The sequence below is a fragment of the Clostridioides sp. LIBA-6622 genome (assembly GCF_056716095.1).
Genome location: NZ_CP196998.1, coordinates 2,151,340 through 2,209,010, shown reverse-complemented (window position 1 = coordinate 2,209,010; position 57,671 = coordinate 2,151,340). Strand labels below are relative to the sequence as shown.

At 27.3% G+C, this 57,671-nt stretch carries 65 protein-coding genes, 1 pseudogene and 1 other annotated feature (1 of these 67 running past the window's edge); of the genes and pseudogenes, 39 read left to right on the top strand and 27 right to left on the bottom strand.

Annotated features, from left to right (window positions below; genetic code table 11):
- Positions 1-20: 20 nt before the first annotated feature.
- From ACTG47_RS10720 to ACTG47_RS10700, 5 genes are all read left to right on the top strand, one after another.
- A complete protein-coding gene (locus tag ACTG47_RS10720; RefSeq protein ID WP_169470349.1) occupies positions 21-422 on the top strand; it encodes a hypothetical protein in 402 nt (133 codons plus the stop codon).
- 76 nt (positions 423-498) lie between these two features.
- Positions 499-789: a hypothetical protein gene (locus tag ACTG47_RS10715; protein ID WP_479924532.1), complete on the top strand. Its 291-nt coding sequence runs from the start codon at positions 499-501 to the stop codon at positions 787-789.
- A 402-nt stretch (positions 790-1,191) separates the two neighbouring features.
- Entirely contained in the window at positions 1,192-1,380 is a 189-nt protein-coding gene (locus ACTG47_RS10710; protein ID WP_479924531.1) for a hypothetical protein, read from the top strand.
- A gap of 550 nt (positions 1,381-1,930) precedes the next feature.
- Positions 1,931-2,737, top strand: a complete 807-nt coding sequence (locus ACTG47_RS10705) for an N-acetylmuramoyl-L-alanine amidase (RefSeq protein ID WP_479924530.1) — start codon at positions 1,931-1,933, stop codon at positions 2,735-2,737.
- A 357-nt stretch (positions 2,738-3,094) separates the two neighbouring features.
- Positions 3,095-3,526, top strand: a complete 432-nt coding sequence (locus tag ACTG47_RS10700) for a hypothetical protein (protein WP_479924529.1) — start codon at positions 3,095-3,097, stop codon at positions 3,524-3,526.
- Between the two features lie 141 nt (positions 3,527-3,667).
- Here the strand turns inward: ACTG47_RS10700 and ACTG47_RS10695 are convergent, their stop codons facing one another.
- Together ACTG47_RS10695 and ACTG47_RS10690 are read right to left on the bottom strand one after the other, a co-directional pair.
- A complete protein-coding gene (locus ACTG47_RS10695) occupies positions 3,668-3,985 on the bottom strand; it encodes a hypothetical protein (protein WP_479924528.1) in 318 nt (105 codons plus the stop codon).
- 31 nt (positions 3,986-4,016) lie between these two features.
- Entirely contained in the window at positions 4,017-4,985 is a 969-nt protein-coding gene (locus ACTG47_RS10690) for a CPBP family intramembrane glutamic endopeptidase (RefSeq protein WP_479924527.1), read from the bottom strand.
- A gap of 415 nt (positions 4,986-5,400) precedes the next feature.
- Between ACTG47_RS10690 and ACTG47_RS10685 the strand changes: the two genes are divergently transcribed.
- Complete coding sequence (locus tag ACTG47_RS10685; protein WP_479924526.1) at positions 5,401-5,688, top strand: hypothetical protein; 288 nt, start codon at positions 5,401-5,403, stop codon at positions 5,686-5,688.
- Between the two features lie 587 nt (positions 5,689-6,275).
- Here ACTG47_RS10685 and ACTG47_RS10680 read toward each other — a convergent pair.
- The 11 genes and pseudogenes from ACTG47_RS10680 to ACTG47_RS10630 form a co-directional block, all read right to left on the bottom strand.
- Positions 6,276-6,506, bottom strand: a complete 231-nt coding sequence (locus tag ACTG47_RS10680; protein ID WP_479924525.1) for a helix-turn-helix domain-containing protein — start codon at positions 6,504-6,506, stop codon at positions 6,276-6,278.
- A 1-nt stretch (position 6,507) separates the two neighbouring features.
- Positions 6,508-6,915 (bottom strand): sigma factor-like helix-turn-helix DNA-binding protein, encoded by a 408-nt coding sequence (locus ACTG47_RS10675; RefSeq protein ID WP_479924524.1) that lies wholly within the window; start codon positions 6,913-6,915, stop codon positions 6,508-6,510.
- A gap of 301 nt (positions 6,916-7,216) precedes the next feature.
- Positions 7,217-7,405 (bottom strand): GNAT family N-acetyltransferase, encoded by a 189-nt coding sequence (locus ACTG47_RS10670; RefSeq protein WP_479927079.1) that lies wholly within the window; start codon positions 7,403-7,405, stop codon positions 7,217-7,219.
- Positions 7,406-7,425: 20 nt separating this feature from the next.
- Positions 7,426-7,641, bottom strand: coding sequence for a hypothetical protein (locus ACTG47_RS10665; RefSeq protein ID WP_479924523.1), 216 nt, complete (start codon positions 7,639-7,641; stop codon positions 7,426-7,428).
- A 13-nt stretch (positions 7,642-7,654) separates the two neighbouring features.
- Positions 7,655-8,581: a hypothetical protein gene (locus ACTG47_RS10660; protein ID WP_479924522.1), complete on the bottom strand. Its 927-nt coding sequence runs from the start codon at positions 8,579-8,581 to the stop codon at positions 7,655-7,657.
- A 125-nt stretch (positions 8,582-8,706) separates the two neighbouring features.
- On the bottom strand, positions 8,707-9,489 hold the full coding sequence (locus ACTG47_RS10655; protein WP_479924521.1) for an aminoglycoside 6-adenylyltransferase: 783 nt from the start codon (positions 9,487-9,489) through the stop codon (positions 8,707-8,709).
- A gap of 155 nt (positions 9,490-9,644) precedes the next feature.
- Positions 9,645-10,265, bottom strand: a complete 621-nt coding sequence (locus ACTG47_RS10650) for a Crp/Fnr family transcriptional regulator (RefSeq protein WP_479924520.1) — start codon at positions 10,263-10,265, stop codon at positions 9,645-9,647.
- An 87-nt stretch (positions 10,266-10,352) separates the two neighbouring features.
- The gene (locus ACTG47_RS10645) at positions 10,353-11,267 is read right to left on the bottom strand and encodes a conjugal transfer protein (RefSeq protein ID WP_479924519.1); all 915 of its coding nucleotides are present in this window, start codon (positions 11,265-11,267) and stop codon (positions 10,353-10,355) included.
- Between the two features lie 15 nt (positions 11,268-11,282).
- Positions 11,283-12,104 (bottom strand): annotated as a pseudogene (locus ACTG47_RS10640) (invasion-associated protein P60); the annotation flags it as partial.
- A complete protein-coding gene (locus ACTG47_RS10635) occupies positions 12,100-12,606 on the bottom strand; it encodes a hypothetical protein (RefSeq protein ID WP_479924518.1) in 507 nt (168 codons plus the stop codon). The gene ACTG47_RS10635 and the pseudogene ACTG47_RS10640, both read right to left, overlap by 5 nt.
- A gap of 23 nt (positions 12,607-12,629) precedes the next feature.
- Positions 12,630-13,799, bottom strand: coding sequence for a SpaA isopeptide-forming pilin-related protein (locus tag ACTG47_RS10630; protein WP_479924517.1), 1,170 nt, complete (start codon positions 13,797-13,799; stop codon positions 12,630-12,632).
- Between the two features lie 506 nt (positions 13,800-14,305).
- Here ACTG47_RS10630 and ACTG47_RS10625 point away from each other — a divergent pair.
- From ACTG47_RS10625 to ACTG47_RS10610, 4 genes are all read left to right on the top strand, one after another.
- Positions 14,306-14,878, top strand: a complete 573-nt coding sequence (locus ACTG47_RS10625; RefSeq protein WP_479924516.1) for a TetR/AcrR family transcriptional regulator — start codon at positions 14,306-14,308, stop codon at positions 14,876-14,878.
- A gap of 46 nt (positions 14,879-14,924) precedes the next feature.
- Positions 14,925-15,716, top strand: coding sequence for a class I SAM-dependent methyltransferase (locus ACTG47_RS10620; protein ID WP_479924515.1), 792 nt, complete (start codon positions 14,925-14,927; stop codon positions 15,714-15,716).
- Positions 15,717-15,881: 165 nt separating this feature from the next.
- Entirely contained in the window at positions 15,882-16,157 is a 276-nt protein-coding gene (locus ACTG47_RS10615; protein WP_169468902.1) for a heavy metal-binding domain-containing protein, read from the top strand.
- Between the two features lie 335 nt (positions 16,158-16,492).
- Positions 16,493-16,870 carry a jacalin-like lectin gene (locus tag ACTG47_RS10610; protein WP_479924514.1) on the top strand — a complete coding sequence of 126 codons (378 nt, stop codon included), beginning with the start codon at positions 16,493-16,495 and terminating at the stop codon, positions 16,868-16,870.
- Positions 16,871-16,984: 114 nt separating this feature from the next.
- Here the strand turns inward: ACTG47_RS10610 and ACTG47_RS10605 are convergent, their stop codons facing one another.
- On the bottom strand, positions 16,985-17,296 hold the full coding sequence (locus ACTG47_RS10605) for a hypothetical protein (protein ID WP_479924513.1): 312 nt from the start codon (positions 17,294-17,296) through the stop codon (positions 16,985-16,987).
- A gap of 671 nt (positions 17,297-17,967) precedes the next feature.
- Between ACTG47_RS10605 and hcp the strand changes: the two genes are divergently transcribed.
- The gene (hcp, locus tag ACTG47_RS10600) at positions 17,968-19,626 is read left to right on the top strand and encodes a hydroxylamine reductase (protein WP_479924512.1); all 1,659 of its coding nucleotides are present in this window, start codon (positions 17,968-17,970) and stop codon (positions 19,624-19,626) included.
- Positions 19,627-19,675: 49 nt separating this feature from the next.
- On the opposite strand, the gene ACTG47_RS10595 is transcribed toward hcp, so the two are convergent.
- Positions 19,676-19,891 (bottom strand): helix-turn-helix domain-containing protein, encoded by a 216-nt coding sequence (locus ACTG47_RS10595; RefSeq protein ID WP_021384856.1) that lies wholly within the window; start codon positions 19,889-19,891, stop codon positions 19,676-19,678.
- A 10-nt stretch (positions 19,892-19,901) separates the two neighbouring features.
- Complete coding sequence (locus ACTG47_RS10590) at positions 19,902-20,369, bottom strand: DUF2975 domain-containing protein (RefSeq protein WP_169468910.1); 468 nt, start codon at positions 20,367-20,369, stop codon at positions 19,902-19,904.
- 143 nt (positions 20,370-20,512) lie between these two features.
- Here ACTG47_RS10590 and ACTG47_RS10585 point away from each other — a divergent pair, with 143 nt between their 5' ends.
- Positions 20,513-21,001 (top strand): DUF2975 domain-containing protein, encoded by a 489-nt coding sequence (locus ACTG47_RS10585; protein WP_479924511.1) that lies wholly within the window; start codon positions 20,513-20,515, stop codon positions 20,999-21,001.
- Between the two features lie 388 nt (positions 21,002-21,389).
- Here the strand turns inward: ACTG47_RS10585 and ACTG47_RS10580 are convergent, their stop codons facing one another.
- Positions 21,390-22,088: an alpha/beta hydrolase gene (locus tag ACTG47_RS10580; protein ID WP_169468915.1), complete on the bottom strand. Its 699-nt coding sequence runs from the start codon at positions 22,086-22,088 to the stop codon at positions 21,390-21,392.
- A gap of 260 nt (positions 22,089-22,348) precedes the next feature.
- On the opposite strand from ACTG47_RS10580, the gene ACTG47_RS10575 reads away from it, so the two are divergent.
- Positions 22,349-22,906, top strand: a complete 558-nt coding sequence (locus tag ACTG47_RS10575) for a TetR/AcrR family transcriptional regulator (RefSeq protein WP_479924510.1) — start codon at positions 22,349-22,351, stop codon at positions 22,904-22,906.
- 296 nt (positions 22,907-23,202) lie between these two features.
- On the opposite strand, the gene ACTG47_RS10570 is transcribed toward ACTG47_RS10575, so the two are convergent.
- Positions 23,203-23,679 (bottom strand): GNAT family N-acetyltransferase, encoded by a 477-nt coding sequence (locus ACTG47_RS10570; protein ID WP_479924509.1) that lies wholly within the window; start codon positions 23,677-23,679, stop codon positions 23,203-23,205.
- Between the two features lie 288 nt (positions 23,680-23,967).
- On the opposite strand from ACTG47_RS10570, the gene ACTG47_RS10565 reads away from it, so the two are divergent.
- From ACTG47_RS10565 to ACTG47_RS10530, 8 genes are all read left to right on the top strand, one after another.
- A complete protein-coding gene (locus ACTG47_RS10565; protein ID WP_479924508.1) occupies positions 23,968-24,732 on the top strand; it encodes a YoaP domain-containing protein in 765 nt (254 codons plus the stop codon).
- A 242-nt stretch (positions 24,733-24,974) separates the two neighbouring features.
- Positions 24,975-25,475 carry a GNAT family N-acetyltransferase gene (locus ACTG47_RS10560; RefSeq protein ID WP_479924507.1) on the top strand — a complete coding sequence of 167 codons (501 nt, stop codon included), beginning with the start codon at positions 24,975-24,977 and terminating at the stop codon, positions 25,473-25,475.
- 86 nt (positions 25,476-25,561) lie between these two features.
- Positions 25,562-25,775, top strand: a binding site (T-box leader).
- Positions 25,776-26,024: 249 nt separating this feature from the next.
- Entirely contained in the window at positions 26,025-27,059 is a 1,035-nt protein-coding gene (gene argC / locus ACTG47_RS10555) for an N-acetyl-gamma-glutamyl-phosphate reductase (RefSeq protein ID WP_479924506.1), read from the top strand.
- 40 nt (positions 27,060-27,099) lie between these two features.
- Positions 27,100-28,317 (top strand): bifunctional glutamate N-acetyltransferase/amino-acid acetyltransferase ArgJ, encoded by a 1,218-nt coding sequence (gene argJ / locus ACTG47_RS10550; RefSeq protein WP_479924505.1) that lies wholly within the window; start codon positions 27,100-27,102, stop codon positions 28,315-28,317.
- 14 nt (positions 28,318-28,331) lie between these two features.
- A complete protein-coding gene (gene argB / locus ACTG47_RS10545; protein ID WP_169468926.1) occupies positions 28,332-29,192 on the top strand; it encodes an acetylglutamate kinase in 861 nt (286 codons plus the stop codon).
- Positions 29,193-29,243: 51 nt separating this feature from the next.
- Positions 29,244-30,431: an aspartate aminotransferase family protein gene (locus tag ACTG47_RS10540; protein ID WP_479924504.1), complete on the top strand. Its 1,188-nt coding sequence runs from the start codon at positions 29,244-29,246 to the stop codon at positions 30,429-30,431.
- Between the two features lie 104 nt (positions 30,432-30,535).
- Positions 30,536-31,558, top strand: coding sequence for an ornithine carbamoyltransferase (argF, locus tag ACTG47_RS10535; protein WP_479924503.1), 1,023 nt, complete (start codon positions 30,536-30,538; stop codon positions 31,556-31,558).
- A 126-nt stretch (positions 31,559-31,684) separates the two neighbouring features.
- Positions 31,685-32,302, top strand: a complete 618-nt coding sequence (locus ACTG47_RS10530; RefSeq protein WP_169468932.1) for a nuclear transport factor 2 family protein — start codon at positions 31,685-31,687, stop codon at positions 32,300-32,302.
- 191 nt (positions 32,303-32,493) lie between these two features.
- On the opposite strand, the gene ACTG47_RS10525 is transcribed toward ACTG47_RS10530, so the two are convergent.
- The 5 genes from ACTG47_RS10525 to ACTG47_RS10505 all read right to left on the bottom strand — a co-directional run bounded on the left by ACTG47_RS10525 (position 32,494) and on the right by ACTG47_RS10505 (position 37,308).
- On the bottom strand, positions 32,494-33,192 hold the full coding sequence (locus ACTG47_RS10525; protein ID WP_479924502.1) for an aspartate/glutamate racemase family protein: 699 nt from the start codon (positions 33,190-33,192) through the stop codon (positions 32,494-32,496).
- Positions 33,193-33,353: 161 nt separating this feature from the next.
- On the bottom strand, positions 33,354-34,571 hold the full coding sequence (locus ACTG47_RS10520; protein ID WP_479924501.1) for a M20 family metallo-hydrolase: 1,218 nt from the start codon (positions 34,569-34,571) through the stop codon (positions 33,354-33,356).
- Positions 34,572-35,435: 864 nt separating this feature from the next.
- Entirely contained in the window at positions 35,436-36,074 is a 639-nt protein-coding gene (locus ACTG47_RS10515) for an ABC-2 transporter permease (protein WP_479924500.1), read from the bottom strand.
- A complete protein-coding gene (locus ACTG47_RS10510) occupies positions 36,074-36,937 on the bottom strand; it encodes an ABC transporter ATP-binding protein (RefSeq protein WP_479924499.1) in 864 nt (287 codons plus the stop codon). The genes ACTG47_RS10515 and ACTG47_RS10510 overlap by 1 nt, the downstream gene beginning before the upstream one ends.
- Positions 36,934-37,308, bottom strand: coding sequence for a GntR family transcriptional regulator (locus tag ACTG47_RS10505; RefSeq protein ID WP_479924498.1), 375 nt, complete (start codon positions 37,306-37,308; stop codon positions 36,934-36,936). Before ACTG47_RS10505 ends, ACTG47_RS10510 begins: the two co-directional genes overlap by 4 nt.
- Positions 37,309-37,729: 421 nt before the next feature.
- Between ACTG47_RS10505 and ACTG47_RS10500 the strand changes: the two genes are divergently transcribed.
- The 3 genes from ACTG47_RS10500 to clpB are packed head-to-tail and all read left to right on the top strand — an operon-like array spanning position 37,730 to position 41,318.
- Positions 37,730-38,074, top strand: coding sequence for a replication/maintenance protein RepL (locus ACTG47_RS10500; protein WP_479924497.1), 345 nt, complete (start codon positions 37,730-37,732; stop codon positions 38,072-38,074).
- A gap of 16 nt (positions 38,075-38,090) precedes the next feature.
- Positions 38,091-38,687: a hypothetical protein gene (locus ACTG47_RS10495; RefSeq protein WP_169468946.1), complete on the top strand. Its 597-nt coding sequence runs from the start codon at positions 38,091-38,093 to the stop codon at positions 38,685-38,687.
- A 36-nt stretch (positions 38,688-38,723) separates the two neighbouring features.
- Positions 38,724-41,318, top strand: coding sequence for an ATP-dependent chaperone ClpB (gene clpB / locus ACTG47_RS10490; RefSeq protein WP_479924496.1), 2,595 nt, complete (start codon positions 38,724-38,726; stop codon positions 41,316-41,318).
- Positions 41,319-41,533: 215 nt separating this feature from the next.
- Here clpB and ACTG47_RS10485 read toward each other — a convergent pair whose 3' ends face one another.
- Positions 41,534-43,075: an MFS transporter gene (locus ACTG47_RS10485; RefSeq protein WP_479924495.1), complete on the bottom strand. Its 1,542-nt coding sequence runs from the start codon at positions 43,073-43,075 to the stop codon at positions 41,534-41,536.
- Positions 43,076-43,096: 21 nt separating this feature from the next.
- Between ACTG47_RS10485 and ACTG47_RS10480 the strand changes: the two genes are divergently transcribed.
- The 3 genes from ACTG47_RS10480 (at position 43,097) to ACTG47_RS10470 (ending at position 45,121) form a co-directional block, all read left to right on the top strand.
- Positions 43,097-43,984, top strand: a complete 888-nt coding sequence (locus ACTG47_RS10480; RefSeq protein ID WP_479924494.1) for an AraC family transcriptional regulator — start codon at positions 43,097-43,099, stop codon at positions 43,982-43,984.
- A gap of 141 nt (positions 43,985-44,125) precedes the next feature.
- Complete coding sequence (locus ACTG47_RS10475; protein ID WP_479924493.1) at positions 44,126-44,596, top strand: methylated-DNA--[protein]-cysteine S-methyltransferase; 471 nt, start codon at positions 44,126-44,128, stop codon at positions 44,594-44,596.
- Between the two features lie 384 nt (positions 44,597-44,980).
- Positions 44,981-45,121: a hypothetical protein gene (locus ACTG47_RS10470; protein ID WP_479927099.1), complete on the top strand. Its 141-nt coding sequence runs from the start codon at positions 44,981-44,983 to the stop codon at positions 45,119-45,121.
- Here ACTG47_RS10470 and ACTG47_RS10465 read toward each other — a convergent pair.
- Positions 45,118-45,489, bottom strand: coding sequence for a helix-turn-helix domain-containing protein (locus ACTG47_RS10465; protein ID WP_169468956.1), 372 nt, complete (start codon positions 45,487-45,489; stop codon positions 45,118-45,120). The two genes, ACTG47_RS10470 and ACTG47_RS10465, sit on opposite strands and share 4 nt — an antisense overlap.
- Before the next feature lie 392 nt (positions 45,490-45,881).
- On the opposite strand from ACTG47_RS10465, the gene ACTG47_RS10460 reads away from it, so the two are divergent.
- Positions 45,882-46,136, top strand: a complete 255-nt coding sequence (locus tag ACTG47_RS10460) for a hypothetical protein (RefSeq protein ID WP_169468958.1) — start codon at positions 45,882-45,884, stop codon at positions 46,134-46,136.
- 114 nt (positions 46,137-46,250) lie between these two features.
- Here ACTG47_RS10460 and ACTG47_RS10455 read toward each other — a convergent pair whose 3' ends face one another.
- On the bottom strand, positions 46,251-46,850 hold the full coding sequence (locus tag ACTG47_RS10455) for a VanZ family protein (protein ID WP_479924492.1): 600 nt from the start codon (positions 46,848-46,850) through the stop codon (positions 46,251-46,253).
- A 341-nt stretch (positions 46,851-47,191) separates the two neighbouring features.
- Here ACTG47_RS10455 and ACTG47_RS10450 point away from each other — a divergent pair, with 341 nt between their 5' ends.
- The 4 genes from ACTG47_RS10450 to ACTG47_RS10435 all read left to right on the top strand — a co-directional run bounded on the left by ACTG47_RS10450 (position 47,192) and on the right by ACTG47_RS10435 (position 51,723).
- The gene (locus ACTG47_RS10450; protein WP_479924491.1) at positions 47,192-47,491 is read left to right on the top strand and encodes a hypothetical protein; all 300 of its coding nucleotides are present in this window, start codon (positions 47,192-47,194) and stop codon (positions 47,489-47,491) included.
- Between the two features lie 426 nt (positions 47,492-47,917).
- Positions 47,918-49,573, top strand: coding sequence for a dihydroxy-acid dehydratase (gene ilvD / locus ACTG47_RS10445; protein WP_479924490.1), 1,656 nt, complete (start codon positions 47,918-47,920; stop codon positions 49,571-49,573).
- A 261-nt stretch (positions 49,574-49,834) separates the two neighbouring features.
- A complete protein-coding gene (locus ACTG47_RS10440) occupies positions 49,835-50,773 on the top strand; it encodes a S8 family peptidase (RefSeq protein WP_479924489.1) in 939 nt (312 codons plus the stop codon).
- A 521-nt stretch (positions 50,774-51,294) separates the two neighbouring features.
- Entirely contained in the window at positions 51,295-51,723 is a 429-nt protein-coding gene (locus ACTG47_RS10435) for a flavodoxin (RefSeq protein WP_169468966.1), read from the top strand.
- A gap of 147 nt (positions 51,724-51,870) precedes the next feature.
- Here the strand turns inward: ACTG47_RS10435 and ACTG47_RS10430 are convergent, their stop codons facing one another.
- Positions 51,871-52,665 (bottom strand): HpcH/HpaI aldolase family protein, encoded by a 795-nt coding sequence (locus ACTG47_RS10430; protein WP_479924488.1) that lies wholly within the window; start codon positions 52,663-52,665, stop codon positions 51,871-51,873.
- Positions 52,666-52,814: 149 nt separating this feature from the next.
- Between ACTG47_RS10430 and ACTG47_RS10425 the strand changes: the two genes are divergently transcribed.
- The 7 genes from ACTG47_RS10425 to ACTG47_RS10395 all read left to right on the top strand — a co-directional run.
- Entirely contained in the window at positions 52,815-53,183 is a 369-nt protein-coding gene (locus ACTG47_RS10425) for a MerR family transcriptional regulator (RefSeq protein ID WP_169468970.1), read from the top strand.
- A gap of 319 nt (positions 53,184-53,502) precedes the next feature.
- Positions 53,503-53,865, top strand: coding sequence for a metal-dependent transcriptional regulator (locus ACTG47_RS10420; RefSeq protein WP_479924487.1), 363 nt, complete (start codon positions 53,503-53,505; stop codon positions 53,863-53,865).
- Positions 53,866-53,876: 11 nt separating this feature from the next.
- Complete coding sequence (locus tag ACTG47_RS10415; protein WP_479924486.1) at positions 53,877-55,532, top strand: PocR ligand-binding domain-containing protein; 1,656 nt, start codon at positions 53,877-53,879, stop codon at positions 55,530-55,532.
- Between the two features lie 61 nt (positions 55,533-55,593).
- Complete coding sequence (locus tag ACTG47_RS10410) at positions 55,594-56,346, top strand: sulfite exporter TauE/SafE family protein (protein WP_479924485.1); 753 nt, start codon at positions 55,594-55,596, stop codon at positions 56,344-56,346.
- Between the two features lie 214 nt (positions 56,347-56,560).
- Positions 56,561-56,695 carry a hypothetical protein gene (locus ACTG47_RS10405; RefSeq protein ID WP_479924484.1) on the top strand — a complete coding sequence of 45 codons (135 nt, stop codon included), beginning with the start codon at positions 56,561-56,563 and terminating at the stop codon, positions 56,693-56,695.
- 254 nt (positions 56,696-56,949) lie between these two features.
- A complete protein-coding gene (locus tag ACTG47_RS10400) occupies positions 56,950-57,249 on the top strand; it encodes an autorepressor SdpR family transcription factor (RefSeq protein WP_479927078.1) in 300 nt (99 codons plus the stop codon).
- Positions 57,230-57,671: the 5' portion of an SdpI family protein gene (locus tag ACTG47_RS10395; RefSeq protein WP_479924483.1), read on the top strand. The gene runs 200 nt beyond the window's last position; the window shows 442 of its 642 coding nt (coding positions 1-442); its start codon is at positions 57,230-57,232; its stop codon lies beyond the right edge, outside the window. Before ACTG47_RS10400 ends, ACTG47_RS10395 begins: the two co-directional genes overlap by 20 nt.

Here is a 57,671-nt window from a genome sequence, read left to right as displayed (position 1 = left end):
GAAATTGAGGAGAGATACTTATGCAGACCTTAGATGTATACATGAAAAAATTATGTCCACAATATCTAATCAAACATAGTGAAATCGTTGATGAAGTAACTGTTGATGTACGTACGCCAACAGAATATGGTAGTATAACTAAATTAGAACATAATATCTCTGTTATTAATGAAAAAGAATATGACTTTCTGCACAGGAATAAACCTATCGCAGGAATTATTGTTTTATATGGTTTAATAAAAAATCGCAAAAAGATAAAAGATAAACTCCTATCTATTAGTGATAATAATAGTAAAAAGATAATAATTGCTTGTTCTAAAGGTAGAATTCGTAGTCCAGTTGTTTGGATGTATTCTAGATATTTAAAAATAGATTCTAAAGTATTATTGGATGGAATAAACTCTCTAAAAAGTAATTCTTAAAAGCGAAAATTTGAGTATTTTGTAATTGTCGAATAGTTTTTGAAGGATATTGACCTTTGAAGTTGAATTTTATACTTTGGAAGAGATTAATATGGATGAAGAGTATTTAAAAGAATATTTATTTTATTATAAGAAATTAAAAGGTAAGAAGAGTAAAGAAGAAAAAATAAATATAGAAAACAATAGAACTGTAGTAGATTTAAATGTTAAAAATAATATGTCGATATGGTTTTATCCTGCATTGGCTTTGTTTATTACAATAGATAGTTTAGCTATACAAGTTTTAGAAAAAATTTCATTTTCTATACTTATAACAATAATAATTTTTCTTCTTATGATGTATTTGTTACGAAAAAATGGAAAATAGCTTTATAATTAAACAACATCTATATATGAAAGGTATGAGCCCTAAAAAGGGCTCTTTTTTTATTCCCAAAACAAACAAAAATGAGGTGGATATATAGCTAGATATGAATACTGGATAACAGAATGGTGAGTATTTGGATGAAGATATGGACTTTACATGTGAGGATTGGGAATTAGTTGAAAAGTTCAATTTAATATCAGGTACAATATAAAATACACATTTATAAATTATAGATGTGTATTTTTTATGTAAAAAAATAAAAATAGAAAACAAGCTGAAATAAGAAAACAAGACCATTATATATTAATCTATGCTAGATAAATAAATTAAAATGGAGTGGTGAAAAATTATATAAGATAGATATTACTAAATGTAAAGCTAGTCAATAGAATCACTTTTCAGATGAGTACAAATAAGAAGGAATTAAAAGATAGAAGGAATAATGGCATGGATATTCAAAGAGATTGCTATTCTACATTTTTAATAATTGATGTTAATGAAGATTTAAAATCAATCAACAGAGAATTATGTATTAACAAATATAATAACTTTAAAATATTACATGATAAAGAAATAATTAGATTAAAATAATTAAAATTAAATGGTTATAAATTGATATCTAGTACGGGGATATAAAAACTATATAGATTGAGAAACGAGCCCAATATAAATGTTAATGGTGTCAACCGATACTTTGTTAATAAAAGTCTTAGAGAAATATGATTAGTGATAATATGTTGTAGGTTATGATTTATTATAACTGAGAGTATTGTAGAAATTCATGTAGTACCTAAGAACCCCACGCCCTTAGGCGTAGGAGTTTCAGTAGGATTCTTTATATTTGCAATCCAAAGAGACATATTTTAAATTAGGAGGAAAATAAATGGATAATTTAATAAGTTTTATATCAGAGTAGTTGCTAATTTTAGTAGTTGCTCTCTTTATTATAGGGAAAGGGTGCAAAAAATATAAATAACTAAATAATAAATATATATACAGTACTATTATTAGCACTTGGAATAGGTTTTTCAGTATGGGTGTTAGGATTAAATCCAACCTCAATCTTACAAATTACAATTTGCTAAGGTATATCAATAGGTATAAATCAAACTTACAAACAATCAAAGGAGGAAAATAAATAATGAAAATAGCAATAGTACCAGGGCATACGCTAACAGGTAAAGGAACAGGCGCAGTTGGTTATATAGATGAAGGAAAAGAAAACAGAATACTAACTGATTTAATTGTCAAATGGTTAAAACAAGGTGGAGCAACTGTATATACTGGTAAGATAGATAAATCTAATAATTACTTAGCAGAACAATGTCAAATAGCAAATAAACAAGATGTAGACTTAGCAGTACAAATTCACTTCAATGCAAATAATAAAACACAAAATCCTATGGGTACAGAAACAATATACAAAACTAATGATGGCAAAGTGTATGCAAATAGAGTAAATGATAAATTAGCAACAGTATTTAGAAATAGAGGTGCGAAATCAGATGTAAGAGGTCTTTACTGGTTTAGTCATACAAAAGCACCAGCAATTCTAATTGAAGTATGTTTTGTAGACAGTAAAGCAGATACAGATTACTATATTAAAAATAAAAATACAGTTGCAAAGCTAATAGCTGAGGGTATATTAAATAAAAAAATAGATAATATTGAGGTGAAACAAATGTATAAACATACAGTAGTTTTCGAGGGAGAAGTTGACAAGGTATTAGCACAAATAGTCAGTTGGAATTATAAAGAGAGTGAATGTTTAGTTTGTGATATAGAAGATTATAAGCCATATCAAACAGAAAATTTATATATTGTAGGGGGAGGAGCATGTAATAAGATAGCTTCTATAACTAAAGAAAAATATACTATGATAAAAGGTAATGATAGATTTGATACACTTTATAAAGTATTAGATTTTATAGATAATGGCTTAAAATAGATAAGATATTTGTATAAATTATTACTATTTTATGATAAAAAATAATTTTTTTAAAATATTAGCCAGTTTTGCTTGTTTATTGACTAGTTATGTAGATTGATTGTAAATCTATCTTTATAGTGCTAGAATATGATTAAATATAAACTAATTGAAGGGGTATGATTGAATGAATTCTAAGAAAATAACATCCATATCATTAGCAACAATTAGTATTATAAGTATTTCTGTTGATAAGCCAAGTATACCAAAAGGTGAGCGTGTTATATTTAGAGTGGATATGCAACAGATAAGTCAGAGGCACCGATAGCTAATAGAACTGTATACTTACTTGAAAATGACTATCCAAAGGAATATACATTGGTAAAAGATATATTCGATATTACTAAAACAGATTCAAATGGGTACTATTCATTTTCTTTTACTGTAAGTTATACATATGGATATCATCCATTCTTTGTTATGTTGTCAAATGGAGAAACTACAGAAAAAAACAATTATCTATTTAATGTCATGAAACAAAAACAAGAACTTAATAATAGAATTAAAGATTTAAAAGACAAACAAGAACTTTATGCTAAAAAAATAAATGAAGCAATTAGAAATTTATTTAAATCAGAAATAGAAAATAAAAATAGTAATGTAGAAGAAGAAAATGAAAATACTATTTTGGAAGAATATCCAATTTCTCTAAATACAGAAGAAAAAGAGGAATTATTAAATACGGATGAACTTAGTGATAAAAACGAAGAAGAAATATTAAATGATGAAAAGTTAGAGGAATTAGAATAAAAAGGTGTCGATAATGAAAAAGAGTCAGAAGAACTAGAACAAAAAAATATTGATAAAGAAGATAAAGAACTTGAAAATTTATTAAAAAAGAAGGTAGCGACTGGAGTTAGTTGTTACCTTCTTTTTTAATAAATTTAAAGTTTATACAGTTATATATCTCTTTCTAATTAAATAATATAAGATTGTTGTTGTAATAGCTACTAATATCATTGCTATTATTGTAATATCTAATCTTCTTGTAAATAAACCTATAGCTATGTATTCAAGACCTATTACATAGCGATAAAGCACTTCCAGTTTAACAGTTCTTTTTCTATCTATATTTCCATACTTTAATTCTAATTTATCTAAATATTCATCACTACAAAAACCAATTTTATGTTTAATTAAGGATATTATTGTAGTTAATATTATAATTCCTACTCCGAGAAGTATAAGATTGATATTTCCAGGATTCATAGTAGATACCTCCTTTAGCATAATAATTTTTTTATGTATGTTGTTTATATTCTTTTGTAAAGAGGAAAGGAAGATAAAATAGTGATACAAATATAAGTCTCTCTAAAATAACATAATGGCTAAATGGCATTTCAGAACTATTACAAATAACATCTAAACTATTAATTAAAGCATGAATTATAGAACAAAACCATATATTTTTAGTTTTCAAATAAACATAACCTAAAAATATAGAAAGTCCAATTCCATAAATTAAATGAATTACACTTCCCATTATTGGAGCATCAGGACTATAGAATGTAAACTGTAGAGGTAAATGCCATAAACTCCAACAAATGCCTACAATTATAACACCTGTTTTTTTGCCAAATTTATCAAAGAAAATACTTTGCAAAAAACATCTCCAGCCATATTCTTCAGATAAAAAAGGATAAATATGTATTAGTGATATTATAGTAAGATTCAGATAAAATAAAATACCATTATAATTAAGATTATTTCTACTTATTATTAATGCAAGGATAATTTGAGAAAGTATAAAGTAGACAATTAATAAAGCACCTATTCTTATATTCTTTAGAATATAGAGTTCTTTTGATTTAAAAGAATGAATAATAAGATATAAACTGCTTATTAAAATTAATATATAATTTATTAATTGAGATTGATTGAGGTTTATTAAGTTAAATGATTTAGCAATAAATAATAAAAAATAACTAAGAAAAAGCAATATTACTAGTGAATAAAACTTATATTCATCATTAGTTTTTCCTTCTGAGTAAAATTTTGCAATAGCTACAGAAGATAGGGGCAATATCATCATGAATGATGCAAAGCTTTCAAGGTCAATAAACTTATTGAAATATAATAGAAAACCTAATAAATAAGTTAAACCAAAAGTTATAGAAAAAAATATTATAATCTGTATTTTCTTTCTTTTTTTATCGCTTTCAATATATTTTGGGTTTAATAAATCAATCCATTTTTCTTGTAAGCTCAATAGAAAAACCTCCTTTAAGATATTATTTTCTTTTTTATAATCATCAACTCATATAAGAGTTATCTTTCTTAATCAAAGTATATCAGTAAGATAAGTACAAAGAGTGTCTAAAATATTACAAATATATATAATAAAAATTAATAATGAGATAATGAATAGCAAAAAAATTAATTATTTTGCTAAGATAGATTCAAATTTCTGAAAATTTATACTATAATTTATATAAACAAGTAGGTGTTCTTATAAAATTAAAAAATTTGTATTATTTGAAATATCAGTATTGATGATTCTTTTAGTTTATTTACAAAGATAAAGAGAAGTGTATCAAGTGCCACTTGGGCTGATTATGTAGATGTTCTTATAGGAACTAGATTTGGTTTAGCATAAAATACAAATATAGAATTTAGGTGTTTTTATGAAAAAAATTATATGGGTTTTATATAGTTTTATAGTTATTACAATTAATTTTACATTAAAAGAAAAAAATTATAACTTTATTTTACTGTCAATCTTTTTTATACTACTATTAATTCAAAATGGAGTATTAAAAACAGGTTACCAAAATAGAGCTACCTTTTATCAAGATAATTATTTTAATGAAAAAGATAAAAATGATGAGATAAAACTTATGACTATAAAGAATTTTATATTTTTGTCATTACCATTATGCTTTAATATAATATTTAACTATTTAACTTCTTAAATTGCATTTAGATTTATTTTAGTAATAGATAAATTAAATTTAAATATTAGATAAAAAGGTAGTAACTATTTAATTATAGTTACTATCCTTTTTGTTGTGGATAAAATATTTAACTGACATTTATATACAATCTAAAATATAGAATGTTGAAAAATCAATGTTTATAGATGAAAATACAAGATAAATCTTATTCCATATATGAGTACTAATATTATAGCTTTTTAAAGAGAAAAACTTATATTAAAGGCTTTGGTAAGCTCCACTGGTATTTCAACCAATCCCATTCTTATGGGCAGAACCGTGTCATACAGGTGTATCATTATACTGTGGTACAGGTTACGGCAAAACAACCGTTCCAAAGGTTATTCACAAATCACTATATAGTCGCTCTCTTGATTAAGGTCATGGCGTATAGTATTTGTTGGCTATCTGTATCACAAACGTATCTATCTACTTTATTCAGTTGTCAAAGAACAGTCGGTATTGATTTGCCTATAAAAGATCACAATAGCTTGTGGGCTTTTATAGACAAATAATTAATGATTCTCAATGTACCAAATAGCTTGATACATGGAGAGAGGGCGAGATTAAGACAAATCAAATCTCAAAATAGCAGTAATTAGTTTTGTTTCTAACATTTGTTTCACTTCTTCCTCTACGTGAATATAAGCATTTCCATGTTCGTCAAATAGAGTTTTTTTTGAAAGGCGAATGATATAGCGTTCAAAGTGTTTTAGTATGACATTGATAGCATCTACATCACCATGAATTGCAAGTAAAATTACTGTAAAAGGTAATACCTCATTGGTATTTTTCATTTCAATGTTCCTCCAGGAGTTCTTTTAACTCTTTTAATGCATTAGTTTTGTGATAATGTACGGTACTTTCTGCTAGATCCATCAATGTTGCTATGTCAGAATTTGTCATGCTGAGAAAGAATGAAAGTAGATTTATATCTTGTTTTCTTTTTGTAAGTTTTCCGATTGCTTGTGCCATTAATACATCTTCAATTCGTATGTTGTAGTCGTAAGAAACCATACAGATGTAGTTAGAATCATAATCATCTAAAATACTCAATTTACTTAATTCTGCAAGTGACAAAGATTCGAGAGATACCAAATAATCATTTCTGCGTTTATTTTCGTCATAAATATCTCTAGCATAGTTACGCAAAACTGTTTTACAGAAACTGTCGAATTGATGTTCAATTGTCTTTTCATCAACCATAAGATTTCACACCCTTTCCATCACAAGGAGTTAAATAACCTTGCTTACTCCTATCACGGTGGGAGGGCGTTAAATCTTCGATAAATTTCAAAAAAAGATAAAAAATACACACTCTGCCTATAGGGCAAAAATGTGTATTCTTTAAAACGTATTTAATTTATATTGGTTGTAAGCTACCACTATATTGATGTATGGAAATATGCATTGGCTAGCTTTTCATAAAAATACAAAGATGCATAAGAAATTAATAGAGGGGAAAAACTTATTCTGTTATTAAAAAGTAGGTTAATTCTAATAAATTCTATTGCGGTCGAATTAAACTATATACATGAAAATCAATCATGTTTCTATTCTTTATTATGGAATTGTGACAGTATTCTTCAATCTTAAAACCACATTTTTCCAATACTTTACTTGACCCTCTATTGTAGGGATATACATTAGCATGAATTTTGTTAAGGTTGTATTTTTCAAAGGCAATTTTGCATATTTCTTTTACTGCATTTGTTGTTATCCCTTTGCCCCAATAGCCCTGTCTTGATAAAAAATAGCATGGCTAAGTTGTTTAACATTTGGAGTTGCCAAACAAAAACTAATAAAATCTCTAGCGTTTTGCTCCGTATAAGGGTGGGGGAAGTTGTCACAAAGATTCTTTGCAATTTCTTTATCATTCGCAAACTCAACTAAATCGGTAATATAAGCATAATTCCACTCTATAAGTTCCATTTTTCTTCTCCTTTTATGAAACAGCTACAAGAAATCTTTCTAAGCCAATACCACTTATCAAACAGCGTTCTTTTTTATTTCCAAGCATTTGATAAGTCCAGTCAACAAATCCACCGTCAACCATTTCAACGGTTTCATTTCCTTGTATGACCGATAATTTGAAATTGATACCTTTATAATAATTATTATCAACATCATCATTATGAATTGATAACTCTATATTAGGAAAAATAAGTTTGATAGTTTCAACCATTCTGTCGAAAAATCCGTCATTATCTTTATATCCGTTTCTTTTGCGTAGAATAATAGAGAAACGAACATTTTCTATTTCACTTAATATATCTTTATAATAGTTTAAGTGCTTTTCTAACAACATTTTTTCACAAGTGTAAGACCCTGTATCTATACCAGATGAAACCATACAATATAAGCCAAAATGTGAATATAAACCTTTACCTACAAAATTTTGTGCTCTTATTGCCCTAGCAGTAGTAGCCATGTGGATAGGTATGGTATTATTTTCTTCTTTTCTTTTTAATTTATCAGCAATAATTATTGCCAACATATTTGAGGGGTCTGCAAGTGTTTCTGTCCCTCGTAGAGCACTTACTACGTTATATTGATCTACGGAGCCAAAAACGCTACAGCTACCTAATGGAGCAGAGGGAGAAAGCATAATCGTCTTGATATCCATATTGAATGCTTTTCTCAATAATTTTGATTCCAAAGCATGAATTTCTTCTGGTTCTATACCGCTAGGGATAGTAAATCTATTTAGTTGGTATGACTTTAGAATATCAGTTGCAGTTAAAGTATTTGCTTGTCTATCAAACACTTCTAATAGAAGTGAGTTCAAATCTGATTTTGATAGAGCTGATAACTTATCAACTATATTCTTATCCCCAATTTTATTTGTAATTCTACTTAAAATATCACTCATAGTTATCCTCCTATACTGTTACTTTCAAAATAATTATAGAATGGTTACAACAACTAATCTAGGTCATTTGACCAAAAATGAAAAAACACTGAATATTTACTATTAAATGTTTTTTTACTTTGGGTTTATTTGATTAAATCTTGAAAATACTGTAATGCAACCCTTTCAGCTTCAACCTTTCGGACAATAGGACTTTGTGATAATTCCTCTCTTAACTCAAGATACAGGTTGATAGTAGCCTGCAATGCATTAACACAGCTTTCATATTCATGGGTAGCAACCGTCTTTTCTAATGCTTCAATATATTGGGGTGCGTCCAATTCAATTTTTCTAACTCCACGAGGTAATTTACCTAAGAGAAGCTGTATTAATGGAGCAAGTACTGATTGTCTTAAAAAAGATAAAAAATCAATTGTTTCAAATAGTTCTCTACGTCCAATCTTAGTGCAAGCGTAATGAACCCAAATCCAAAATCTATCTTCAATCCACTGTAAGTCTGGAGTTGGGAAGTATGCTTCTTTTTTAGAATAAATTTCTGTTATGCAGTTGTTTTCTTCATAGAGAATAACTGAATCTTCAACCCTATCTAGTAAACCATCTAAGGTTGTAAACTTAAAATCAACATGAAGAACAGGGGAATCATAGAGGGAAATTATCAATCGAGGTTCTCCAGCGTGTTCGCCAGTAAAAGCAGAAACTAATGTTCCAAACTGTTCCACAATAAGTAATCTCTCTTCGATAACTTCTTCATAGGATTTATCATCTGCTACAATCAGAAAATCCAAATCAGAATATTCATCTAACGATTTTGTGATATAAGAACCGCTAATTGCAAGTCCTATTATCCTACTATCTCTTTTTGAAAATTCTAATACGTTTTGTATCATTTCCTGTTGTGTTTTAGTCATAATATAACACCTCTCACTTTCTTTTATTAGCTATCAATCCAACATAATTATGCATAGGAGTATTATATAATGAAGAAATAAAAAAAAATAGGTCACTTGACCCGAAATAAAAAAGTATTGAATAATTATTATCCAATACTTTTTTGAAATTATACTTATGTTGTAGGAAGATTCTTTAATACCTCTCGCTGATTAATTACACTAAATCTTTTGTTTTCATAAGCAATTAGATGTTCTTGTACACATTCATTTATAGCACGATTAATGCTTCTAATTGGAGCGTTTACTTCGCTAGCAAGTTGTTTTTTGGTAAGCAGATTTAATTCATTTCTATAATAGTGTAAGGATATACACCTCAGAAGTCGTTCTTTAACACTTAAAGATGATAATTCTTCAATTAATTCAGCATTTACAACTAATTTACTAGATATTTCTCGAATCAGAAATTTTGTAGCTTCAAAATCTCCCCTTAACCAGTTTAAAAAATCATCTCTATGAAGTTTATATACATTACAATCTGTGAAAGCGACAATTTCAACGGGTTTTTTCCCATCATTAAATTGTTCCATTTCTCCAAAAAAACTACCACTTCTATAAAGATGAATAGTTGAGATGTTTCCTTTCACATTTAAGATGAATGCTTCTGCAATACCGTCAATCATAAGAATTACATATTCATTTTCTTGCTCAGCAAAAAGAATAGTCTCTTTCTTTTTATACGTTTTTTTAACAAGCTTCTTTTTAATATCTTCATTCATAAAATCAATTAAATGCATATTCATCCCTCCTTACCAAATCTTTGATTAAATTATATCATCTTTCAATTAGTTAGGTAAGATAGTAAAAATATATTTACATAGAAACTATTCGATTATTATTTTCCAGTTGTCATTTTTCTGCAAAGTAAGCTCAAACTGGGAAAGCTGTGTAACTTTGGTTTCCTTATCAAGGTATTTCACTGTTACAATAGCGGTCACTTGATTGTTAACTTGTGTATAAACAGGATTCACAAGTTCCACAAATACATAATCTTTATTAATTACATCAAGTGCTTGATTACTTACATAGTAAGATAGCTCTTTTTCTGTTGCAGTAGGATAGAGCTTGAAGAATGTGTCTAGGAAACTATTAATTTCCTCTGTTGTATTTGCGTCCACCGTTCCTTCACTATCAGAAAGTACAGGCTCATAGCTTGCCTTTTGTGGCTTGCTGTCAATGGTAGGGTTCTTAATAATTACCATATTGCCTACTTCATCTACATAGACAGTAACAGTATAGGTGGAAGCGATATTCTTTTTGTTCTCGCCCTCTGAAATCTGTTGTCCTACTGAAAAGAGTACATCATAGGCATTTTCATTGTTCTGTGTCACACTCCATACTTGAAAGCTGTTAACAATAGAACTAGTAGGAATATCCGAGCGAACCATTTCAGTATTCAACTGTTGTAGGTTTTCAGTCAGATAATTCTTCAAATGTTCAATTCGTTTGTCCTGTGAATCTTGCGACTGTTGCCATGAAAAATATTCCTTGCTAAAGGATTCTACAAAACTCTCAATGCTATTCGTATCAACAACCTGTTTCTCAATGATTTCTTTTTCATGAACGGTGTGCATATCAATGGCTGTAAAGTTCTTATAAATTCCAAAGCTCATACTTCCTATCAATAATACCCATAAGGCAATCGTGAGCTTTTTATGTGTTCCCACTTTGATAGTGGGAATCTGTTTTTGCTTCTTTGGTTTGTCTGGTTTTTCTTTTCGTTCAATTTTGATTTTCATTTTATTAATTCCTTTCTATTTGATAATGCGTCCAGCTCCAATTAAATGAGCTTGCCAATAACTGTCGGTAAGGTTGGTATATCCAATCGGATTCCCTGCATGGTACATTTGGTTATTACCAACATAGATTCCAACGTGCGTCACATAACTACCAGCGTCATAGGTCGAGTGGAAAAAGACTAAATCGCTAGCTTTGGCTTCGGATAAGGGGATATGCTGTGTTGCGTCATATTGAGCTTGTGCAACTCTAGGAAGTTGAATCCCAGCTACGGCATAACTCCATTGTGTCAATCCGCTATAATCAAATGAAGTAGAGGGAGAAGAACCACCAAAGACATAAGGGTAACCCTCATATTTCAGTGCTTCATTCATAATCGCTTGCACGGTTTCATCATCAAACTGGACTGGTGTAAGGTATTGTGAAACAAGTAATACATAGAACTGATTTCCGTAGTTGTATCTCCAACCACCATTTATAGGGATTGCGATAGGATTTTTGTAATCAACCTTTACACCACCAGCTTTATCCTTTGAAAAAGATTCTGCCAGTTCATAGTTGTATTTCTTTCCATTGCTAGCTACATAATTGATGAAGCCACCGCCATAGTTATAAGACTGAATGACGGTATTAATATCACAGCCGTTGCTTTCAGCACTGGGTAGTAGCTCACTAAAGTATTTACACCCCTGTTTAATAGATTCTTCTGTACTAAGACTGTTCGGTGGAAGTCCTAAAGATTCTGAGAATTGCATAACATCTTCGGCAGTTCTGCCAGATTCCACCTGCATAATTGCCAGAATGTAATTGACGTATTCTTCAATGCCAAACTCTTTACAATTCCATCAAGTCGCCCATTTTTTCGCCTGCTCTTGTTCCAGCAGAACGATTTTCTGGATTCTGTTTTGTAGAAGTGGAACGGTTGGATGTTGATTCATTCCCATTCTCATTTTGTCGTTCATGGTTAACTTTCGTTGTCTTAGTAGGAGCAGGAGCTTCTTTCTCTTTACCAGAGCGACTACCTTTACCAATCGCTCGACTAACATTTCTCTGTAATCGTCTTGATTGACGATTTAAGAACATTCTATGTTTACGGAACATTTGACGCCCCATACCTTGAGAGTCATTACTTTGTAGAGCGAACATATTCATGATATCTCCCAGCTTGAAGTAGATTCCTGCAAAGGTCACTATCTGCAAGAACATAATCATGAAAAATGGAGAAGAACCAGCAAGGGAATACAACATAGTTGAAATACTAAAAGCCACTGTAATAATCAAAGTCAACCCAGCCCTTGTCATGATAACGTTGAATAGCTTCATGATTGCTTTTCTTCCCATACCATCAAAGCTAGGAATCATATTTAAGTACCATCTTCTTTATAGATTCCATAGACTGCACCTTTTAAGGAGTAGTTTTGATTGAACATAGTCGTGCCAAATTCTTTTCCTGTTTTAGCAGGAAGAACCTGTCCTAATTGTTCTTTGTTATTTAACGTAACTTTGACTGTTTCATTAGGCTTAATAACAACTTTCTTGATGAAATAGCCGTTAGGAGCGGTTACCTCTGTAACGGTTACAGTTGTACCCTCTGGAATATCATTGATAGTTGTTAGACCGTTTGAATCTGTGACAACTTCTTTAGATGTTCCGTTGTATTCAAATTTCAGTTTTGCATTAGATAAAGGTTTTCCTGTATCTTCATCAATCTTTGTAGTTTGCACATTGCCTAGCTTGATAACATCAACCTTAACAGTAGCTTGCTTTGAACTTTCTAAGTGAAACTCAACAAGGGTTTGATGTTGCGGTTTTGTATAAACAATAGAAGTACCAAGCTCACTTTGAGGTACTTTACGATAAGTGATAGAACCGTCATTTGAACTTGCACTAGGTGTAATTGTGATGGTATTTCCATTTTGTTGTAAAGTAGCGTTTGTGTTGTTAGATTCTAAAGTCATACCACTTAGAACACCGTTAGAATCTGTCAACGTAATACTATCGCCAACTGTTACTTGTACTTCTTGATTGTTCCATGATGGCAGCGTATCATGACTGTTTACCATTGCCATGATTTCAGCTTTTCTCTGATGATAGTTTGGGATTGTACTAGAGATATATTGGTCGCCTAATTCTTCCCATATCATTACTTGTGTAACGACATAATCATAATGAGATTGGCTTGTATTCGTGTAACTGTAATAAACTATTTTTGAAAGAATATCTTTCTTAGGAGCGATATATGATTCTGGAATATAACCACCACCTGTCGTAGTGAAGATTCCAGATTCTACACAGAATACTTTCTTTCCGTCCATCTTCATAACATAAATTGGATTGTGCGTGATTGCATAACCTAAGTGTGGGCTTACTCCTGTATAACTATATTCAGTCGGTTCGTTTAGAACCAATTCACTAGCTGAAACAGAGGTAGGGTTTGTTAAAAACGTACTGCAGACAGTTACTAAAACCATGATATAGGTTGTTAATTTTCTTAATATACTTTTCGATTTTGTTTTCATAGTATTTCCTTTCATAGTAATTTTGCATGAAAAAAGACGCTCAATTAAGAACGCCTGCAAATAGAAAAGGAACACCTTTTTTCGTGTTCCATGTTCTATAAAATATTTAGTTTTTTTTTGATACAATACTGATGTGTTAATACCATATCTTTGCATTTCTAGGACTTATCAACGTATCAAGGCTCATTCGGTAGTAGTAAATTAGTAGTAAAATGGCTTTGTTAGTCCTGTATATATGCGGATAGGTACTGTGTTCTAGGGGATAATCAGATTTTTAGTATGTTTTTATTTTAAAAAAATAATAAATCTTTTAGCTATCTTTTTCTATACAATAAAACTTAAAATCAAGTTGTTAGAAGCCTTATAAGGGTTAAGTATGACCTAATAAGTATGCCTTTTCAAGTTACAGAATAGGTAGAGAACGAAAGATGAAAGTTGTTTCTTGACATAGTTAACCTGATATGCAACAATAGTTGTATAACGTATGTGATTAAAAATTACCTATAAGGAAGTGAAATTTAATGCCACCTAAACCAAAAATAACAAAAGAAATGATTTTGAATATTGTATTGGAAATTACAAGAGAAACAGGTTTTGAAACTGTAAATGCGAGGAGTATAGCCAACAAATTACAATGTTCTACTAGACCAATCTTTACTTGCTATGAAAATATGGATGAATTAAAAAACGAATTTCTTTCTTTTGCATATGAATACTACAATCAGTATGTTACAAATTATCATAATTCTGTAGATGTTAGTCCCTATTTAATTCTTCCTCTTTCATATATTGAATTTGCTCAAGAAGAAATACATTTATTTAAGTTATTATTTATAAATGATATGGATTTGAATATGACAGAGGCAAAAGACTTTTATAATGAAATTGACAATGAGAAAAGGGCAAGAATTTTTTCAGAAACCATTGGGATAGAATTAGAACGTGCAAAAGTAATATTTTTGGATTTATTCCTTTATACACATGGCATAGCAGTCTTAGTAGCAACGAAAAAATTAACATTAGATAGAAATAGTGCTGAAAAAATGGTGAGAAATATATTGTCAGCTTTTATAAGACAAGAAAAAACAGATTGAAATTTATCTATTTGATGTTTAATAACTAATATAGAAGGAGTACAATATGAAAACAAACAAATATTTAAATGATTTTTATAATAATTATGATGAGGATAGTAGACTAGAGTTAAAGCATGGATCAGTTGAGTTTCTTACAACTATGCATTATATTGAGAAGTATATAAAACCTAATGACCATATTCTTGAAGTTGGGGCTGGAACTGGACGATATTCTCATGCACTAGCACGTCAAGGATATGTAGTTGATGCAGTAGAGTTAGTAGAGCATAATATAGAGATTTTCAATCAAAATACACAATATGATGAAAATATAACTGTTACTCAAGGTAATGCCCTGGATTTATCTGCTTTTCCTGATAACGAATATGATATGACATTGCTATTAGGGCCACTATACCATCTTTATAGCATAGAAGATAAACAACAAGCTCTTAGCGAAGCAATTCGTGTAACAAAACAAGGAGGAGTGATTTTCTCTGCATATGTAATATCTGATGGATGTCTTATTGATGAAGGGTTTAAACGAGGTAATATCAATGTTACTGAATATATTGAAAAAGGATTAATTGATTCTCTAACATTTGACACCAAATCCGAGTCTAAGGATTTATTTGAACTTGTCCGTAAAGAAAACATTGACAATTTAATGTCCATATTTCCTGTAACTCGATTGCATTATGTTGCATCAGATGGTTGTGCATTATTTATGCGTGAAGCAGTAGATGAAATGGACAATGAAACATTTGCATTATATTTGAAATACCATTTTGCTACTTGTGAACGTGAAGATTTATTGGGTGTTACAAGTCATGCGATTGATATATTCAGAAAATAAGTATATAGATTTTAATTTAGATGCACCTTATAAATTGATGGTTATTCTTTATGAATTTATACCAATGAATACAGTTTTGAAAATATTATAAAAGTATAATTGTTTTTGTTGAAATATTACATAACTTAGACTACTATTAAAGAAAAGGTATTGGAGGATATAGACATGATTATAAGTACTGGAGATATTAAAGAAGAATATGGGGTTATAGATGCCATATTTGCAATAGATTCTCATAAGGAAGGAATTTTTAGAAGTGCAGACCCAAACTCAGCATTTAAAGGAGTAAAAGAACAATTAAAGAAAAAATGTGAACAATTAGGAGGAAATGCTGTAATTAATTGTCAATTTGAATATCGTATTGCTGTGGCAGATGGTTTTGCAAGCAAAAAACAAGTTGTTGAAATATTTGCATATGGAACAGCTGTAAAAACTTTATAAAAATAGATATTTATAGAAAATTTTTTTGACTATTTATACATTTTTGATTACCAGTCAGATGATAAATATTGAATATTTAGAAAATTTTGTTTATTATTGCAAATAAAAATATATTTTTTTATTTTAAAAATAAATAAATAGGTGATTTTATGAATCTAGATTTTAACTACTATGGTACATACCTTGCAGCAAAGTAGCTGGTTATAATGCCTCTGATGCAAATATAATTGCTTATGTTGTTCAATATGTGGATGAATCAACTAACAGTATAATTCTTGAAGATGTAAACTTTACACTTTCTACAGTACAAACAACTTTAGAATTTGAAAAATAGTATGCAGATTTTACTTCATGGAGTTATATATGATGGAAATTGTGAAGCTCCATTACATGGTGAACCTTTTGGAGGTAGTAAGATATCTATAGATTTAGATAATGATGACTATATAGTTAAAATAAGTGGGTCTATAGGGTGGCTTACTAGTTTGACAATACCAGCAAGAACAATAGGTAAAATTACATTTTTAACTAAAAAAGGAAACACTATAATAACAGGAAAAGAATTAGTATTTAAAAAATATGGAAAATTTACTTTAGAGCCAGAGTCAGGTAAACAAATATTTGAATTTCAGGGTTCTTACTCAGTACATAAATTTAAACCAGAATATAGCAAAAGATATTTAGATTGTTTAGGAATTACTTGTATGAAATAGTTATATGAGAGAATTTTCAAAAACTAAATTAGGAGTATTTATTTAATATATATAATTAGAAGGTATCAACTAGAGTTAGTTGTTACCTTCTTTCTTTTTTAATAAATTTAAAGTTTATAGAACAATATATCTTCTTCTAATTGAATAATACAATACTCCTGTTATAATTGCTACTACTACTATTATTGTAATTTCTAATCTTCTTATGAATAAACCTATTGCTATATATTCAAAGCCTATTAAATAGCTATAAAATATCTCTAGTTTAACAGTTCTCTTTCTATCTATATTCCCATATTTTGATTCTAATTTATTAAAATATTTTTCACTACAGAAATTAGTTTTATGTTTAATAAAATATCTTATTGTAGTTCCTATTATAATCCCTATTCCAATAAGTATAATATTGATATTACCAAAACTCATAGTAGGTACCTCCTTTAAAATTTAATAAAATAGAGCTGAGTTAAATTTTATTTTTTTTAGTAAATAAATGTGCTAAAAAATAAAATATACAAGCTCCTATTAGCATTCCAAATATGGTGTCAATTTCTATTTTCTTTTTAAATATAAAAATAAGTATCAAATAAGAGATAAGTATACCTAATATGTAGTATAGGAAAAAAATTGAAAGCTTTCTTTTCATACAATCACCAACTCGTATAAGATTTATTTTCCTTAATTAAAGTATAGCAGTAGTATATAGATAAAAAGCGTCTAAAATATTACAAATATATACAATAAAAAATAATAATGATGTAGTATATATCAAAAAATTAATTGTAAAGATGACATACAATAAACGTAATTTACCTGATAGATATTCTAGATATAAAATAACTAATGTTAGTAAAGGTGATAAAAATATAATTTATGTACTTTTGAATAAAAATCATCATTATAAAATATGGTAAGTTAATTTATATTTGTAAATAAAAAATAAAATTAAAAAGTTTTATATAAAAATTATTATATACTTCTTTGGGGCTGCATGATTTGTAAAAGAATACCTATGTTGTTGGAAACTTTAATATAATTTTATAATCTATAACATATTTGGATAAACTATGTAATGAAATAAAAGGAGGTATAAGCAAATGGAAAATTCTATGTTTTGCTATCAATGCGAACAAACAGTAGGTGGAAAAGGATGTACAAAGATAGGAGTTTGTGGTAAGACACCAGAAATAGCAGCACTTCAAGATTTATTAATTTATCAATTAAAAGGTATAAGTTGTTATGCTAAAGTTCTTATAGATAATGGAGAAGAAATAGATAAAGAAATAGTTTCTTTTGTAGAAAATAGTCTGTTTACAACTTTAACGAATGTTAATTTTGATGGTGATGTTCATGAAGAGATGCTTAGAAAATCACAAGAAATAAAGCAGAGATTAAGAGAAAAAATTAAAGAGCCTATAAAAAGTAATGAATATACTGAATATAATTTGAGTGATACAAGAAGTCAAATATTAGAAGATGCTAAGAGAGCAGGAATAATGTTTGATGAAAGTCTAAATCCTGATATACGTTCACTTAGAATGACAATACTTTATGGATTAAAAGGTATAAGCGCTTATGGACATCAAGCTAGAGAACTTGGATATTATAATAATCAAGTAGATGAATTTTATTTTAGAGCACTATCATCAATTACAGATGATGACTTTTCTTTAGAAAACTTAATAACATTGACTCTTAAGACTGGAGATATGAGTGTTGCTGTAATGCAAAAACTAGATGAAGCTAATACTACCATTTATAAAAATCCAGAACCTCATAAAGTAAATGTCAACATAAAAAAAGGACCTTTTATAATAGTATCAGGTCATGATTTAAAAGATTTAGAAACATTACTTAAACGAACTGAAGGAAAAGGGATAAACATATATACTCATGGAGAAATGATTCCTTGTCATGGATATCCAGAATTAAATAAATACTCTCATTTAGTGGGTAATTTTGGTGGAGCATGGCAAGACCAGCAAAAAGAGTTTGATTCTATACCTGGATGTATATTAATGACAACAAATTGTTTAATGAAACCTAGAGATTCTTATAAAGATAGAATTTTTACAACTAGTGTTGTTGGATGGGATGGCGTAAAGTATATTGGTAAAAATGAAAATGGAGAAAAAGATTTTAGTGAAATAATAAATAAAGCATTAGAATTAGGCGGATTTAAGGAAAGTGAAGAGCCACATGAAATATTAGTTGGTTTTGGACATAATGCTACATTAAGTAATGCACCTGCAATAATAGATGCAGTTAAATCTGGAAAGATAAGACATTTCTTCCTGATTGGAGGATGTGATGGAGCAAGACCTGGTAGAAATTATTATACAGAATTCGCTAAACAAGTACCAAAGGATTGTATAATTTTAACTCTTGCATGTGGAAAATATAGATTCAATAAGTTGAATTTTGGGGAAGTGGCTGGATTACCTAGATTGCTAGATGTTGGCCAATGTAATGATGCTTACTCAGCAGTGAGAATAGCTTTAGCTTTAGCGGATGCATTTGACACAGATGTAAATAGTCTACCTCTTTCAATAATATTGTCATGGTATGAACAAAAGGCAGTAGCAGATTTGTTGGCATTATTATCACTAGATATAAAAAATATATATTTAGGACCAAGTTTACCAGCATTTATAAGTCCAAACGTACTACAGTATTTAGTTGACACATTTAATTTGATACCTATTAGTACTCCTGAAAAGGACTTAGCAACATGTTTAAATGTTCCAGCAAAATAACAATAATTGTAGATTATAATCAAAAAAGAGTGTATTTAAACACTCTTTTTTAATCGTTTTCATCTTCTACATATTCAAGTATATCTCCTGGTTGACAGTCTAAAGCTTTACAAATTTCATTTAGAGTAGTAAATCTAATGGCTTTTGCTTTTCCAGTTTTTAATATTGATAAATTAGCATTTGTAATATCTATTTTTTCGGCTAAATCTTTAAGTGATATTTTTCTTTTTGCCATCATTACATCCAGATTAACTATAATTGCCATAACATCACCTCTATATTGTCAAGTCATTATCTTCTTTTATTTTTATAGCTTTATCAAATGTTTCAGCAATTACAAAACACATTAGTGCAAATATAAAAGAAATAACCATAAGTGGTGAAATACCACCATTATCACTTCCAAAGATTATTATATTGTTGGTATTCAAACCATAGCCATTGATACATTCAATTATGGTATTTACTAATAAACAATATCCCATTATTTTAAATCTCTTTACATTTTCAAATATAAAAGGTGAGTATTTAGTACTATTAATTATAAATATCAAGAACAAAATGACTATAAAGTAGTCAGAAAAATATAGTATTCTCGCAATTAAAGTAATTAATTTGTCAGAACTAAAATCATATAAAAACATAGGTATCATACACAAGAATGTTATACCAGCAACACCTAAAATTGATAATATAAAATATAGAAAGACTGATAAAATGTTACTAAAAAATTTTGTAATCATAAAAAATATTTTCTCCTTAACATAGATTATATTATTGATTATAATATATAATTTATTGTTTTTCAATAATAAATTATTGACATAACATATGAATTTATTATAATATATATTAAAAATAAGAATGTATAAGGTGGTAAGTTTATATGAAAAGGAATATAAGTTCTAAAATATTAAATAATATTGTATTGGTTGGAATAATTTTGACTTTATTATCACTTACTTTAGTGCCATTAGTATTGACTGCATATTTTAAAAGTGGTGTAGGTATTAAAGATACAAATATACCAACTGTTATATCAGTAGCTATATATATATGTGCTATCCCATATGTTGTGTCATTGTTTATATTAAAAAAATTATGCAAATTACTAGCAATCAATAAACCATTTTCAAAAGAAATACCTAAAGATTTAAGAAAAATATCTGTATGTGCATTTAGTGAGATTTTTATATTTAACTTTGTAGTAATAATATTATATTATTACTATGATATCTATTTATATGCAATTACTATAATACCTTCAGTTATAGTATCCTTTATTTCATTATCAATAGGATTTTTGACTTTAGTTTTATCAATTTTACTTGAGAAAATTATTGAAATAAAAGAGGAAAATGATAAAACTATATAGTATACTTAAAATTTGAGTAATAAAATTTTTACTATGATTATTTTATAGTTAATTTTATTAGATTTATTTAATATCATAAGCTTAGTGTTACAATAAAGATGAATATCTTAATAAGAAATAAAAGATTGGGTTTTATATATAACTGTAATTTATTGATAGTAACAAGTCAAAATTATCTAGAGTATAGAAGAGAGAGGAAAAAATAATATTTGTACCTCTCTCTTCTATGTCAATTAGTTGTTCATTATTGCTTACAGTTCTGTACACTTTCAAAGTTTTTAAATAATAATTAATGTATTTTCTATATAATTATATTAAATAACATCAAAATTAAAATTAATTAAATAAAGGCTTATAAACAATGTAATCATAATAATATTGTTATTTTCTATTTAAGTGAAGTATTTATCCATTCATATAATGCATTTAGTTCTTCTGGGGTATTAAACCAATGTTTGCTATTTTCAAGAATAGTTAGACTGCAATTAAATTTTTGTACAAATTTCTCTACAACATTGATTTCAGTAAGTTCATCATACTTACCATATAATATTTTTGTTGGGACATTCCATTTAGTAATAGGATGTTTTTTTGCATATAACAGGTATTCCCAAGAAAGAGTATGTCCAAATGAAGTTGGAATAATTAATTCATGTTTAAGTTGTTCTTCTGATACATTTGCCCAAATCATCATATTTGAAATGAGTTGTTGCATATCAAGAATTGGAGATACAAAAATACATTCTTTTAAATTTTCCTTTTCAAAGCTTAACATACTATACCATGCTCCAATACTATTTGCATATAAAGAAATTTGACTCCAATTACACTTTGCATATTCCATAATAGTTGATAGCTCTGGAACAACATGCCATGGGTCAAATAAATTCTTTTCTTTTTTACGCTCTCCATGTTCTGGTAAATCTATACTTAAAACCTGATATCCATGATAAATAGCAATATTGGCAAAAGCTTCAGCCTCTTCTTTATAACCTGATTGTCCATGTATGTAAATATACAATTGATTTGAAGGAATTCCCCAAAGAATTGAAGGAATTCCATGAATTTTAAAATGTTTTTTTTCCATAAAAATCTCCTTTCAGTTTGTTATATTAGTTATTTCTATAGTTAAGGAAATTATAGAAATAATATTGTAATAAAATAGCTTAATATAATACTAATTATATTAGCAATAAAACTAATATGGTTAGTATTGTATTAAATTGAAATCAAATTGTCAATGCTTTACAATAGTATAAAGTATTTTATAAGTTTAAATCATTGACTGAACTAATCAGATTAGTTAAACTAATAAAGTAATTAATTTTAAATGAAAGAAGGAAAATTATGCGTGTTAGTAGAGAAATAGTTATACAAACTGCTTCAGATATAGCTGATAAAGATGGACTTAATAAGATTTCTTTAAAAGTTGTTGCAGAAAAGCTAGGTATACGTACACCATCTTTATACAATCACATAGAAAGTTTAGATGACTTACTGCTTGAAGTGGCTCATAATGGAATGAGAAAAATGAATAATCAGATGGAAAAGGTGGCTATTGGTAATTCTGGAGATATAGCTATAAAATCTATAAGTATAGAATATTTTAATTTTGTAATTGCTCATCCAGGTGTCTATGAAACAATACAATGGGCTACTTGGCATGGAAATAATGAAACATTAGAAGTGTTTGGTGAATATAAATCCTTATTAGAAAAACTTATTATTTCTTGTAATCTAAAAATAAAGAACACAGACGCAGTGCTAAATTTGATAATGAGTGTATTGCATGGTTATTCGACGTTGCAACTTAAAAAAGCACTTGTGAACCAAGAAGAAGCTATAAAAGGTCTAGCTGATTCCATTGATACTGCTCTATTAGGTATTCATAAAAAATATGATTAGTAGGAAATTCTTAGAACTATATGATAATATAATAAATGTTTGGTATTATATATCTATTCATAAATTATAAAAATATAATAATGAAAAATATCTATTGTTTATATATAAAGCTATTAGTTTAATAATTAATTTGATTGATATATTATCAAAAAGGATATAAAAAAATAAATCAGAGTTCCATATTATTAATGTGTGTTTTAAAAAACAAAAGAGATAGAATTATTTTTAAGTATTAATAAAAAGCAAAGCTATTATAAAATATTTAAGAGACTTTGCTTTTTATTTTATTTATTATATTATATTACAAATTTCATAGGTGTAAAACGTATGCCATCAACAGTTTGCTCAACATCAATATCTTTAAATCCTAATTTGTGATAAACTTCAACTGCATAAGGGGATGAATTTACAGTGATTTCAGTTAAAGTGGTTTTATTATTAGTACAATATTCTATGCCTGTAGACATTAATTTTCTTGCAGCACCACATTTATGATAATTTTTATCTACAAATAGCATACATATGTGGTTTAATTCTCTAATAGATAAAACTCCTATTAATGTTTCATAATCAAAACAACCCCAAAAGAAGAGTGTTTTTTCTTTGACTTTTTCAATAATAGAGTTATATTCTATAAATTCATGAAATGAATTGATTCCCTCATCACAATAATCTGGAGACTCAAATTCTTCAAATACATTCCATATTAAATTTAATGCATTTCTAATATCCTGTTCTTTTAATTCTCTTATTAAATATTCTTTACTTATCACAAGCAACACCTCTATTATTAAAAAATTTTATCATAAGTATATATCTTGAATATATTTAAGTCAATACAACTTGTATATATATTAAAAATATTATGATAATATATAATTTGTATACAATGTAGATACACTATAAAATGTATTTAAACATATACGAATTAGTAATTTAAATAAGTTTAAAATGATATTATTTAAAAAAATATGACATAACATTGTCATATTTAAAATGTTAAAATAAAAATATATAAGTGATATTTATAAATTATTATATAATTAGAAAGGGAGATAAATATGAAAATTATTGATATAAATATAAATAACATAGACAATGAGCATATATGTTGTTCAATTTCTGAAAAAAAAGGAGAAAATTGTGTTTTTTCTAAGAAACTTTGGATGAAAAATAATTTTGATAAAGGTCTTGTTTTTAAACGACTTGATGTAAGAGGTAAAGCTTTTATAGAATATATTCCAGCAGAAAATGCATGGAGTCCTATTGTCGCAGATAATTACATGTTCATTAACTGCTTTTGGTTATCTGGAAAATTTAAAGGTCAGGGATATTCTAATTTATTACTACAGGAATGTATTGATGATGCAAAATCAAAAGGGAAATATGGATTAGTTGTGCTTTCATCAAGTAAAAAAATGCCATTTTTATCTGATTCTAAATATCTAAAATATAAGGGATTTTGTTTAGCTGATACATCAGAACCAAATTATGAATTATTGTATTTTCCATTTACTGATAATGCTCCTGTTCCATGTTTTAAGGATTGTGTGAAGCAAAGAAAATTAAACGAAAATAGCATAGTTTTATATTATAGCAACCAGTGCCCACACACAGAAAAATATGCCCCTATTTTAAAGAAAATTGCAGATTCTAGAGGTATAGACGTAAATCTCATGAAATTTGAAACGACAAAAGAAGCTCAAAATGCTCCTGCACCATTTACTACATATAGTCTTTTTTTTAATGGTGAATTTGTGACTAATGAGATACTTTCTGAGAAAAAGATTGAAAAATTTTTAGATAGTAAATTTCAAAAAATTTAACTAAAAATTAATATAAATATTATAATCTCAAATTATAATATTTTATAATTTAATATACTTTAGAAGTTTCTTAAATTGATATATGATAATATAAAATAACATAGTATTAGGAGGTGATGAATATGAAAAGACTCTTTAAACAGATTAAAATATATACAAACAATAATAGAAGGATTGTTATTGTATCTGATTAGGAGTTTTTTTATACCAATTACAATCTTTCTCTCAAAAAGGAGAAAAAAATGATATTAAAAACAAAAAGATTAACTTTAATTCCACTATCACTGCGTCAACTTGAACTTTGGATTTTCAATAATACAGAGTTAGAAAAAGAATTAAATTGTACTTATTGTGCGGAACCAGTAACTGGATTTTTTTATGATATTGTAAAAGGACAATTAAATATTGCTAGTAAAGATAAAAAAAATATATTGTTTCATACATTTTGGTTTATTATGTTAAACGAAAATCGTAAAATTGTAGGAATAGTTGATTTTAAAAATGTACCTAATTTTCATGGCGAAATTGAAATTGGTTATGGATTAGGTGATAATTACAGAAGACAAGGATATATGACAGAAGCTGTTGAAAAAATGTGTGATTGGGGATTGAGTCAACCAAATGTATCTTCTGTAATAGCTGAAACTGATATAGAAAATCTTGATTCACAAAATGTTTTATTGCGATGTGGGTTTAAATTGTATCTAAATTCAAATACAAAATGGTGGAAATTAATCATATAGAAAATATTTCCAAAATTTTATAAATTATATTGACAAAGTTAAAAAAATAAACTATTATATAAAACAATAAGAAAAAGAAAATAAATTTAAATTCTATGAAAAAGAGAGTAGCATAAAAGGAATTGATAGAGAGCTGGGAATGGTGGAAGCCTGGTAGTGAATTTTATTGTGAATAGAGCTTTGGAGGAGATTGTCAGAATTGATAGTATGGCAATTGGTGAGTCTCGCCTTAAGAGATTAGAGTGGGTAAGATTATCTTATCAATTAGAGTGGTAACGCGGGTGTATATTCGTCTCTTGGTCTTTGACCAAGAGGCTTTTTTAATTTTAAGAATTCATTTGCAGATACTTTTTAATTTGATTTGTAAGGTTTAGTATAATTTTGCCAATAAGAGTGGTACCGCGGAAATTCGCCTCTTAGTATTTATAATACTAAGGGGCTTTTGTTTTAGTTAGAAGGTTTTAATCTATGTATTATCAAATGATTATTATATGATAAATAGGGAAATGGAATTCTAATATTATTTTAATATAAAATGGAGGGAATAAAATGAGTAAAATAAAAGCTGGAATTATTGGTGCAACTGGATATGTTGGAGCAGAATTGCTGAGATTATTAATAAATCATGATAAAGTCGAAGTGACAGCAATAGGTTCAAATTCTTATGTAGGAAAAGATATAGTTGAACTATACCCAAGTATAGGATACAAAAATAGCATGATATGTATAGAAAACGAAAAGGTTATTGATATGTGTGATGTTGTATTCACTGCTCTACCACATGGAGTTAGCGAAAAGTTTGCAATAAAAGCAATTGAATCTAAAAAGAAAGTTATAGATTTAGGTGCTGACTTTAGAATAAAAGATGAAGAAATATATAGTAAATGGTATGGAGTGTCATTTATAGATGAGACTTTACATAAAAAAGCTGTTTATGGATTAAGTGAAATATATATAGATGATATAAAAGATGCAGATATAATTGCAAATCCAGGATGTTATCCTACTAGTATTTCTTTGCCACTGATACCATTATTAAGTTCGAAGTTAATAAAATGCAATAATATAATAATTGACTCTAAATCAGGTCTTACAGGAGCTGGTAGAGCATTATCATTTAGTAGTCACTTTACTGAAGTTAATGAAAATATAACTGCATATAAAATAGGTAAGCATAGACATACTCCAGAGATAGAACAAAATTTAAGTGAAGCGTATAAAGGAAAAGTGAATGTAGTTTTTACACCAAACCTAATTCCAGTAAATAGAGGAATATTATCAACTATATATTGTGCAAAAGAAGATAATATTTCTATAAATCATATACATAAAAAATTAACTGATTATTATGAAAATAAAGAATTTATAGAAGTTCTTCCATTAGGCAAGGTAGCTTCTTTAAAGAATGTTAAGTTATCAAATAAATGTGCAATATCATTACATGAAAATGGAAATACATTGATAATTTGCTCAGCTATAGACAATATGATTAAGGGAGCAGCAGGGCAAGCTATACAAAATATGAATATAATGTTCGGTATTGATGAAACTACAGGTTTAAAAAATATAGCACCATCATTTTAGGAATAAAAAATACTAAACTCATATAGGTAGGAGGAGAAAAATGGAAATTATAAAGGGTGGAGTTACAGTTTCAGAAGGATTCTTTGCTTCTGGAATTCACTGTGGCTTGAGAAAAAATAAAGAAAAAAGAGATTTAGCCTTGGTTTATTCAGATGTTTTATGTGATGCAGCAGCAGTAGTTACTCAAAATAAGGTAAAAGGAAATCCTGTTTATGTGACACAGGAGCATATAAAAAATGGAAAAGCGCAGGCCATTATAGTAAATAGTGCTAATGCTAATACATTTAATGGAAAAGAAGGACTTATAAATGCTTATAAAATGGCCAAATTCACTAGTGATAAATTAAATATTAAGGAAAATGATGTTTTAGTTGCATCCACAGGTGTCATAGGAAAGCCATTAAATATAGACTTAATAGAAGAAAATATGGATGAATTAGTGAATAATCTAAGTAAACAAGGTCATATCGGAGCAAGAGAAGCAATTATGACAACTGACATTATAAAAAAAGAAATAGCAGTAGCAATAATGTATGGAGATAAAAAGATAACTATTGGAGGAATGGCAAAAGGTTCAGGGATGATACACCCTAATATGGCTACAACTTTGGGATTTATAACTACTGATGCAAATATTGAAGGAGCTCTGTTAAAAGAAGCTTTAAAGGTCGCTGTTGATAAAAGCTTCAATAGAGTTAGTGTAGATGGAGATACAAGTACTAATGATATGGTAATGATTCTAGCAAATGGAAAAGCAAAGAATGAAAAGATGAATAAAAAAGATGAACATTATCAAGTATTCTTAAGTGCGCTTACATATGTTTGTATAGAACTTGCAAAATTGGTTGCCAAAGATGGAGAAGGATGTACAAAATTAATTGAATGTTATATAAATGGAGCATTAAGTGAAGAACATGCAGTAAAGTTAGCAAAAACAGTTATATCTTCTTCACTAGTAAAGACAGCTGTATTTGGGGCTGATGCAAACTGGGGAAGAATACTGTGTGCTTTAGGATATGCAGGTGAAGAAATAGATATGGAAAAAGTGGATATTATTTTTGAGAGCATGAAGGGATATATTGAAGTATGCAAAAATGGAAATGGGCTAGATTTTAATGAAGAAAAAGCAAAAAAAATTCTTGAAGATGATGAAATAAGCATATTAGTAAATTTAAATATGGGAAATGCTCGAGGAAATGCATGGGGATGTGATTTAAGCTATGATTATGTAAGAATAAATGGAAGTTATAGAAATTAGGAGGAAATATTTTCATGATTAATATAGAAAAAGCAAATACACTTATAGAAGCTTTACCATATATAGAAAAACATCAAGGTAAGACTATTGTAGTTAAGTATGGCGGAAGTGCAATGAAAAAAGATGGTTTAAAAGAGTCTGTCATGGAAGACCTTGTACTAATGAGTTATGTTGGAATCAATATCGTTTTAGTACATGGTGGAGGGGCAGAAATTAATAAAATGCTCGCAAAAGTAGATATAGAAAGCAAATTTGTAAATGGACTTAGATATACAGATGAAGAGACTATGGAAATTGTAAAAATGGTACTTGCTGGTAAGGTAAATAAAGATTTGGTGAATAAAATACATACAAAAGGTGGAAAGGCAGTGGGACTTTGTGGAATAGACAATAATATGCTTTTATGTGACCCATATAAAAATTATGAACTTGGATTTGTAGGTGAAATAAAAAAAGTAAATGTTGAGCTTATAGAATCTTGTTTAGAGTCAGGTTATATTTCAGTAATTGCTACTATAGGCGTTGGAGAGGATGGAGAAACTTATAATATAAATGGAGATACAGCAGCTTCTGCTATAGCTAAGGAGTTAAACGCAGATAAACTAATACTTCTTACAGATGTACCTGGTCTATTAAGGGATCCAGATGAAGAAAAATCATTAATAACAGAAGTTATATTAGAGGATGTTGACACATTATTTGCAGAAGGGATAATTACTGGAGGTATGATACCTAAAATACGTGGTTGCGTAGATGCTTTAAATAATGGAGTAAATAGAGTGCATATTTTGGATGGAAGAGTTCCTCATTCTATAATAACAGAGTTATTTACTGATAGTGGTATAGGAACATTAATAAGAAAAGAAGATGAATAGAAATAAAAGTAATATATAAGAAAATTATAAATTTAAGAAGGGATGATAAGAATGAATAATAATAGTACAATTTCAAAATGGAATGAATATTTTATAGATACATATAATCAACCTAATTTTGTTATAGATTATGGTAAAGGAAGTTGCTTTTTTGATACTGATGGTAATAAGTATATAGATTTTACAAGTGGATATGGAGTATCCTCTCTTGGATATAGCAATAATAGTCTAAAAAATGCTTTAAAGGAGCAAGTAGATAAGTTGCTTCATACTTCAAATTTATATTTTAATGAACCTGTGTTATATGCTGGAGAGCAAATAATTAAAATAAGTGGAATGGATAAAGTATATTTTTGTAATTCTGGAACAGAAGCAAATGAAACAGCATTTAAAATAGCAAGAAAGTATAGTAGTGATAAATATGGTAAAGGTAGAGGAACCATTATAAGTTTAAAAGACTCTTTTCATGGTAGAACCATGATGTCTTTAATGGCAACTGGTATGGATAAATATCATAAATATTTTTATCCACTTCCCGAAGGGTTTAAGTATATAGAAAGAAATAATATTGAAGATTTAAAAAATAATATAGATTCAAGTGTTTGTGCAATAATCCTTGAAGCAATTCAAGGCGAAGGTGGAGTTAATGTGCTTGAGAAAGATTATGTTTTACAACTGGTAAAAATATGTAAAGAAAAAGATATAGTACTGATTTTTGATGAAGTCCAATGTGGTATAGCAAGAACTGGTAAGTTTTTTGGATATGAATACTTTGATGTAAAACCAGACATAGTTACAGTAGCGAAAGGATTGGGAGCGGGAATACCAATAGGGGGAGTACTGGTAAATGAAAATCTTTCAAAAGTACTAGGAAAAGGGGAGCAAGGTACAACCTTTGGAGGCAATTTATTAGCTATGGTGGCAGCTACAGTTGTATTAGATGAAATATCTAAAGAAGATTTTTATAAGGATATAATAGAAAAAGGTGATTATATAAGAAAATCTATTGAGGATTTTAATAGTGAAATTGTACTAAACACAAAAGGTCTTGGTTTGATGATAGGAATTGAAACCAGTATTGAATCTAGTATTATAGAAGAGAAAGCCAGAAAAAAAGGATTGCTTATTTTGACTGCTGGTAAAAATGTATTAAGATTTTTACCTCCATTAACAGTCACTTATAAAGAAATAAATGAGGCGCTTGAGATTTTAAAAGATATACTACTAGAAGTTAACTAAATATTCAAAAAATAAATAATTAAAATAAGGAATTAAGATATATAAAATAAATAACTTGCAAATTTAACTGAATTTAAAAAGTTTATAAAAAGGGGAGAATTAGTATGAATAATATAAGTTTAAAGGGAAAGAGTTTTTTAACATTAAAGGATTTCTCAAAAGAGGAAATCAGATATTTATTAACTTTATCTAGTTATTTAAAAACTAAGAAAAAGGTTGGCATAAAAGGAGATTTACTACAAGGGAAAAATATAGCTTTATTATTTGAGAAAACATCGACAAGAACTAGATGTTCATTTGAAGTAGCTGCTCATGATGAAGGAGCACATGTAACTTATCTAGGTCCTAATGATTGTCATATGGGAAAAAAAGAGTCTGTGTCTGACACAGCAAAAGTCTTAGGAAGATTTTATGATGGAATAGAGTTTAGAGGGTTTAAACAGGAAACAGTTGAAAGTCTAGCTAAATATTCAGGTGTACCTGTTTGGAATGGACTTACAGATGAATATCATCCAACACAAATACTAGCAGATTTTTTAACAGTAATTGAGAATGTAGATAAGGATTTGAATAAAGTTAAATTTGTGTATGTTGGTGATGGCAGAAATAATATGGGAAACTCATTAATGATAGGATGTGCTAAAATGGGAATTAATTTTGTGGCACTTGCACCTAAAGAACTTTGGCCAAATGAAGAATTAGTGAAAGATATGAAGGAAATAGCTAAGAAATCTAAAGGAGATATAAGATTGACTGAGAATATTGATGATGTAAAAGGTGCAGATGTTATATATACAGATGTATGGGTTTCTATGGGAGAAGAAGAACAATATCAAACAAGAATAAATCAACTGAAAGATTATCAGGTAAATATGGAGATGATAAAGAAAACTGAGAATGAAAATGTTATATTTTTACACTGTCTTCCAGCATTCCACGATTTAGAAACTAAAGTCGCTCAAGAAATTTATGAAAAATTTGGATTATCAGAGTTAGAGGTTACAGATGAGGTATTTAATTCAAAACATTCAAAGGTATTTGAAGAAGCTGAAAATAGAATGCATACTATAAAAGCAGTTATGGTTTCTACAATGACTGATGTAGACATGAACAACAGTTTAATATAGATACCATTTATCCTAGGTCTTATTTTAAGGAAAATACATAAAATATTCTAAATATATTATTCAAAAACTCTTATTATATGTTAAAATAACTTATGTATCAACAAATTAAGAGGGAGGATTTGAGATATGAAAAAAATCATATTAGTTTTAACAACTTTTTTATTAGCAATATCTGTAACAGCATGTTCAAGTGCAAAGCCAGAGGATACAATTGATAGTTTTTTTAACAGTGCCAAGAAGTTTGACTTTGAAGGCATGAATAAGGTAATGGAGAATAATGACGAAAAATATAAAGATGTATTAAAAGAATTAGATACAAAAGACCCAAATGCACAGTATGCTTTAGATTATCTAAAACAGAATGCATCTAAAATCACCTATACAATAAAAGATAGTGAGATTAAAGATGATAAGGCAACAATAAAAGTAGAATGTAAATTTGTAGATTCAACACCATTACTTAAAGAGATAGTAGCTGAAGCATTTACAAAGATGCTTGGTATGAGTTTTTCAGGACAAGACTTAACTGATGAAAAAACGACTGAAATGCTCGTATCAATTATGAAAGAAAAACAAAAAAGTGTTAAAGAGACGTATGTAACAAAAACTGTAGAGTTTGAATGTTCTAAAAAAGATAACAAATGGATAATAAGTTCAGCTAATGATGCAGTAGCTGATGTATTATTGTCTAATCTTGTTACAGCAGGACAAGAGTTCTCTAATTCTATGGGTAATATTCAATAGTAGAACCTGAAGTATAATAAATAGAAAAATATTTAAAAAGGATACCAGTCTTGGTATCCTTTTCTATTAAAATATTATAATATGTAGTTGAATTTTATATCATCAAAGAACTAAAATATAAAACTATAGGTTTATATTTTTTTAACTAAACAAACAACATGTACCTTTTCTAAAATATAGTATCTAAAAATTTATTTAGCTAGCTTTAGATATTTGTTGATAGTTGCCTCAGCTAAACATTTTGATGAATCAATAATATTAATTGAAGAATGAGATTTTTCGAAAACTACATTTAAGTCGGTACAAGCAATTATTATATTTTCAATAGATTCTTTTTTCACATCTTCAATAAGTTCATTCCAAATATGAATATTATAAGGATTTCCTTTATCTGTTTTTATATTTTGAATAAGAGTATTTAATTTTGTCTGCCACTCATCTTTAAATATAAAATCATGTCCATTATGTAGTATGCTATCTTGATAAATTGTAGATTCAAATGTTGAACTAGTTGAAAAAAGAGTTACTTTTTGTGAAGCAGTAGGAAGCTTTTTAACTGTTTCTTCTACAATATTTAACAGAGGTATCTTAATTGAATCTTTTAATTCTTTAAAGTATATATGTGCTGAATTACATGGCATAGCAATAAAATTTACTCCAATTGATTCAAGTTTTTGTAATCCATCAATAATAGTTTTTTTCATAAGTCCATGATTTATTGGATGGTCAATATAAAATGGAGTAGGTAAGGAATATATCATCATCTTTGGAAACTCATCATCATATTTTGCTCCATACTGCGATTGGCATTCATCAATAACTAAATCCACAAATGGTGCAGTTGACCTTGGACCCATTCCAGCTAAAATTCCAATTAATTTTTCATTCATAAAAAGTATCTCCTTAATGTACAGATTTATGTTAGGTATAAAATATCAAAATTGATTCTATAAGAGCAGAAGAGTCTGTTTTTATAATAGATAATATTATACAATTGCATAACATAAGGCAATAGCGACAATAGGTTTTTAATTGTATATTGGATTTAAAATTATTTTAAATCGAGATTATCTAATATTTTTAAAAATATTTTTATAGCAGTATCTAAGTCATCCACAGAAACATTTTCATCAGGATTATGACTTATCCCTCCAGCACATCTTATAAACACCATTCCAATATCAGTTATATGGTCCATTTCTTGAGCATCATGACCAGCTCCACTGTAGATATAAAAAGGGTTAAGATTTAAATCTGTAAAACTTTTTTCTATAGTTTTAGTTATTTTATTTGAACATGGTACAGGAACATTTTCAAAGGAAAGTTCACTTGTATAATTAAGCTTTCTATCTTCACAGATATGAGATATTTCATTGAATATCTTTTCTACTGAAGTATCAAGAATTTCTTGAGAACAAGAACGTACATCAAGTGTAAAATCAACTCTTTCAGGTACTACATTTGATGAAGATGGATAGAAATTCATTTTTCCAACAGTAGCAACTAAATTAGTAGTCATCTTAGCTATGTTTTCAATGGCTAACACACATTCACAGGCACAACATCCAGCATCAAATCTCATATCCATTGGTAATGTACCAGCATGTCCAGATTTGCCATTTACTGATATTTTAAAACTTTTAAATCCTGTAATACTTGATACAATTCCAGCAGGAAGAGATTCCTTTTCTAAGACAGGTCCTTGTTCGATATGAAATTCTAAATATGCGTCTATATCTTTTCTAGGATGTAAATTTATTAAGTTTTTATTATTAAACCCAAACTTTGTTACAGCTTCTTTAAGTGTAATTCCATTTTCATCAACAGATTTAAGAAGCTCCTCTTTAAAAGTACCAGCAAAAACTTTACTTCCCATTAAAGATGTTTCAAATCTAGTTCCTTCCTCTTCAGCGAAGGCAACTAACTTAATGTTGAAAGGATAAGACTTATTATTATTTTTTGCCTCTTCAAGTCCAATTAGAGGAACTATTATTCCTAGCATACCATCAAATATTCCTCCACATTTTACACTATCTTGATGAGATGCAACTACTAATGTAGGGGCATTGGGAGTATTAGATTTATATGTACCTATAACATTTCCAATATCATCAATTTCAATATCAAGATTCAAATCTTTCATCCATGAACTTATTAAATCAATAGATTTTTTATGTTCATCAGTTAATATAAGTCTTGTAAGACCATTTGTTGTTGAACTTATTTTTCCTAATGTTTGTAGATAATTCATACATTTTTGACCTAGCATGTGTACCTCCTAAATATGTATTTTTTTATTTTAGCTAATATTAGCTTTTATACTATAATTTATGAATTTTCAAATAGTTCAATATATACAATGAAACGCTATTTTTCAATGTTAACAATAATATAAAAGTTTACTTCTAATACTTTTATATCTAAGCCTTTCACTAACCAATAAGTATTTTATAGAAAGCCAATTGCCATGAGTAATACCTATTAAACCTGTAAGAATTTGACCTGTTTTATCTTGAGTATATATTCCTAAATCTACTGAACTTTCATTTTCAAGATTAGCAAGGTTATATTTTAATAATCCTTTGAAAATAAAATTTTCATCTTGCTTTTATATTTTTCTGTAATTTCTAATTATATGTTTAAATTGTATTCTCATAAAATTTTTTATCTATTTGTATTTTTTATCAAAATCAATTGAAATACTCTAGTTTAACATTATTCTAATAGTCATTTATGTGGATGTCAAATTAAGAAAATTTATTTTTAACTTTATATTGTTGAGATTGAAATTTTTAAAAACAAAATAGAGCTTTAATTCTATTAAAAATGACTAATAAATTTAGTAATCTTAGACATTAAGTATTAAAATAATTTAATTTACTGTGTACAAGAATTATTTTTAAACAGAGTCTTGCTTTTAGATTTAATAATGTAACCAATGATTAAGTTTATATGAAAATTATGTTGCATAAACATATTGATAAAATAGTGAGGTATTATTGAAGATAAATATTTAACTAAAAACTCCTAGTAGATATAAAAGATGAAAATAAAATACTATCAAAACGAAATTGATAGTATTTTTAATAAAACATTACTTAAACAATTTAAATAAAATCCTAAATAAAATAATTTATATTTCTTTTTTGCTATAAATCTTTGATGATATAAAATATGAAATCACAAATAGTAATATAGCAATGAATGGAAGCGAATATAGTAGTGTATTAAATATAATTTCTAGTGAAAGAGGTGAACTAATGGTTTCTAGAATACTTTTAGAAACTAATAAAAGTAATGTTGGAACTAAAAAACATAAAATCATTAATACACGAGCTTTTTCTGTACCAAATTTATAAACAAGTGGTAAGATAAGACTACCAAAACATATTGAAATAGATAAGACTAATGCATTAATAAGCAGAGTTTCACTTAATATAAAATTATGTTTAAAATAACCAATAATGATACTAAGTATAAGTGAAACCAATACACCAACGAAGCTAAATATTAACATAGTCAGATATTTACTTAGTACAATATCATTACGCTTAATAGGCATTGTAAGTACATAACTATCCCATTTATTTAAGTCATCATATGAGAATGTTGAAACAATCATTGTTGTGCATAGGACTACAATAATACCTACAAGATTATTAGCATCTCCTCCTCCAAAAGAAGATATAAGTCCAAACATAATTACAAATAAAAGTAGAAATTTTATATTGCCTTTTAAATTAATTAAATCTTTTAAAATTAAACCTTTCATTATTTATCACCTCTCACATAAAATAACATAATTTCTTCTATAGATGTATTGTCGACTACAAAGTTTGGATGTTTTGCTATAAACCTATATTTATCATTAAGAAGTACTTCATATCCAAATTGGCTTTTACGATAATATGAATAATCTTCCTTTGGAATATTATCAAAATCACTAGGTTTGCATTTTAAAATTCCCATATTATTAATTAATTCATCCTTATTTTCACTAAATACTATATTACCTTTATGTATAAATGTAATATAGTCTGCTATTTTATCTAAATCACTTGTAATATGTGAAGATAAAATAATAGAGTGTTCTTCATCTTGTATGAAATCTAAAAATATATCCAATATTTCTTCACGAACAATAGGGTCAAGTGAACTAGTTGCTTCATCTAGTATTAATAATTTTGGATTATGTGATAAAGCGACAGCAATACTAAGTTTCATTTTATTACCCTTTGAAAACTCCTTAATTAGCTTATTCTCTGGAACTCTTAATTTTTTTAAATAATCTTTGAATAATGTGTGATTCCAATTTTTATAGATTTTACTCATAATTTTTGATACATTATCTAGATTTAAATTTTCATGAAAATTGCTTCCCTCAAATACTACTCCAATTTGTTCTTTAATTTCTTTTTCATTTTTTTTGTTATCAAGGCCAAATATTTCTATATTTCCACTATCATAAGAAATTAAATTTAAAATTGCTTTTAATGTAGTTGTTTTTCCCGCGCCATTTTCACCTACAAATCCCATTATACTTCCTTTTGGTACTGAAAAAGATACATTTTGTAGACTAAAATCTTTATAAGTTTTATTTAAATTTTTTATACTTATTGCATCCATAATTATCATTCTCCCTTATATAATAAAAGTAAAATATCTTTTAACTCTTCATATGTAATACCACTACTTTTAGCTGTATCAACTGCTTTTTGTAGGTACTCCTCGATTAAACGAAATTGCTCTTCTTTCACAAAATCCATGTTTTTACTAGATACAAAGCTACCTTTGCCAGTAACTGTTTCAATAAATCCATCATGTTCTAAATCACTATATGCTCGTTTTGTAGTAATCACACTTATTCTAAGTTCTTTTGCCAATAGTCTCATACTTGGAAGAGCTGAGCCTTCTGGCAATTCTCCACTTATAATCATGCTTTTAATTTGTGTAGTAATTTGTTCATATATTGGCTTTCCACTTGAATTACTAATAACTATATTCAACAAGACACCTCCTTAAATTGTATATATAGTATATATACATTATATAAATATATATATAATATGTCAACTATTTTTAGAAAAAAGTAATTTGAATTATTGTATATTTGATAAAAGCATTTTATAAGATACTAGTTTTTTTAATATATTAAAATTTTTAAAAAAAATTTATAAATATTATTCTAAAATCTTATCAATAAATTGGAAATACTAATTTTAAAACCTAAGAAAGTTTAGCTTATAGGTAAATAAAAGTTTAGTTTAAAGATGAACTTTCTACATTTTTGCTTTTGACATACATATTTTTTTGTAATATATTTATATTATCAATTAGAGGTAAGGAGAGTGATAAGAGATATTTAATTTAGATAAGACATTAAAAAAAGACCTAAATCAAGAGTATACAGAGAGTAAAAGTTTAATTATGAATAAAAGTAAATATATGAATATTTGCTTTAAGAATTATATTAAGGTAGTAGAAGAAATGTATACTAAAAGAGATTTAATTCCATTAAAATTAATAAACTCTATGGATAAAAATAATAAGATTAGAAAAACACTAAATGAATTATCTTGTGAACTTGAATATCCAAAAACTTCTTTATCTTCATTGTTCACAGAGCTAAAAAAAATGGATTTTTTACAGAGAGTAAAAAATGGTGAGTATATGATAAATCCACATATAGCTTATAAAGGTAGTAGAGCTGATAAAGAAAGTTTATTAGCAGAATATAATCAGATAAAAAGACCTAGTAAGGTTAGTAAATAAGGAAGAAGGTTTTTATATGAGTTTAAAACTTGATAGAAATGTTCTACAGTGGTTTGATTATGTATTTGAAAATGAAAAAACTAGTTTAAGACACTACAATTTTGATTGTACATTAAAAGAGATTAGCCGTGCTAGTTTAAATAGAGTAGCTTTTATATTAGAAAAAAATAATTCTAGATACTGGAAGCTTTATTTTGAAATACCAGCTGAAGTCACTTTAAAACTTAAACAAAACATACATCCTTTATTTAGAGAGTATATATATGAACAAATATCACTGTATAATGATAATCAAATTTACAATTTTGTAAATTCAAACATATTAAAAGTGTTTAACAATATTGCTATTTATCAATATAATATTTTGGAAAATTTATATACTATTGATTTTAGAAAGAGTTTTATCGATAAATGTCAGTATTTATTAATTGGTGAAAAAAGACTTATAGATGAAGATTTATATTTGAGAGCAAAATCAAAAGATGTATTTGACTTTTTTAATTCAGATGAAACCTTTAATCTAACATTAAGCTTTGACATACAAAAGAATGAGAATTTACTCGATAGTCTTTTGGAGCTTAGGAAATCAATAATCATAAATGAGAGAATTTAATTTATTTGGATATAATATTAAAATGGAGGGATTTATATGGACGTAGAAAAAATGACTTTAAGAGTTCAAAAAAGTTTAAATGAGGCTTATAATGAAGCAGTAAAAAATCATAATCAACAAGTAGATGTAATTCATCTTTTTTCAGCACTTATTAATCAAGAAGATGGATTAATACCAAATATAATCGAAAAAATGAATATATCAATTGATTCTTTGAGAAATACTGTAAACATTGAACTTGATAAGCTTCCAAAAGTATATGGAGAAGGTGCTGACTCACAAGGCGTATCAGCTACTAGAAAAATAAATGAAGTACTTATAAAGGCTGAAAGTATTTCTAAAGAATATAAAGATTCATATATAAGTGTAGAGCATGTCATGCTTGCAATGATGGAAACAGAATCAAAATCAGTTGTTGGTAAAATATTAAAACAATATAATATAAATAAAAATGACTTTTTAAATGTATTATCACAAGTTAGAGGTAGTCAAAGAGTTGAAACACAAGACCCAGAAGGAACATATGATGCACTTGCTAGATATGGAACAAACTTAGTAGACTTAGCTAAGAAAAATAAGTTAGACCCTGTAATTGGAAGAGATGAAGAAATAAGAAGAATTATAAGAATTCTATCAAGAAGAACTAAAAATAATCCTGTGTTAATTGGTGAACCAGGTGTAGGTAAGACTGCAATTGTTGAAGGATTAGCAGAGAGAATTGTAAGAGGAGATGTGCCAGAAGGATTAAAAGACAAAATTGTATTCTCTCTTGATATGGGAGCTTTAATTGCTGGTGCAAAATATAGAGGAGAATTTGAAGAAAGATTAAAGGCAGTTTTAAAAGAAGTTCAAAGTTCTGATGGAAAGATTATATTATTTATAGATGAGATTCACACTATAGTTGGAGCTGGTAAAACAGAAGGTTCAATGGATGCAGGAAATCTTATTAAACCTATGCTTGCAAGAGGTGAATTAAATTGTATTGGTGCAACTACTTTTGATGAATATAGAAAATATATAGAAAAAGATAAGGCACTTGAAAGACGTTTTCAGCCTGTAATTGCAGAAGAGCCTACTGTTGAAGATACAATATCTATACTTAGAGGTTTAAAAGAAAGATTTGAGATACACCATGGAGTAAGAATACATGATAATGCTATTGTGGCAGCGGCAAAACTTTCTCATAGATATATACAAGATAGATTTTTACCAGATAAAGCAATTGATTTAATTGATGAAGCAGGAGCTATGATTCGTAGTGAAATAGATTCATTACCAACAGAATTGGATGTTGTAAGAAGAAAGCTATTTATGCTAGAAACTGAAAGAGAAGCATTACTTAAAGAAAATGATGATAAAAGTAAGTCAAGATTGGATGATATTCAAAAAGAAATAGCAGAATTAAAATCTAAAAATGATGAAATGACTGCTAAATATGAAAAAGAAAAGAGTCAAATTTTAGATATTAAAAACTTGAAAGCTCAATTGGATGAAGCTAAAGGTAAAGCTGAAAAATATGAGAGAGAATATGATTTCAATAAAGCAGCTGAGGTTAAGTATGGCGAAATACCTAAATTAGAAGAACAAATAAAGAATTATGAAGAAAACATGAAAGATGGTTCTGAAAATTCACTTTTAAAGGAAGAAGTAACTGAAGAGGAAATATCTAGTATTGTATCAAAATGGACAGGTATACCAGTAACTAAACTAGTTGAAGGTGAAAGAGAAAAATTACTTAAGCTAGAAGAAGAACTTCACAAAAGAGTTATAGGGCAGGATGAAGCAGTTACAGCAGTTTCAAATGCGGTAATACGTGCAAGAGCTGGTCTAAAAGATGAAAGAAAACCAATTGGTTCATTTATTTTCTTAGGACCTACAGGTGTTGGTAAAACTGAACTCGCAAAAACTCTTGCCAGAAATTTATTTGATAGTGAAGATAATATAATTAGAATTGATATGTCTGAGTACATGGAAAAACATGCTGTATCAAGATTAGTTGGACCTCCTCCAGGATATGTTGGATATGAAGAAGGAGGACAACTTACAGAAGCAGTTAGACGTGCTCCTTATTCTGTAATATTATTTGATGAGATAGAAAAAGCACATGAGGATGTATTTAATATGTTCTTACAAATATTAGATGATGGTAGACTTACTGATAATAAAGGTAAGACTGTAGACTTTAAAAATACTCTTATAATAATGACTTCTAATATAGGAAGTAATTATTTATTAGAAGCAGGAGGAAATATAACAGAGACTACTAACAATTTGGTAATGAATGAAATGAAGCACAGATTTAAACCTGAGTTTTTAAATAGAGTAGATGACATTATAATGTTCAAACCTCTAGACCAAGAAAATATCAAGAAAATTATAGATATATTTATGGCAGATTTAAAAAATAGATTAAAAGAAAAAGATATTAATGTTGAAGTTACAGATTCAGCTAAAGATGTTATGGTGAGAGAGGGATATGACCCTGTATATGGAGCAAGACCTCTTAAGAGGTATATAGGAAATACATTAGAAACTGTGATTGCAAAGAAACTTATTGCTGGAGAAGTGTATAATGGATGTACTATAGTTATAGATGGAAAAGATGAAAATATAGAAGTTCTAGTTAAATAATGAAAAAAAGAAGCAGGATACAATATATCAGATATTTTATCCTGCTTATTTTGATTTATAAACTATAATAAGATATATGCTTTATCAAACTAATAAAAATATTTTTAAATAAGTATATTCAAATTAAATTTTATTCAAAGTCAGCATTTTAACAAGTTTTCTATAATATATTTATAGTTTTAAGATACTCATAACTTTAGTATAATTGTAAAAAATTATTGTTCATTTTTATCCTGTTTAAATAAATAAAAACCAATTAATATTGCACCTATTAAGCAAAGAAGTGTAATAATGATATAAACATTTCTCATTCCAAATATAAATATCTTATCATTACCAATTATATAATCATTAACCCTATACCCAGCTTTAATACTCATAAAATTATATAAAAGTGTTGTAGAAATAGTAATACCTATAACTTGACCTAAATTTCTTACAAGGGAATTTATACTTCCAACAACTCCTAATTTGCTTTTAGGACAATTTGACATTATCAAAGAATTGTTGGCAGGTTGAAATATAGATTGTCCTATTGATATTATTGATACAGAAATCACAAATAAAATAAGAATAGAGCTCTCCTCTAATCTTGACATTAAGAAAAATCCAAAACTCATAACAATAAGACCAACTAAAATAATTTTTTCTGACTTAATTTTATCTGATATATTCCCAAATACTGGTGAAAAAATGGCTAAAATTAAAGGTGATAATATCATAAATAAACCTGCATGAATGGGTGAAAGTTTCATAGTATTTTGTAAATAAAATGGAATTAGAATACTAGATGATGCAATACAAATGAATGATGTAAGAGCACAGACTAAATTCAACGAAAAATTTAAATTTCTAAAAATTCCAAGGTCAAGAAGTGGTTGAGGATGTCTTTTTTCTAATATCAAAAATAATATAATAAAAATAATTGATAATAATAGTGAAATTAATATATATGGATTTAGCAATCCTATTTGTTGAGCACTAATTAGAGCACTAAAAAATAGTGTTGTTCCTAAAAATTGAAGTATAGCACCATTCTTATCCATCTTTTCCGAAGTTTTTTTATTATTTGGAAGAAATTTTGTATTTAAAAATATTACAATAATACCTATTGGAATATTTATAAAGAATATAAAATTCCAATTAAACATTGATAAAATAAATCCTCCTATGGATGGTCCAACCATATTGCCAAGAGCAACAGCAGTAACTAAAATTCCTAAAGCTTTACCTCTACTTTCTTTTGGAAATAATTCTGTAATAATTCCATGATTATTTGCCATGTAGGCAGAAGCGCCTATTCCTTGAATAAAACGACAAATTATAAGTAAAGTTAAAGAATTACTTAATCCACATAATAATGAAGCTATTGTAAAAAGAATAGTGCCTACTTGAAATATTCTAGATTTACCAAGAATATCTCCAAGTCTTCCAAAAAATAGTAGTGTCGAACAAATAATAATTGAATAACTTGCTATTACCCATTCAATAGATGATAGAGAGACATTTAATTTACTTGCAAGAACTGGAAGTGCTACATTTATAATACTAGAATCCAATGTTGCCATAAAAGTCATTGCTATAACTACAAATAAAACTGTTGTATTTTTTTTGTTTTCTTTAAAAGATTTTGTCATTTTTATTACCTCCTTATTATAATGACTAGCATTATTTTGATGTTTACAATAATAATTACATTTTATATAATATCGATATGAAATAATGAATACAACAACGATATTGCTTATAATTAGCACTATTTTGATAAGAGGTAAATAATGAATGATAAAAACACGTATTTTGATAGAAAAGGTCAAGAAAGCTTCATAGATATTTTTTTAAAAGAGGATATTAAAAATGGAGAAAATTTTAAAAGACATTGGCATGAGCATATACAAATATATTATTTTGTTGATGGTATAGCGTACTTAGAATGTGGTTTGAGTAATTTTAAAGTAGTGCCTGGAAATATTGTAATAGCAAATAGTAATGAATTGCATTATTTAGAAAGCCTATCAGATAATCTAAAATTCTACACTATTCGTATTGAACCTAGTTTTCTTTTTAGTAATCAAGTTGATTTGTTACAAACTAAGTACTTAGCACCATTAACTCTAAATCGTATTGTATTTAAGAATTTAATTCAAAACGATTCTTTTATTTTAAAATACATTAAAGCTACACTTGATGAATATCACAATAAAGAAATTGGATATGAGTTATCTATAAAAGCTAATATCTATCAATTGATAGTATTCTTGTTAAGAAATTATGTTGATAAAATGTTTTCTGAAGAAGAATTTATAGAAAGAAAATATTCTTTAGAAAAATTTGAATGTATATTTGATTTGATAGAAGAAAAATATATGGATAAAATTACACTAAAAGAACTTGCTAGCAATATGAATTTGAGTGTACATCATTTTTGTAGAACATTCAAACAAATAACAGGTAAGACGACAACTGATTATATAAATGGAGTCAGACTTGATAAGGCTATATATTATTTAAAACAAACAGATTTAAACATGACAGAAATTGCTATGAGATGTGGTTTTGATAGTATAAATTATTTTAGTCGTTTATTTAAAAAGAATTATGATATATCTCCAACCAAATATAGACATGAGCATAGGGATACTTGTAGTATTATTTTAAAGAAGTAATAATAAATAAGCTATAAATGTACTTTATAGAAAATATAGGATTTTGAGTTTTTTATAAATATTGATAAAATCTATGATATAAAAGAGCAAGATTATTAATGAGATTTAGCAGTAAATGAATATGAAAGGATATTATACCTAATGAAAAATATTTTTTATTATGAAACCAAGATTGGGAAAATAGGAATAGCAGAAAAAAATAATTGTATTACAAATTTGTTTTTTGACACATCTATTTTAAATTCTAAAGAATACTTGGTCAAAGAAACCGAAATTATAAAAGAAGCAAGCAAACAACTAAAGGAATATTTAGATGGGAATAGAAAAGAGTTTGATTTGCCTTTAGAGTTGTTAGGAAGTGAGTTTAGTAAAAAAGTTTGGAATGAGCTTTGTAAAATTCCGTATGGAGAAACAAGGACTTATACAGAGTTAGCAAGTATAATTAATAATCCTAAAGCATACAGGGCTGTAGGAATGGCAAATAGCAAAAATCCTATTTCTATTTTTATACCTTGTCACAGACTTGTAGGTTCTAATGGTAGCTTGAGAGGTTATCTAGGAGGAATAAAGGTAAAGGAATATTTATTGAAACTTGAAAAAGAGAATAAATAATATATATAAAAATAAAAGTTTAAAACAATGCTTATTATAGAAAAACTAAATTTTATTTGAAAAATTACAAATAAGCCAAATGAACATAAAAGATTTATATATTTATAAAAAATTTTATAATAAAAATTATCTTGAAAAATATATAAAAATATAAAAAATATACAAGATTCTACAATAATAGATTTTTTTGTTATCATTACGAGTTTTTTATTGCATCTGTAGAATAAAAGTATTATTATATAGTTAAGATAATTATCTAGGGATATTTTGGATAATAATGATATGTTTTATAAAATAAAAATATAATTACATAAACTTTATTAAGAAATTGTTGGAAATTTCTGACTAACATTAAGAACGTAAGTTTGTTGGGGGATGGTGTATGTGGAAAAATCAAATACTACTGTTACAAGAAAAGAAAAAATTGAAGATATAGGAATGAAATTAGATTATTTATTGAGTGAAGATATTACTTTTTATGAATTATTACTTGAGGTTTTGAATAAAGAAAAAGAAGAGAATTAATTCTCTTCTTTAAGAAATCTTTTTAGATAAGCATTATCAATCATTTTTTCTATAGCTTCTCTATCTTCTTTTTCAAGAGAATATATTTTTTCTAATAGTTTTTTTGTTTTTTCACTGACTGCTAAGTTCTCTATGATTAATTTATCTTCTTTACTTATCTTTGTACTTTCATTTACACCCAGTAAATAATCAGTGGATGTCTTCAATTCTTTTGCCAATCTTACTATAATTTCACTTTTAGGTTCTCGTAAATTATTTTCATAACGTGATAAACTAGCCTCAGTTATACCGACTTTAGTAGCAAGTTCTTTTTGATTTATATCCAATTTTTTTCGTAAATTTGATATTCTATCTCCTAAACTTTCCATATGTACATCACTCCTTACCGAAATTATAAGTTATTTTTATAAAAAGTAAAATAAAATTACCAAAAATATAAAAAAAAAAGATTAAAATAATAAAATATATTGAAAATTACCATTTGTATATGTATAATATGAATTATACAAATGGTAATTGATAAAGAGGTGATATTCTGAAAATAAAAATATAAATAATTAATAGATATATACTACTTAGATACATTTAATTTGAATATAAATAAATATTTCAATAATAAAATTACCAAATGTATAAGACGATACTATAGTATTAACAATTTGATGTTTCAATAAATTTAAATGTTTAAATAAGTTAGAAATTAATTATATGAAATTGATTCTTATAAATTAAAATAAGTTGAGTAGATGGAGGAATTAATGTGATAATAATTAGAAGTCAAGATAAAACTGATTTAATGCAGGCTAATCAAATTAAAATAAATGATAGTGAAGTTTATGTAGTATTTGAAAGATTTAATACTATAAAAATAGGAACTTATGAAAGTAATGCAAGAGCCATACAAGTGTTGGATAATATACAAAGTTTTATTGAGAATGGAACAAAATATGATTACATAACAGCTAACAAAGTTAGATATAATATTAATAAAATATTTCAGATGCCAATTAAATAGTGAGTGTGTGTTTTATGCTTAAGAATTAAAGCCTTCTTTTCTTTATAGAAATAGGAAAGAAGGCTTTAGATATTTATGAATATTGAAGTATTTTTGTTTTTAAATTCTTATTATTTAATAGTATATTAGCGACCAATTAAATAACAAGAATTCTCCTAAAACGGCCAATATTAAATATATGATAGCTTCATTTTTATAAAGAGAGGTATTTTTTTTATTTATATCATCATCCATTGTAATAGCAATTTCATCTTGAATGATATTTTTACAGATAGGTGCTAAAATAGTATTTTTTTTCAATAGATTAAATAACTTACTTACACATACCCATATAAAATATCCTAAAATAGCCCCTAATGTATTCATCATTAAATCGTCAATATCTGTAGTTCTAAGGTTAAATAATTGAAAAAATTCAATTGCTAAAGAGAAACCTAATCCAGTTATTGATACATTATTAATATTTCTAAATTCTTTCCAAATTAAAGGAAGTAAGAATCCTAAGGGCATAAACATAATTATATTTAAAACATATGTTAAAGCGCCAACTGAACTAAATGGTATTATATTTATTTCATTAAGTCTAATAATTTCGCTGTACTTTCCTATATCCCATATGCTACCAATACCAGCTTTACTAAGTGCTAAGTAAATATATAATAAAAAAATGTATACCCATATTAAATGTATTACTGCATTCTTTTTGCACTTCAAGTTTTTTCTTTTTATGACAATTATTTGATATATTAAGCAAGGAAGTATAGCGCAAAGAAATGAATAAAGTGTCCACATAATTGTATTTTATCTCCTTTCAAAATTTATGTTTTTAGCTATATAACTGCTATCTTTATATTAAGCTTTAAATTTTAAAAATCTTTTAATAAAATCTTAAAAATTTATTAATTTATAAAAATATATTATTAATCTTAATAAAATACAGAAAATCAAACCTCCTATACTTATATGTAGATGCTTAAAAAATTTTATCATATGCATAAATATTATAAATATATGGAAATAATAATAGTATATTTTGGTAAAATAGGAGGGATTCTATGAAATGGATTAAATGGTATAGTATTACATGTATATGTATTTTTATACTTGTAGCTTTTTATATACTAATATTTCCTAGTAAAGTAAAGTCGATTGATACTTCATCTGCATATAGTTTTATTGAAAAGAAAATTCCAAAAAGTGCAGTATATCAAGGTTACAAGAAGAACCCAATAAATGGAACTACTACAATTTATTACAGCTACAATAATTCAACTCATATAGTTAAATTTTCGCATCCAGAAGAAGGTTCAAGAGAAATTGACTGGAATAAAGTTTCAAATATTAGATTTGATTAAAGTAAAAGTATTCAAAAAATACAAATGCTAAAAAGTTAAATATATAAAACAAAAAACTTCTTTAGAGTGCATATATTTAGTATGATTGGAGTTATTATTTTTAGGAAATAAATTTCAGCTTATTGAGTAGTTAATCAAAATGATTAACTACTTTTTTGTACCACAACAGGAGTATAAATTTAAGTAGACAATATGGTTGTCAATTCCTTACACCAGAAAAATAAAAATTACCATCAAAACATATGAAAGTGAAAGTATATTAAAAATATAATTATATAATCCAATTGTATAATATATTTGTAGTAAATCGTAATAATTTTACATTAATATATACTAATATTTTTTAGATTTTTCGTAATTAATTGATAGAAAAATGTATTATAATAATATTATGAAAATTTAAAAAAGTAAGAAAGAGGTAATATTATGAGAAGTGATATAAAAAAAGGAATAGAAGGAGCTCCAAAGAGAGCATTAATGTATGGAATGGGTCTTACTAAAGAGGAAGTTGAAAGACCTTTAATAGGTATAGTAAATGCACAGAATGAAGTAATTCCTGGTCATCTACATCTTGATGAAATAGCAGAAGCAGCAAAAAATGGAGTTAGAATGAGTGGTGGTTTACCATTAGAATTTCCAGCTATAGGAGTGTGTGATGGTATAGCTATGGGACATGTTGGAATGAATTATTCACTTGCTTCAAGAGAATTAATAGCAGATTCAATAGAAGCTATGGCTATGGCACATGGTTTTGATGCCTTAGTACTTATACCTAATTGTGATAAGATAGTACCAGGAATGTTAATGGCAGCTGCAAGACTTAATATACCAAGTATTGTTGTGAGTGGAGGACCTATGCTTTCAGGCAAAAAAAATGGAAAAGTATATGACTTTAACTCTGCGATGGAAGGTGTCGGAGCATGTAAAGATGGAACAATGAGTGAAGTCGAATTAGAAGAATTAGCTATGAACTCTTGTCCTGGATGTGGTTCATGTTCTGGACTTTTTACAGCAAATAGCATGAATTGTTTGACAGAAGCATTAGGTATGGGAATTCCATATAATGGTACTGCTGCATCACATTCTGGAGAAAGAAAAAGAATAGCAAAATATGCAGGTATGTATGTTATGGAACTACTTAAAAATGATATAAAACCTAGAGATATTTTAACAGTAGATGCGTTTAAAAATGCAATAACTGTAGATATGGCAATGGCTGGTTCTACAAATACAGTACTTCATTTGCCTGCAATAGCTTATGAAGCAGGAATAGAACTTAACTTAGATTTTTTCGATGAAATAAGTGAGAAGACTCCTTGTTTAACAAAATTAAGTCCAAGTGGTAAGCATCATATTGAAGATTTACATATGGCAGGAGGAATTCCAGCTATAATGAATGAGCTCTCTAAGATAGAAGGAATAAACTTAGACTGTAAAACTGTGACAGGTAAGACTATAGGAGAAAATATAAGAAACTGTAGAATAGAAAATGAGGAAGTAATACATACATTAAAAAATCCATATAGCGACCAAGGTGGTCTTGCAATCTTGAGAGGAAATCTTGCTACACATGGGGCAGTTGTAAAAAAATCAGCAGTTGCAGAAGAAATGTTAGTTCATGAAGGACCAGCAAGAGTTTTTAATTCAGAAGAAGAAGCTGTAAGCGCTATATTTGGTAAAAAAATAAATAAAGGTGATGTTATAGTTATAAGATATGAAGGACCAAAAGGAGGTCCAGGAATGAAAGAAATGTTATCTCCTACTTCAGCAGTTGCAGGAATGGGACTTGATAAACACGTTGCGCTTCTTACTGATGGGCGTTTTTCAGGAGCAACTAGAGGAGCATCTATAGGTCACATTTCTCCAGAAGCTATGGAAGGAGGTTTAATTGGAATAGTTGAAGAGGGTGATATAATTTCTATCAATATATCTGATAAAAAATTAGAGTTAAAAGTAAATGAAATTGAAATAGAAAATAGAAGATTAAAATTTAGACCTTTAGAGCCAAAGATAAAACATGGATACTTAAGTAGATATGCTAAACTGGTAACATCAGCAAATACAGGAGCAGTGTTGAAATAGTAGATTATGTCTAAGAGATTTAACTCATATAAGGATATTGAACTTCTTACATGTTGAAATGTAAATATATGTAAATTTTTTCTTTTAATATAATTATCTAAATATTATTTTATATACAGTAAAATATGACTCCTAAAAATAAAAAATACATCATAAATATAAATAAGTGGATATAAGTTATTAATTTGATTTATAAACTTATCATGAAAGCAAATTTATAATATTTATAAGTAATAAAATTTTTAGGAGGATATATATACAATGAATAAAAGAATGAAACTAATTCCCTATGAAATAAATGAGAATTTAAGAGGAGCAAAGAATAAGTTTCCATATGGAATAAAACAAATGAATGCTAGAGGAATGTGGGATGAAGGATATACTGGCAAAAATATCGTAATTAGTATAATAGATACAGGCTGCGACGTTTCTCACCCTCTTTTAAAAGGTAAAATAATTGGTGGTGCGAACTTTAGTGATGATAGTAATGGAAATAAAAATATATATGAAGATTTTAATGGACATGGAACTCACGTAGCAGGGATTATAGCTGCATCTAATTATAATAATGAGGTTATGGGGGTAGCTCCAAATTGTAAACTATTAATAGCAAAGGCGTTAAACAAAGATGGTGTTGGGACATATCAAAGTATAATTAATGCTGTTAATTTTTCTGTAAATAACAAAGTTGATATTATATCTATGTCTCTTGGAGGAAATAAAGATGATAAAAATTTAAGAAATGCAGTTTTACAAGCGGTAAAGAACAATATTTCTGTAGTGTGTGCAGCAGGAAATAATGGAGATGGAGACTCTAGTACAAGTGAGTATAGTTATCCTGCCAGCTATGCTGAGGTAATAGAAGTAGGTGCAATAAATGAAAATTATTTAGTTGAAAAGTTTAGCAATTCAAATACTACAATAGATTTGGTTGCGCCAGGAAGAAATATTATATCAACTTATATGGATAATAAACTTGCTATTATGAGTGGTACTAGTATGAGTGCACCATATGTATCAGGGTCACTAGCATTAATTAAAGAATGGGCTAGAGAAGAATTTGAAAGAGATTTAGATGAAGCTGAGTTATATGCTCAATTAATAAAATGTACAAGAGCACTTGGAATACCTAGAACAGAACAAGGGAATGGGTACTTATATTTAAATCTTTATAAATACAAGAATACCAGTAAAAGATAATTTCTAATATGACGATAAAATATAGATACTATATATATTCAATATAAATATTGATAAGTATCTAATTGTAGAGTTTTGTAGATATAGACGAAAATATTGAGTAATAAAGTTTATAGATGTATTAGATAATTAGGATTATAAAAATATACAGTATTATAGATAGCACATCTGAGAAAAGGTGTGTTCTTCTATATATCTGTATAGATAAAAGTTTGTATATGATTAAATGCAAGCTAAATTAAGGATAATTTATATGAAGATATAAGGTGATTTGTAATATAAATAAGAACACTATGAAAAATATTATTATGAAAGATTTAGATATAGGAAGTGATTTTGTGCATAGTAAAAGAGTATAAAAATTAAATGATAAATATTATCAATAATTATTGATTTTCATAATCAATCATGATATTATATATTTAGAAAAACGAAGAGATTTCAGATAAAGAAATCTTTTATTTTTTAGATTCTAGTTAGCTATAGCTAACTATTAATTAAAAATATTACAGGAGGTAAGAATGAGTAAAATATATATCGTTTATTGGAGTGGAACAGGAAATACTGAGAAAATGGCAAATTTTGTAGCTGAAGGTGTGAAGTTAAAAGGTAAAACGCCAGAAGTCTTGGATGTAAGCTTATTAAAACCAAGTGATTTAAAAGAAGAAAATAAATTTGCATTAGGTTGCCCATCTATGGGAGCAGAACAATTAGAAGAGGGTTATATGGAGCCATTTGTATCAGAATTAGAAGCTATGGTATCAGGTAAACAGATTGGATTATTTGGTTCATATGGCTGGGGAAATTGTGAATGGATGAGAGAATGGGAAGAGCGTATGCAAAATGCTGGTGCTACAATTATAGGTGGTGAAGGGATTACTGCAATGGAAGACCCAGATGAAGAAGCAAAAGATGAGTGTGTACAATTAGGTAAAATGTTAGCTGAATAAGTTTGTATACTATATTGATTATATAATAACTAATGATAACAACATTATAAAATGCTAAGAGAGACTAATAATACAATACATAAGAAAATATACTTAATAAAAATAGATAAAATATTAGTCTCTTTTAGCATAAATCAAATTTATAATTTAATGTTGTTTTTTAGTTGGTACAATATCATTATAGAAAGATAATAATTGTTTGATAACACAAGTAATAAATGTTGTATCTTGTGCAAAACAAAGCATATTTGCTCCAATATTAACCCAGGTTTCAATACTTTTCTTTTCTGCTGAAGGAAAGGTAATAAAGGGCATATTGTATTTTTTACATGTTTCAGCAGCTTGAGAAATCATGTCTTTTATTTCAACTCTATTCATATCTCCAGAAAACCCCATATCTAAAGATAAATCACCAGGACCTAATGCTATAATATCAACACCTTTGACTTGTACTATTTCTTCAATGTTATCATAACCTGCTTTCTGTTCAATTAACATCATTTTTAATGTCTCGTTATTTGCATTTTCGACATAGTCTAAATAACTCATATTTCCATAATAAGAAGCTCTTTGAGGATTGTACCCTCTTATACCATTTGGAGGATAAGTACAAGCTGATACTGCTTTTTCTGCATCCTGTGCTGTATTAATAAATGGGAAACCTATAATATCTGTTCCCATATCCATTATAGGTTTGACAAGACCAGGGTCACTGTTTGCTAATCGAATTAAAGAAGCAGCACCACCAGCATGTGCAGCTATCATATGTTGTTGTATATCTTTACGGTCTAAAGCACCATGTTCGCCCTCAATCCAGACAAAATCATATCCTGATAGCCCAACTAATTCACTTACAGATGAATCAGATAGTGAAACTGCTACTCCACACAATATCTTTCCTTCATTTAAATTTTCTTTAATCATAGTTGTGTATTTTTCCATTTGTATCAATCCTTTCTTTAGGCAATTTATTTTTACACTTCAAAGAATACAACTTCAACCTAACTTGAAGTCAATACTTTTTTATTGACTATTGTATAATGGATTTTTATAATGTTCTTATTCATATAAAATTTTGGGGAGGGAAAAATATGAAATATTCCATGACTGATGTATCAAAAATAACAAATATTTCTTCATCTGCTATTCGATTTTATGAAGAAAAAGATTTACTGCTTCCTATTAGTAGAAAACCAAGTGGTGTTCGTTATTTCTCTGAAGAAGATATAGAGCGTTTGATATTTATAAAAGAATTAAAAAATGCGGGTTTATCTATTAAAGACATCCATGAATGTTTTCATTTTTGTGATATGGGAGATGATACTATAGACAAAAGAATCCAATTATTTCAGCAACACAAGCAAAACATTAAAAATAAAATATATGAATTAGAAGATTGTATGGATAAAATAGATGAGAAGATATGTTATTTAAATGAAAAAAAGATGTGTAAAAAATAACTCTTATAAAATAATTAAACTTTTAATTTATTTAATATAAAGAATGACAGAAATTAGAGCCACTTAAGTGTATTGTTTTCGAGAAGACTTTTTATAGATAATTAAACAGTGTTCTATATAGCTATTTCTCTATGTAATAAAAAAGGAAATTATGATAAGATATATTAATGTAAGTGGTAAAAATAGTTTCATTTATAGAATTAGTATTTTTAAATGCTATAAATATGAATACTATAAATCTTTACATATATAGTTATATTTTTCTGATTATTATAATTAAAATATTATAATAGAGTTGTTATAGTTGGAGGATGTTAGAATGTATGAATCAAGAGAAAATTATTTGGAGACAATACTTATTCTAGAAAAGAAAAAGGGAATTGTAAAATCTATTGATATAGCTAAAAAGCTAAATTATAGTAAGGCAAGTGTAAGTAGGGCTGTGGGAATATTAAAAGAATATGGTCTTATTATAATGGAAGTAGATGGTGACATCATTTTAACTAAAGAAGGAAGAAAAAAAGCAGAGGAAATTTATGAAAAACATATTTTAATCACTAAATTTTTAGTAAATACATTGGGGATTCCATTAGATATAGCTGAAAAAGATGCATGTAGAATAGAGCATATTATAAGTAAAGATGCGTTTGAAGGAATAAAAAAATATTTAGACAAAAACTAAGAGGTGAGCTTATGGTGTATTTTAGTGAGTCGAATAATGAGGTGCAAAAATTTGATTGGGGAGAGATTGCATGGATACATGAGCCATCAAAAACACAATTTAATAGGCTTAGTGCTGGAATTGTAAGGTTTTTTCCAAAAAACTCCCAAGAAAAGCATTTTCATTTAAGTGAAGAACAGCTTTTATATGTAATTCAGGGAGAAGGAATACAAGTTATTGATGGGAAAAAGGTCAATATAAAGGAAAAATCAATAGTTTATTGCCCACCATATTCAGAACATGAAATTATAAATACTGGTAAATTTGATTTAGTAATATTAATCACTTATGTTCCTCATAAATTTTCAAATTTGAGACAGTTACCTATCGTATTTTCTGAAAATACTATACAAGAGTTAATTAATGTAAATATAATTGAAAATCTTGCAAATCAAATATCTAATATATTGAAACTTAGAATATCTGTATATGATTCAAAACATAAAGAAATATTTGATACTAAAAAAGAAACTAGATTTTGCGATATTTGTAAAAGTGCAAAAGTGTGTAATAGAAGACTTGATAAGAGTATAAATGATAATAATTTTGAAAAAATGTATCAATGTGAGTATGGTATTTCTGGTCTGGAAATACCTATAGTGTTAGAAGAAAATACAGTTGGATATATAGAATGTGGAAATTTTATAATATACAAATCCAGCGATATAGACAAAAACTTATCTAAATTGTCAAGTACTTCAGATATTGACATAAAATACATAAATAAAATTTACAATGAACTTTCATTAATTCCAAAGAGTAGACTGTATGTGTTAAAAGAAAATCTATTAATGATGTCTGAATTTATTCAAGAAATAGCCAAGAGAAATTTCTTTGAAAATCAACTTAGTATAAAAGATGAGGAGATATTGAAGAATAGAAAGGAAAATATAAAGCTTGAAGAAGCACTTAAAAGAGCAAATAGTAAATTATTAGAAGAAAAGTACATTATCAATCCAATTGATATATTCAATAATGTTTTAAGAGAATATCCTTTTGAATTAGAACTTTCTATAGAGAAAGAAATCAAAGCTATGAATTTAGAAGGTATTTATAATCTAATAAATAGTAGTAAATTAATGTATAATGATGTTAGAGGTATTATTCAAGAAATGATATTTGTATTGTCCAGAACCGTGCTTAGAGATTTAGAAGATTTAAAACTTATATCTTATCTAAGAAATAAATACAATAAAAAGATATCACTTACAAATAGTGATGAAGATTTATGGGAACTATTATTACAATTTTCAGAAGAGTGTATTGATAAGAATAGAGAATTTTGGAGAAAAGATAAGAGAAATTTAATTGAAAATGTGAATGAATATATACAAAAGTATTATAAGGAAAATATAAACTTAAATAGTATAGCAGAAGTATTCTTTATAAGTCCAAATTATTTGAGCTCTATTTTTAATGAAAAAAATCAAGTCTCAATAACTGAGTATATAAACTTTCTTAGGATAGAAGAATCTAAAAAATATCTATCAAATATAAATATGAGTATTAGTGAGATTTGTAGGAAAGTAGGTTTTAATAATAGTAGTTATTTTTCACAAATATTTAAGAAGTTTAATAATATAACTCCAAATGAATATAGAAAAAATATACTAGATAATAGAGGTTAGATAAGATTATGTAAGATATATGTTGTTAATAAAATTGAGATAGAATATGTGGAGGAATTTTATGCTTGTAATTATTTTTTTATGTATGGGAGGTTTTTTAGCTGCTTTTGTAGACTCTATAGCAGGAGGGGGTGGACTCATAAGTATGCCTGTTCTTATGGCGATTGGAGTGCCAGTTCATCTTGCTATTGGTACAAATAAATTTGCTGCATCAGCAGGTTGTATAAGTAGTGCCTATAGATACTCGAAATCTGGTAAAACTAATAACGAACTTTTAAAGAAATTAATCCCATTTACTATTATTGGTAGTATTTTAGGAGTAAGATGTGTACTATCAATAAGTGAAGATATACTAAATTTTTTAGTTGTAATAATGATTTTAATAGTAGCTATTTATACTTTTATTTCCAAAAACTTAGGTCAAGAAGATAATTTTGAAGGTATTAATAAGAAAAATCTAAGATTAGGGATGCTTATGGCCCTTGTAATGGGTTTTTATGATGGTTTTTTTGGACCTGGCACAGGGACTTTTTTAACTTTTGGATTTATAAAAATATATGGATATGATTTTTTACATGCTTCTGCAAATACAAAAATATTAAATTTAACAAGTAATATAACATCATTGTTACTGTTTATGATAAATGGTCAAGTATATTATAAGATTGCTATAGTGTTTGCATTAGTGATGATAATAGGTGCTTATGTAGGTGCTAAAGTTGCCATAAAAAAAGGTTCAAAGATGATAAAACCAATATTTTTAGTAATGGCATTGTTTATGGTCACAAAATTAGTATATCAGACGTTATTTTAATTGATTAACTTTTAAAATTTATAATTAATTGTGAGTTTTTATTAGAAAATATATCAAAGAATTTTATGAAAGTTCTAATTATCTTCTAATGTAGTTCATATGTAATACACATATAAATTGTAATATTATATATATAGAAAGGTTATATATCAAAAAAATATAATTTTGATTTTATGGATATGAAATATATAATAATTTGTAGGAGGAGTTATTTATGAATATATCAAGAAGAGCTATGAAAATAATCGAATTGGCACAAAAAATTGCTAGCAAAAAAGGTGTAACAGTACAAGAAGCTTGGAATGATGCAATGAGAGAATACAGAGCAAAATATGAATATGTTGCATAATTGTATGCATTATATTTTAAATATAGGAAAGATATAAAATAAAAGGGCTTAGAGTTAATTTCTAAGCTCTTTTATTTTTTGAAATGAAGATGTTAAACGGAAATAAAATGTGAGTAAAATCAACTCATTTACAGATAATAAAAACTTTATTTGAAAATTTAAAATAGCTATTTAGAAAAAAATCTAAATAGCTATTGAAATATAATAATAGTTGTGCTATATTCTAATTAGATGAAATTCTAAATAGAGAGGTGATGGTGTTGGGTTTTCCAGAAACGTTTAAAGCTCTTTCAGACCCTGTAAGAAGAGAAATATTACTTATGTTAAGGGGGAATAAAATGTCAGCAGGAGAAATTAGTGAAAAATTTAATATGACAAATGCCACAATTTCTTATCATCTATCTCAATTAAAAAAGGCAGGACTCATATTTGAAACAAAGTATAAAAATTTTATTTTCTATGAAATAAACATTTCAGTTTTTGAAGAGGTTATGCTTTGGTTTTCACAATTTATGGAGAAGGGAGAAAAAGATGATGAAAAAAGCGATAAATAAACAATTTATTTTATCTACATTAATATGTTTTATACCATTTATTGTATCAATATATTTTTACAATAGACTACCAAATGAAGTTGCAATTCATTTTGATACTTATGGGAATCCAGATAACTATGCTCCAAAGTTTATAGCAGCTTTCGGGGTACCATTATTAATGCTATGTGTTCACTTATATACATGGTTTAGAATTAAAAATGAACCTAAAAAGGCTAGTTTTTCAAATGTTATGCAAAATTTATCAAAATGGGGGGTTGCTATACTTGCAGTCATTTTACAAATAATGATGGTTTTGTATTCAACAGGAATTAGTTTGGATTTTAATTTTTATACAGGATTGATTTTAGGAATATTAGTTATTTTATTTGGAAATTATCTTCCTAAATGTAAGCAAAATTATTCTATGGGAATAGTTTCAC

Bases quoted from the DNA above. Each gene is read 5' to 3' on its own strand.
- ACTG47_RS10720 (WP_169470349.1), top strand. From the start codon at position 21: ATGCAGACCTTAGATGTATACATGAAAAAATTATGTCCACAATATCTA.
- ACTG47_RS10710 (WP_479924531.1), top strand. From the start codon at position 1,192: ATGAGTACAAATAAGAAGGAATTAAAAGATAGAAGGAATAATGGCATG.
- ACTG47_RS10705 (WP_479924530.1), top strand. From the start codon at position 1,931: ATGAAAATAGCAATAGTACCAGGGCATACGCTAACAGGTAAAGGAACA.
- ACTG47_RS10695 (WP_479924528.1), bottom strand. From the start codon at position 3,985: ATGAATCCTGGAAATATCAATCTTATACTTCTCGGAGTAGGAATTATA.
- ACTG47_RS10685 (WP_479924526.1), top strand. From the start codon at position 5,401: ATGAAAAAAATTATATGGGTTTTATATAGTTTTATAGTTATTACAATT.
- ACTG47_RS10680 (WP_479924525.1), bottom strand. From the start codon at position 6,506: ATGAAAAATACCAATGAGGTATTACCTTTTACAGTAATTTTACTTGCA.
- ACTG47_RS10675 (WP_479924524.1), bottom strand. From the start codon at position 6,915: ATGGTTGATGAAAAGACAATTGAACATCAATTCGACAGTTTCTGTAAA.
- ACTG47_RS10665 (WP_479924523.1), bottom strand. From the start codon at position 7,641: ATGGAACTTATAGAGTGGAATTATGCTTATATTACCGATTTAGTTGAG.
- ACTG47_RS10660 (WP_479924522.1), bottom strand. From the start codon at position 8,581: ATGAGTGATATTTTAAGTAGAATTACAAATAAAATTGGGGATAAGAAT.
- ACTG47_RS10655 (WP_479924521.1), bottom strand. From the start codon at position 9,489: ATGACTAAAACACAACAGGAAATGATACAAAACGTATTAGAATTTTCA.
- ACTG47_RS10650 (WP_479924520.1), bottom strand. From the start codon at position 10,265: ATGCATTTAATTGATTTTATGAATGAAGATATTAAAAAGAAGCTTGTT.
- ACTG47_RS10645 (WP_479924519.1), bottom strand. From the start codon at position 11,267: ATGAAAATCAAAATTGAACGAAAAGAAAAACCAGACAAACCAAAGAAG.
- ACTG47_RS10635 (WP_479924518.1), bottom strand. From the start codon at position 12,606: ATGGGAAGAAAAGCAATCATGAAGCTATTCAACGTTATCATGACAAGG.
- ACTG47_RS10630 (WP_479924517.1), bottom strand. From the start codon at position 13,799: ATGAAAGGAAATACTATGAAAACAAAATCGAAAAGTATATTAAGAAAA.
- ACTG47_RS10625 (WP_479924516.1), top strand. From the start codon at position 14,306: ATGCCACCTAAACCAAAAATAACAAAAGAAATGATTTTGAATATTGTA.
- ACTG47_RS10620 (WP_479924515.1), top strand. From the start codon at position 14,925: ATGAAAACAAACAAATATTTAAATGATTTTTATAATAATTATGATGAG.
- ACTG47_RS10615 (WP_169468902.1), top strand. From the start codon at position 15,882: ATGATTATAAGTACTGGAGATATTAAAGAAGAATATGGGGTTATAGAT.
- ACTG47_RS10610 (WP_479924514.1), top strand. From the start codon at position 16,493: ATGCAGATTTTACTTCATGGAGTTATATATGATGGAAATTGTGAAGCT.
- ACTG47_RS10605 (WP_479924513.1), bottom strand. From the start codon at position 17,296: ATGAGTTTTGGTAATATCAATATTATACTTATTGGAATAGGGATTATA.
- hcp (WP_479924512.1), top strand. From the start codon at position 17,968: ATGGAAAATTCTATGTTTTGCTATCAATGCGAACAAACAGTAGGTGGA.
- ACTG47_RS10595 (WP_021384856.1), bottom strand. From the start codon at position 19,891: ATGGCAATTATAGTTAATCTGGATGTAATGATGGCAAAAAGAAAAATA.
- ACTG47_RS10590 (WP_169468910.1), bottom strand. From the start codon at position 20,369: ATGATTACAAAATTTTTTAGTAACATTTTATCAGTCTTTCTATATTTT.
- ACTG47_RS10585 (WP_479924511.1), top strand. From the start codon at position 20,513: ATGAAAAGGAATATAAGTTCTAAAATATTAAATAATATTGTATTGGTT.
- ACTG47_RS10580 (WP_169468915.1), bottom strand. From the start codon at position 22,088: ATGGAAAAAAAACATTTTAAAATTCATGGAATTCCTTCAATTCTTTGG.
- ACTG47_RS10575 (WP_479924510.1), top strand. From the start codon at position 22,349: ATGCGTGTTAGTAGAGAAATAGTTATACAAACTGCTTCAGATATAGCT.
- ACTG47_RS10565 (WP_479924508.1), top strand. From the start codon at position 23,968: ATGAAAATTATTGATATAAATATAAATAACATAGACAATGAGCATATA.
- ACTG47_RS10560 (WP_479924507.1), top strand. From the start codon at position 24,975: ATGATATTAAAAACAAAAAGATTAACTTTAATTCCACTATCACTGCGT.
- argC (WP_479924506.1), top strand. From the start codon at position 26,025: ATGAGTAAAATAAAAGCTGGAATTATTGGTGCAACTGGATATGTTGGA.
- argJ (WP_479924505.1), top strand. From the start codon at position 27,100: ATGGAAATTATAAAGGGTGGAGTTACAGTTTCAGAAGGATTCTTTGCT.
- argB (WP_169468926.1), top strand. From the start codon at position 28,332: ATGATTAATATAGAAAAAGCAAATACACTTATAGAAGCTTTACCATAT.
- ACTG47_RS10540 (WP_479924504.1), top strand. From the start codon at position 29,244: ATGAATAATAATAGTACAATTTCAAAATGGAATGAATATTTTATAGAT.
- argF (WP_479924503.1), top strand. From the start codon at position 30,536: ATGAATAATATAAGTTTAAAGGGAAAGAGTTTTTTAACATTAAAGGAT.
- ACTG47_RS10530 (WP_169468932.1), top strand. From the start codon at position 31,685: ATGAAAAAAATCATATTAGTTTTAACAACTTTTTTATTAGCAATATCT.
- ACTG47_RS10525 (WP_479924502.1), bottom strand. From the start codon at position 33,192: ATGAATGAAAAATTAATTGGAATTTTAGCTGGAATGGGTCCAAGGTCA.
- ACTG47_RS10520 (WP_479924501.1), bottom strand. From the start codon at position 34,571: ATGCTAGGTCAAAAATGTATGAATTATCTACAAACATTAGGAAAAATA.
- ACTG47_RS10515 (WP_479924500.1), bottom strand. From the start codon at position 36,074: ATGAAAGGTTTAATTTTAAAAGATTTAATTAATTTAAAAGGCAATATA.
- ACTG47_RS10510 (WP_479924499.1), bottom strand. From the start codon at position 36,937: ATGATAATTATGGATGCAATAAGTATAAAAAATTTAAATAAAACTTAT.
- ACTG47_RS10500 (WP_479924497.1), top strand. From the start codon at position 37,730: ATGAATAAAAGTAAATATATGAATATTTGCTTTAAGAATTATATTAAG.
- ACTG47_RS10495 (WP_169468946.1), top strand. From the start codon at position 38,091: ATGAGTTTAAAACTTGATAGAAATGTTCTACAGTGGTTTGATTATGTA.
- clpB (WP_479924496.1), top strand. From the start codon at position 38,724: ATGGACGTAGAAAAAATGACTTTAAGAGTTCAAAAAAGTTTAAATGAG.
- ACTG47_RS10480 (WP_479924494.1), top strand. From the start codon at position 43,097: ATGAATGATAAAAACACGTATTTTGATAGAAAAGGTCAAGAAAGCTTC.
- ACTG47_RS10475 (WP_479924493.1), top strand. From the start codon at position 44,126: ATGAAAAATATTTTTTATTATGAAACCAAGATTGGGAAAATAGGAATA.
- ACTG47_RS10465 (WP_169468956.1), bottom strand. From the start codon at position 45,489: ATGGAAAGTTTAGGAGATAGAATATCAAATTTACGAAAAAAATTGGAT.
- ACTG47_RS10450 (WP_479924491.1), top strand. From the start codon at position 47,192: ATGAAATGGATTAAATGGTATAGTATTACATGTATATGTATTTTTATA.
- ilvD (WP_479924490.1), top strand. From the start codon at position 47,918: ATGAGAAGTGATATAAAAAAAGGAATAGAAGGAGCTCCAAAGAGAGCA.
- ACTG47_RS10440 (WP_479924489.1), top strand. From the start codon at position 49,835: ATGAATAAAAGAATGAAACTAATTCCCTATGAAATAAATGAGAATTTA.
- ACTG47_RS10435 (WP_169468966.1), top strand. From the start codon at position 51,295: ATGAGTAAAATATATATCGTTTATTGGAGTGGAACAGGAAATACTGAG.
- ACTG47_RS10430 (WP_479924488.1), bottom strand. From the start codon at position 52,665: ATGGAAAAATACACAACTATGATTAAAGAAAATTTAAATGAAGGAAAG.
- ACTG47_RS10425 (WP_169468970.1), top strand. From the start codon at position 52,815: ATGAAATATTCCATGACTGATGTATCAAAAATAACAAATATTTCTTCA.
- ACTG47_RS10420 (WP_479924487.1), top strand. From the start codon at position 53,503: ATGTATGAATCAAGAGAAAATTATTTGGAGACAATACTTATTCTAGAA.
- ACTG47_RS10415 (WP_479924486.1), top strand. From the start codon at position 53,877: ATGGTGTATTTTAGTGAGTCGAATAATGAGGTGCAAAAATTTGATTGG.
- ACTG47_RS10410 (WP_479924485.1), top strand. From the start codon at position 55,594: ATGCTTGTAATTATTTTTTTATGTATGGGAGGTTTTTTAGCTGCTTTT.
- ACTG47_RS10405 (WP_479924484.1), top strand. From the start codon at position 56,561: ATGAATATATCAAGAAGAGCTATGAAAATAATCGAATTGGCACAAAAA.
- ACTG47_RS10400 (WP_479927078.1), top strand. From the start codon at position 56,950: ATGGTGTTGGGTTTTCCAGAAACGTTTAAAGCTCTTTCAGACCCTGTA.